This is a genomic window from Enterobacter cloacae complex sp. 2022EL-00788 (assembly GCF_026627565.1).
In the GTDB taxonomy this organism is placed as follows: Bacteria; Pseudomonadota; Gammaproteobacteria; order Enterobacterales; family Enterobacteriaceae; genus Enterobacter; species Enterobacter pasteurii.
On the sequence record NZ_JAPNMC010000005.1, the window covers coordinates 57262 to 114932 of the forward strand.

A 57671-nucleotide genomic window follows, 5' to 3' on the forward strand; every position below is an offset into this window, starting at 1 on the left:
TCCTTCCGAATAGCTGATGAACGGCGACAGGCCGTTGTCAAAGGCATAAAGCGCGCCCAGTCGTTTGGTGAGGCGATCCTGCGATACCCACGCTTTGTCACCGTTTTGCAGATAGCTGGAGGTGACCGAACGGTAGTCGTCATAGCGCAGGCTGGCCAGCACGTTCAGCCCGCCGAACTCCACCTGATCCTGCACGTAATATCCGTTCTGCTGATAGCTCAGACGGTTTTTCTGCGCGGTAAACAGCCCCAGCGCGCCGCTGTCGATCTGCGAATAGTCCGGATGGCGCATATCAATGCCCGGCGTGGCCGAGGCGTAGCGGTAGCGAAAGTGACCGTTCAGCTTCTGATAGTCAAAGCCCGCCAGCAGATGGTGTTTCCAGTCTCCCAGCGCGACGGTTCGGGTGACCTGGCTGTCTACGTTGACGCTCTGCAAATCTTCATCCGTGGTATAGGCGAAGCGGTTGAGCCGGTATACCTCGCTGCCCGTGCCGGTGGAGTAGGCGCTGCGCTGATGGGTGTCCACGTCAAAGTAGCGCGCCTTCTGGCTAAAGCCCCAGCCGCCGTCAAACGCATGTTCAAAGCTGTAGCCCAGCATCCACTGGCGCTGCTTAAAGCCGCTCCACTCATCGCCGGCATAGTCACGGCGATCGGCGTAGGTTGACCGCAGGTAGCTCAGCGGCAGCGGGTCTGACGGCGTCAGGCTCGGCGTATTTTGCGCCAGCGCGTCAACGGTCAGGCGCGTGCGGGCGTCCGGCTCCCAGGTGACGGAAGGGGCCACCAGATAGTTTTCATAGCGCGCGGTGCGCGCCCGTTCGTCACTCTCCGTCGCTTTGCCCAGCAGGCGATAGCGCCAGTCGCTGCTGGCTATCTGCCCGGTGGCGTCCAGATAGCCCTCTTTCAGGCTGCGGTTACCGGTGTTCAGGCCCAGCTCCGTTTTCGCCTCTTTATGCGGCTTTTTGCTCTGGATATTGACCAGCCCGCCCGGCGAACCGCCGCCGTAGAGCACGGATGATGGCCCTTTCAGAATATCAACGCTCTCAATCAGCAGCGGATCGATTCGCGCCTTGGTGTTCCCGGTGACGTTGTAGGGAAGCTGCAGGCCGTTGTAGAACTCCTGTTCAACGTTAAACCCGCGGATCTTGTATTCGCTCATGTAGGAGGTGCTGCCGCGCACCTCCGTCGAGACGCCGGGCGCATAGCGCAGGATCTCGTTTACCGAGCGGGCCTGCCGCTGCTCAATCTCTTTCGCCGCAATGGTGTTGATCACCTGCGGGGTTTTGCTTTCCGCTACGGCTGACTTCGTGGCGCTGTTGGTCCAGGCGGGAAGCGCGCTGCCCTGCTCTGTTCCGGTCACCAGGATGGTGGATTCCTCTGCGAAAGCCTGCGTCTGCCCTGCCAGCGTGACGGCGCCCGCCAGCGCACATACCGCAAAACGAGAAGTACTCATGGTGTTGTCTTGTTATTAGATGATATTGGGAACGGCAATTATTATCATTCCCATTAACAAAGCAATATGGGCGGAGAAAAACAGGCGTTTGTATTAAGTTTCGCCATGGCGTGCCGATAACCCTGAGATAGTCTGTCAATTATCGAGGAGCCTTCTGGCGTGAGTAACTACAGTGCGCAGTTCCTGAAACAAAATCCGCTGGCGGTATTAGGGGTGTTACGCGACCTGAAAAAAGGTGAGGTGCCGCTGCGCATCAGCGCGTCAGCCAGTCAGTTTATCAGCAAGATCCTGGACGTGACGGCGGAGCACCTGATCGTCGATCTCGGCAGCCAGGATTATGAAAACCGCGTCGCGCTGGAGGCAGAGAATCTCTCGGTAATGGCCGAAACGCACGGTGCAAAAGTCGAGTTTGTGCTGCCTCGCCTGACCGCGACGGCGTATCAGGGCCTGCCTGCCTTTATGGCACCGCTGCCCGCTAACCTCTGGTTCGTGCAGCGCCGGGAGTATTTTCGCATCAGCGCCCCGCTTCACCCCGCCTATTTCTGTAAGGCAAAAATGCCGGACAAAAAAGAGATCCGCTTTCGCCTTTTCGATCTGTCGCTGGGCGGTATGGGAGCGTTGATGGATACGCCGAAGCCGGAAGGCCTGGTGGAAGGCATGCGTTTTAGCCAGATTGAGCTGGACATGGGCGGATGGGGACGCTTCTGGTTTGACGCCCAGCTGATTGCCATCAGCGAGCGCAGGGTGGTAGACGGCAAAAACGAAACCGTTACCACGCCGCGCCTGAGCTTTCGCTTCCTGAACGTCGGGCCCGGTGCCGAGCGCGAGCTCCAGCGCATCATCTTTTCACTGGAGCGTGAAGCGCGGGAGCGCGCGAACAAAGTGCGCTGAAGGACGTCGGGCAGCGTGCTGCCGCCCGACAGCGGCGTTACATGGCATCCATCGCTTTCTGTACTTTCCAGATATAGCGCGGAGCCTGTGCCGACGGATGATTCTTCACAACGTGGTCGAAAAATTCGTCTTTATCCATATCGTTAATCTCTTCAATCGCCTCTTTGCGATCGGACGAGAAGGTCCTGAGCAGCGCCCCGGCACCGTTAACGTACGACACCACCAGCGCATATTGCATGACCTCCGGATCTTCAATGCCCTTCAGAATGCCATGTTCCAGAATGCTCAGGTAAGCCGTCCCCATAGAGATATTACGCTCCGGGTTTTTCAGCTCGCTGGTGGACGGCTGCCCCTTCCAGCCCATGTAGCGATAAACCTCTCTCCCTGCCGTCGAGGCTTTTAACTGCATCAGCCCCACCGCGTTCGATTTACTCACCAGCGTCGGGTTACCGCCGGATTCCACCGCAATGATCGCCGTGACCAGACGCGGGCTGACGCCCCAGGCCTTTCCGGCTTGTTCGCTGATCGGCATCCACTGCATGGCCCGCTTCACCGGGACTTCAGGGTTCCAGGGGGGGTTCTGATAATCATGTTTTGAACTACAGCCAGCGAGCAGCACAATCAAAAAAGCAAACCATCTCAATTTCACGTCATCTATCCTTATAGCCGGTCATCGCGGTACGTCGCCTCTTGTCGCAGGCGACGGATAAGCGGCATGATATAGACAATTAGATTCTCATTCAGCAAGGAATTGCCATGTCTCAGTTTCATCTCATCGCCCCGTCGGGCTATTGCATCAACCAGGAGGCGGCGCTGCGGGGCGTTCAGCGCCTGCTGGAGATGGGCCATCAGGTAGAAAATCAGACGATTATCCCCCGCCGCATGCAGCGTTTTGCCGGTACGGAGGCGCAGAGGCTGAGCGATATCAACGGCCTGGCGAAGCTGGAAGGCGCTAACAACATCGTGCTGGCCGTGCGCGGCGGCTACGGAGCTAGCCGGCTGCTGGAGAGCATTGACTGGGCCGGGCTGGCGGCACGCCAGCAGCAGGATCCGCTGCTGATCTGCGGGCACAGCGATTTCACCGCGATCCAGCTCGGCCTGCTGGCGCTGCATAACGTCATCACCTTTAGCGGCCCGATGCTGGCCGGTAACTTTGGCGCGCCGACGCTGGATGCGTTTACTGAGGAACATTTCTGGCGCGCCCTGCAAAACCCGACCTTCACCGTCGAGTGGCAGGGCAACGGACCGCACTGGGAGTGTGAAGGCCAGCTGTGGGGAGGAAACCTGGCAATGCTGGTGTCGCTGATTGGCACGCCGTGGCTGCCGCAAATTGAAGGCGGGATCCTGGTGCTGGAAGATATCAACGAACACCCGTTCCGCGTCGAGCGCATGCTGCTGCAGCTGTACCACGCCGGGATCCTCGATCGCCAGTCGGCCATCGTGCTGGGCAGCTTCAGCGGCTCAGCGCCGAACGATTACGATGCGGGCTATACGCTGGAGACGATGGTTGATTTCATTCGCTCCCGGCTGGATATTCCGGTGATCGCCGGGCTGGATTTCGGCCATGAGCAGCAAACCGTCACGCTGCCGCTGGGCGCACAGGCGATTCTGAGGCACGACAGGTCGGGCAGCCGCTTAACCATGCACGGTCATCCGGTCTTAAAGGCATAAAAAAGCCGTTATTCCCCCTCAATAAAACGCAGATGTCGTTGTTAATATGTTAGGGTTTTAATAACAGCGTTCACATTGAGGTGGGAGTAAGACGACATTGGGTGCCACAGCGATAATCAGTCTTTTCATTCTGGGTTCCATCCTGGTAACCTTCAGCATTTTATTAAGTTCATTTTCATCGCGTCTTGGCATACCTATTCTTGTCATTTTCCTTGCTATCGGCATGCTGGCAGGAATCGACGGTATCGGCGGTATCCCCTTCGATAATTACCCTTTCGCCTACATGGTGAGTAACCTCGCGCTGGCGGTCATTTTGCTCGACGGCGGCATGCGCACCCAGGCAAGCTCGTTTCGCGTTGCCTTAGGCCCGGCGCTGTCCCTGGCGACCGTCGGCGTGCTAATAACCTCCGGCCTGACCGGCATGATGGCCGCCTGGCTGTTTAACCTCGATATGATGGAGGGCCTGCTGATTGGCGCGATTGTTGGCTCTACCGATGCGGCGGCGGTCTTCTCCCTGCTCGGCGGCAAAGGGCTAAACGAACGCGTTGGCTCAACGCTTGAGATTGAATCCGGCAGTAACGATCCGATGGCGGTATTCCTGACCATCACCCTGATTGAGATGATCCAGCAGCACGAAACCGGCCTGAGCTGGATGTTTGCCTGGCACATCCTGCAGCAGTTTGGTCTGGGGATTATCATTGGCCTGGGCGGCGGTTACCTGCTCCAGCATACGATCAACCGTATCTCTCTACCTTCCGGCCTCTATCCACTGCTGGCCCTGAGCGGCGGCATTCTGATTTTTGCCGTTACCACCGCGCTGGACGGCAGCGGTATCCTGGCGGTTTACCTCTGCGGGTTCCTGCTGGGCAACCGGCCGATTCGTAACCGCTATGCGATCCTGCAAAACTTTGACGGGCTGGCCTGGCTGGCGCAGATCGCCATGTTCCTGGTGCTGGGCCTGCTGGTGACGCCTTCCGACCTGCTGCCCATCGTCGTGCCGGCGCTGCTTTTATCGGCGTGGATGATCTTCATCGCCCGCCCGCTGTCGGTGTTTGCCGGCCTGCTGCCGTTCCGTGGGTTTAACCTGCGCGAGCGGGTGTTTATCAGCTGGGTGGGGCTGCGCGGCGCGGTGCCGATTATTCTGGCGGTGTTCCCGATGATGGCCGGGCTGGACAATGCCCGTCTGTTCTTCAATGTCGCCTTCTTCGTGGTGCTGGTGTCGCTGCTGTTTCAGGGGACCTCGCTGGGCTGGGCGGCGAAAAAAGCCAGGGTGGTGGTGCCGCCCGTCGGCTGGCCGGTCTCCCGCGTGGGGCTGGATATTCACCCCGAGAATCCGTGGGAGCAGTTTGTCTATCAGCTGAGCGCCGACAAATGGTGCGTGGGCGCCTCCCTGCGCGATCTGCATATGCCCGCTGAGACGCGCATTGCCGCGCTGTTCCGGGATAACGCCCTGCTTCACCCGACCGGCAGCACGCGGCTGCGCGAGAACGATATCCTCTGCGTGATAGGCCGCGAGCGCGACCTCCCTGCCCTCGGCAAGCTGTTCAGCCAGTCGCCGCCGGTGGCGCTGGATCAGCGTTTCTTTGGTGATTTTATTCTCGAAGCCAGCGCCAGCTTTGCCGACGTCGCGCTGATTTACGGTCTGGAAGAGGGCCTGGCGGACGGCAACGGTCAGCAAACGCTGGGTGAAATAATCCAGCGGCTGCTCGGGGCTGCGCCGGTTGTGGGTGACCAGGTGGAGTTCGCCGGGATGATCTGGACGGTAGCCGAAAAAGAGGATAACGCGGTGCGTAAGGTCGGTATGCGCCCAATGGATGAGGAACCGGAGTAGCGGATTCTTCCGGGTAAGCGCAGGCGCTTACCCGGAACAGGAGTGCGTTACACCGTCACAACCGGCACGCGCGGCGCCAGCGCGCACATCAGCTCATAGCCGACGGTGCCCGCCGCGGCGGCCACATCATCAATTTTGACCTCGTTGCCCCACAGCTCAACCGGTGAACCAATGCCCGCCTGCGGGCACGGCGTTAAATCTACGGCCAGCATGTCCATTGAAACGGTGCCCACGGTGCCCGTGCGAACGCCGTCGATCCACACCGGCGTGCCGCTCGGGGCGATGCGCGGATACCCGTCCGCGTAGCCTCCCGCCACGATACCGATACGCTGTTCGCCCGAGGCCCGGTAGCGGCTGCCGTAGCCCACCGAATCCCCCGTTTTTAGCGTCTGCACGCCAATAATTTCGCTGCGCAGGGTCATGACCGGCTTGAGGCCGCTGTTGGCGATATCCTGCCACTGCCCGGAGGGTGACGCCCCGTACAGAACGATCCCCGGACGCACCCAGTCGTAGTGTGCCTCAGGATGCCAGAGGGTGGCCGCCGAGTTCGACAGCGAGCGCGGACAGTCCAGCCCTTCTGCCGCCTGCTCGATGCGCACCATGGCATCGGCGATCCCGTCAGGCTTTTCCGCATCGGCGAAGTGCGCCATCAGGGTCATCTCACCGACGTTTTTCAGCGCGCGAAGCTGCTGCCAGACCGTATGCACCCGCTCGGGCTGGAAGCCAAGGCGGTTCATACCGCTGTTCACCTTAAGATAGATATCCAGCGGGGCATGCAGCTTAGCGTCCTGAATGGCCTTGATCTGCCAGTTACTGTGGACGCTGGTGGTCAGGCGGTACTTATCCAGCAGGGGCAGATCGTCCGCGTGGAAAAAACCTTCGAGCAGCAGAATCGGCCCCTTCCAGCCGCGCTCGCGCAGCAGGATGGCCTCTTCAAGATTGAGTAAAGCAAATCCATCGGTAGCGCCCAGCGCGCTCCAGACACGGTCGATACCATGTCCGTAGGCGTTGGCTTTAACCACCGACCAGACGCGGGAACCTGGCGCAGCACGGCGAACAATTTGCAGGTTGTCCTTCAGCGCCTGCAAATCCAGCTGAGCCAGAATTGGACGGGACATGACGACTCCTTAATTATGCGCGCCGTGCAGGTGCTGGTGGCGCGATGGGGTAAACCCTGATTGATAGCGTGCGGCGCTCAGATCGTCAAACGGAATTGCCGGCGTGCGCCCGGAGATCAGGTCGCTCAGCAGCTGACCGGAGCCGCAGGCCATGGTCCAGCCGAGCGTGCCGTGGCCGGTGTTGGTCCACAGGTTTTTGTACGGCGTACGGCCCACAATCGGCGTGCCGTCTGGCGTCATCGGACGCAGTCCGGTCCAGAACGTCGCCTGTTCAATGAAGCCGCCGCGCGGGAAGAGATCGCCCACCACCATCTCCAGCGTTTCACGACGAGGCTTGAGCAGTTCGGTATTGAAGCCGACAATTTCCGCCATGCCGCCGACGCGGATGCGGTTGTCAAAGCGGGTGATCGCAATTTTGTAGGTTTCATCCAGGATGGTAGAGACCGGCGCGCCGCTGTCCTCTTTTACCGGAATGGTCAGGGAATAGCCCTTAAGCGGGTAGACCGGAATATCCAGAATGCCCTTCAGCATCGCGGTGGAGTATGAACCAAACGCCATCACGTAGGCGTCGGCCTTGATCACCTCGTCGCCACACTTCACGCCGTAAATCTTTTCCCCTTCCGACAGGAGCTTGTCGACCGAAGTGTTGAAGCGGAACGTCACTCCGGCCTGCTCGCACATCTGCGCCAGACGCTGGGTGAAAAGCTGGCAGTCGCCGGTTTCATCATTGGGTAAGCGCAGGCCGCCCGTCAGCTTGTGGGCCACCTCTGCCAGCGCCGGCTCCACCTGCGCCAGCTGGCTGGCTTCGAGCAGCTGGTAAGGGACGCCCGCGTCTTCAAGCACGGCGATGTCGCGGGTGGCGTTTTCATACTGTTGCGCGGTGCGGAATAGCTGGAGCGTGCCGCCCTGGCGCCCCTCGTACTCGATACCCGTTGCGGTGCGCAGCGCCTTCAGGCAATCGCGGCTGTACTCCGCCAGGCGCACCATGCGCCCTTTGTTTTCCATGTAGTGGCGCGTGTCGCAGTTACGCAGCATCTGCCACATCCACTTAAGCTGGAACTGCGTGCCGTCCAGGCCGATCGCCAGCGGCGCATGGCGCTGGAACATCCACTTAATTGCCTTCAGCGGTACGCCGGGTGCCGCCCACGGCGCAGCATAGCCCGGGGAGATTTGCCCGGCATTCGCCGCGCTGGTTTCCATCGCCGGACCGGATTCGCGATCGATAACGGTAACCTCATGTCCCGCCTGACTTAAATACCAGGCGCTGGTTACGCCAACGACGCCACTTCCCAGTATGACAACACGCATAGCCACTCCATTATGTGCAAAAGAACAATCATCTAATTACAGATTGATAACCTAGTTGAAAATATTATTCAACATATGACTTTTTTATGGTGACTTAACTCACATATCCCTCTGTATAAGGGGATAGCGGTTATTTGGCATCTCCTGCTGCGCGTTATTTTTAACCAGTAGAAAATTCTGTGAGCACCGCTTTTTTTGCCGTATTGAAAACGCGAAATCGCAAAGAAAAAATTTTCTGCGTCCCGCGTATTTGAATGGGGTGATCTATGCTTGAAAGGAGGCTCTCCAGACAGAGAGAGCTACCAACAACGAGGGCGCGCTAATGGCTACAATAGATTCCATGTCCAGGGACAGCACCCGTCTGAGCGATGGACCCGACTGGACCTTCGAGTTGCTGGATGTCTACCTGGCGGAGATCGACCGGGTGGCAAAACTCTATCGTCTGGATACCTATCCCCATCAAATTGAGGTCATCACCTCCGAACAGATGATGGACGCCTACTCCAGCGTCGGGATGCCGATTAACTATCCCCACTGGTCGTTCGGGAAAAAATTCATTGAGACAGAGCGGCTCTATAAGCACGGGCAGCAGGGGCTGGCGTATGAAATCGTCATTAACTCCAACCCGTGTATCGCCTACCTGATGGAGGAGAACACCATTACCATGCAGGCGCTGGTGATGGCGCATGCCTGCTACGGGCATAACTCGTTCTTCAAAAACAACTATCTGTTCCGCAGCTGGACGGACGCCAGCTCCATCGTCGATTACCTGATCTTTGCCCGTAAATACATTACCGACTGCGAAGAGCGCTACGGCGTGGACGAGGTGGAGAAGCTGCTGGACTCCTGCCACGCGCTGATGAACTACGGCGTTGACCGCTATAAGCGCCCGCAGAAGATTTCGTTGCAGGAAGAGAAAGCCCGACAGAAGAGCCGCGAGGAGTACCTGCAAAGCCAGGTGAATATGCTGTGGCGCACCCTGCCGAAACGCGAGGAGGAGAAAACCGTCGCCGAGGCGCGCCGCTACCCTTCCGAGCCGCAGGAAAACCTGCTCTACTTTATGGAGAAGAACGCCCCGCTGCTGGAGCCATGGCAGCGCGAGATCCTGCGCATCGTGCGCAAGGTGAGCCAGTATTTCTATCCCCAGAAGCAGACCCAGGTCATGAACGAGGGCTGGGCAACCTTCTGGCACTACACCATTCTTAACCACCTGTATGACGAAGGAAAAGTCACCGAGCGGTTTATGATGGAGTTTCTGCACAGCCACACCAACGTGGTGTTCCAGCCGGCCTATAACAGCCCGTGGTACAGCGGCATCAACCCGTACGCGCTCGGCTTTGCCATGTTCCAGGACATCAAGCGCATCTGCCAGTCGCCAACGGAAGAGGACAAATACTGGTTCCCGGATATTGCGGGCTCCGACTGGCTGGAAACGCTGCACTTCGCGATGCGTGATTTCAAGGATGAGAGCTTCATCAGCCAGTTTATGTCGCCGAAGATCATGCGTGATTTCCGCTTCTTCACCGTGCTGGACGATGACCGCAACAACTTCCTTGAAATCTCCGCGATCCATAACGAAGAGGGCTATCGCGAGATCCGCTCGCGCCTGTCGTCTCAGTACAACCTGAGCAACCTGGAGCCGAATATTCAGGTCTGGAACGTGGATCTGCGCGGCGACCGCTCTCTGACGCTGCGCTATATCCCGCACAACCGCGCGCCGCTGGATAAAGGGCGTAAGGAAGTGCTGAAGCACGTGCATCGCCTGTGGGGATTTGACGTATTGCTGGAACAGCAGAACGAAGACGGCAGCGTGGAGCTGCTGGAGCGGTGTCCGGCGCGCCTGAATACGCTGTAGCGCCAGCGGGCGAAAAAAAACCTCTCAGCCGAGAGGTTTTTTTATTTCAGCGGCCCTGAATGGCCAAATCGCCCGGCAGGGTTTTCTGCATCCGGTGCCAGATTTCCCCGGAGTCGTGACCGTAGCGACGTACCGTTTCATAGACCTGATCGTGCAGCCCTTCGGTGCAGAGCTTGCTCAGCTTATGGTAGAAGCCGAGCGCCAGGCTGCGGGCTTCAGGGTTGGCAAAGTAGTGACGGCCAATGCGCGTATACAGCCCCTTCATGCCGTTCAGGATCAGACCATAAATCGGATTGCCGGACGCAAACGCCAGACCGCGGAACACGTTGTAGTCGAGGGTCGCAAAAGCGTCCGCGTGGTCTTCCACCTCGTTGGCGGTGGCGAGCACCTTCAGGGCATCTTCAGGATGCTGGCGAAACGCGGTGCGGATAAAAATGGTGGCGATGTTGGTACGCACAGAAAGCAGATTATCAATCAGCTGCGGTACGCTTTCGTGATCGAGACGCGCCAGCGTTTCCAGAATATTCAGCCCGGACGTTTCCCAGAAGTTGTTCACTTTAGTGGGCTTGCCATGCTGTATCGTCAACCAGCCATCGCGCGCCAGACGCTGGAGCACTTCTCGCAGCGTGGTACGGGTAACGCCAATCAGTTCAGAGAGTTCGCGTTCAGCAGGTAGAATTGATCCCGCAGGGAAACGATTATTCCAGATGCTTTCAATGATGTACTCTTCCGCGAAACCCGCCGGGCTCTGCGCCTTAATGACCATAGTGAGATTTCCATTACACAGCTTTTAGCAAATTGCACTCATCATACCAGAGGCGGACAGAGGCAGATAGCGCAGCAGAGGCAGAAAAGAGGGATCGACGTTTCATTTTTATGAAATTTACAAACGGGCTTTATCCCCCTCTCCGCCGCCATTTTGCGTATACTGATGTCTTGTCTTACTTGACGGGGAAAGGACGTCTGTCGTGGAAATTTCACTTGGCCGCGCGCTGTGGCGCAACTTTTTAGGCCAGTCACCTGACTGGTACAAACTCACTCTACTGGTATTCCTGATCGTCAATCCCGTGGTCTTTCTGGTAAACCCCTTTGTTGCCGGGTGGCTGCTGGTTGCCGAGTTTATCTTTACCCTGGCGATGGCGCTGAAGTGCTATCCGCTGCTGCCCGGCGGCCTGCTGGCGCTGGAAGCCGTGGCCATCGGCATGACCAGCGCGGAGCACGTTAAAAACGAGATTGCGTCGAACCTTGAGGTCCTGCTGCTGCTGATCTTTATGGTGGCCGGGATCTACTTTATGAAGCAGCTGCTGCTGTTTATCTTCACGCGCCTGTTGCTGAGCATTCCGTCAAAAACGCTGCTCTCGCTGGCCTTTTGTCTCGCCGCGGCCTTCCTTTCGGCCTTCCTGGACGCGCTGACGGTGGTGGCGGTTGTAATCAGCGTCGCCGTCGGTTTTTACGGTATTTACCACCGGGTGGCTTCGTCTCGTCCCGGCGAAAGCCTGCAGGACGACAGCCACGTTGAGGCCCATAACCGCGAGGTGCTGGAACAGTTCCGCGCGTTTTTGCGCAGCCTGATGATGCATGCGGGCGTAGGTACGGCGCTCGGCGGCGTGATGACCATGGTCGGGGAGCCGCAAAACCTGATCATCGCTAAAGCGGCAGAGTGGCATTTTGGCGAGTTTTTCCTGCGCATGGCGCCGGTCAGCGTGCCGGTGCTGATCTGCGGCTTAGCGACCTGCGTGCTGGTCGAAAAATTCAACCTCTTTGGCTATGGCGCTCGGCTGCCCGAGCCGGTCCGCACGGAGCTGCACAAGTTTGACGAGCAGAGCCGCAAGCAGCGCACGCGCCAGGAGACGCTGCGCCTGATTGCGCAGGGCATCATCGGCGTGTGGCTTATCGCGGCGCTGGCCTTCCACCTTGCGGAAGTCGGGTTAATTGGTTTGTCGGTGATTATTCTCGCGACCAGCTTCGGCGGCGTAACGGATGAACACGCCATCGGCAAAGCGTTTACCGAGGCGCTGCCGTTTACCGCCCTGCTGGCGGTGTTTTTCGCCGTCGTGGCGGTGATTATTGACCAGCATCTGTTCGCGCCAATTATCGCGTTTGTGCTTCAGGCCTCGCCGGACTCGCAGCTTACGCTGTTCTATCTCTTCAACGGCCTGCTGTCCTCGATATCCGATAACGTCTTCGTCGGAACGGTGTATATCAACGAAGCCAAAGCCGCGATGGAGCAAGGGATCGTCAGCACCGGGCAGTTTGAGCTTCTGGCGGTAGCCATCAACACCGGGACCAACCTGCCCTCCGTTGCGACACCGAACGGCCAGGCGGCATTCCTGTTCCTGCTGACCTCGGCGCTGGCGCCACTCATACGTCTTTCTTATGGAAGAATGGTCTGGATGGCGCTGCCGTATACGCTGGTGCTCACCCTTGTTGGTTTGCTTTGCATCAAAATTACTCTCGTTCCCTGTACGCAATGGCTGTTACAAGCGGGTATACTTGCGGCGCATTAAAATTCGTTTACACTGCGCTTTCTAAGCATGTTCCAGGGAAATGATTATGTTGCGATTTTTGAACCAGTGCTCACGCGGTCGCGGAGCCTGGTTGTTGATGGCCCTGACCGCCTTCGCGCTGGAAATGGTCGCGCTGTGGTTTCAGCATGTGATGGGGCTGAAACCATGCGTGCTGTGTATATATGAGCGCTGTGCGCTGTTCGGCATTATGGGCGCGGGTCTGGTCGGTGCGATTGCCCCCAACACGCCGTTACGCTATGGGGCGATTGCCATCTGGCTGTACAGCGCCTGGAAAGGGATTGCGCTTGCCTGGGAGCATACCCAGATGCAGCTTCACCCTTCACCGTTTATGACCTGCGATTTTGCTGCCCGCTTCCCGAGCTGGCTGCCGCTGGATAAATGGCTGCCGCAGGTGTTTGTCGCATCCGGAGACTGCTCCGTGCGCCAGTGGGAATTTCTGACGCTGGAGATGCCGCAGTGGCTGGTAGGCATTTTTGTGGCCTACTTCGTGGTGGCGCTGCTGGTGCTGATTGCCCAGCCGTTCAGGCCGAAGAAACGCGATTTGTTCGGAAGGTAAAAGCAAAACGGCAACGATAGTTGCCGTTTTTAGTTTTTGCGCCCTCTCCCGTGGAAGAGGGTTGGGGTGAGGGCATCAGGCCGCACCCCAATAAAAAACCGCCTCGGCGGTTTTTTTTATTATCAACGGTTGGGATGATTCAGAATGTGGTCTTCCCAGTCCCGCACCTCAGACTCTTTCACCGCAATGTGGCGCACGGAAATGCGTTCGCCGTGCATCGCCGCTTTGGATCCCGTCAGCAGCGGGTGCCACGCCGGGAGATCCTTTCCTTCCGCCAGCAGGCGATAGGCGCAGGTGTGCGGCAGCCACTCGAAGGTCGGCAGGTTTTCACGGGTTAGTTTGATGCAGTCCGGTTCGTATTCGAAACGGCGCTCGTAGTTGCGGCACTGGCAGGTTTTGATGTTTAGCTGCCTGCAGGCTACGTTGGTGAAATAGATTTCGTCCGAATCTTCATCCATCAGCTTATGCAGGCAGCACTGCCCGCAGCCGTCACACAACGATTCCCACTCCGCGTCGGTCATTTCGTCGAGAGTTTTGCTTTGCCAGAAAGGAATATCGTTCATCAGGATGTCCACACGTCAAAATAGAGCGCACCTTATAACGAGTCTGGCACGTTGATGCAAGTTTTGCCGCCCTTTTCGGGCGGCAAGGCGCTTTTACAGCACGCGGGTTTTCAGCGACTGGCCATTAAAGCTGACGTCCAGTTCATCGCCGCTGTGCAGGGGACCCACGCCTTCCGGGGTGCCGGTGAGGATCACATCGCCGGGCTTAAGGGTGAAGAAGCGGCTCATGTAGGCAATCAGCGGGACGATCTTGTGGATCATGTCAGCGGTGGTGCCCTGCTGGCGGACCGCGCCGTTGACCGTCAGGCTGAGCGTCGTGTTCTGCGGATCGTCGGAAAATTCGCTTACCGGAACGAAACCGGAGATGGGGCAAGAATTATCAAAGCCCTTGGCTTTTTCCCACGGCTGCCCCGCCTTCTTCATTTTGCCCTGCACGTCGCGCAGGGTCAGATCCAGCGCAACACCGTAACCCGCAATCGCTTTCTGCACGTGATCTTCGGTGGCCTGGCGCAGCGTCGCGCCTATCAGCACCGCCAGCTCCACTTCATGATGCACCGAGCCAAGCCCCTGCGGGAGCACCAGCGGCTGGCGAATATCGCACAGCGCGGTTTCTGGCTTGATAAACAGAACCGGCTCCTCCGGCACGGCGCTGCCCATCTCCTGAATATGTTTCGCATAGTTGCTGCCCACGCAGACCACTTTGCTGACGGGATAATCCAGTAATGCACCTTGCCAGTTATGATGTTGATACATGGTCGACCCCTAATCGGTTGAGAAGTTGATCCCGGAAAGAGCGGGAGTTATTTCTTTCCGCTCGCCTCAAGATGCTGTTTTAATAAATTCTCCGGCGGTGGCGGAAGCTGTAAATAATAGCCTTGATCCGCTAATGCCTTTTTCACTTTTTCCAGATCGGCATTGACCAGCTTCTTGCGGCCATCCAGCGGCAGCAGCATCGCCAGCTGCGGTCGGCCAAAGCTTTTCATTAATTCTTCCGGCACGCGGGAAAAATCGTCTTTCTTTTCGACATAAAGATAGGTCTGGTCGCGGCTGGTACTTCTGTAGATCACACAAAACATGTTTTTACTCTGAATTAACGGGTGGTTGCTTGCCTCAATATACTCCTGACTATAACATGCCTGATACTCTTCGGAATATCGCGGCGATGTGTTGCGGTTAATAGCAAATTGAGTAAGGCCAGGATGTCAAATACGCCCATCGAGCTTAAAGGCAGTAGCTTCACCTTATCAGTGGTTCATTTGCATGATGCAAAACCCGAGGTTATTCGTCAGGCGTTAGAAGACAAAATCGCGCAGGCTCCCGCTTTTCTTAAGCATGCGCCCGTCGTCATCAATGTAAGCGACCTTGAGGGTCCGGTGAACTGGAAGCGACTCCAGCAGGCCGTCGCCTCAACGGGGTTGCGCATCGTGGGCATCAGCGGCTGCAAAGACGCTGAGCTGAAAGCCGAAATTGACCGGGCAGGTTTGCCGCTGCTGAGCGAAGGCAAAGAAAAAGCCCCCCGCGCAGCGCCTGCAACCGTTCCCGTTCCCCCGCCTCCGGCGCAAAACGTAACCGCTGTCACAAAAACGCGATTGATTGATCTGCCGGTTCGTTCCGGTCAGCGCATTTATGCGCCAAACTGTGATCTGATCGTTACAAGCCACGTCAGCGCGGGCGCTGAACTGATTGCAGATGGCAATATTCACGTTTACGGTATGATGCGTGGACGTGCGCTTGCGGGTGCCAGCGGCGATCGAGAAGCACAAATATTTTGTACTCACCTGACGGCAGAACTGGTGTCTATCGCAGGTGAATATTGGCTGAGCGATAAAATCCCAGCCGAATTTTATGGCAAAGCGGCCCGTCTGCAGCTGGCAGACAACGCTTTGACCGTTCAACCGTTAAATTGATCCCTTTTAACAAGGAATTTCTATGGCACGCATTATTGTTGTGACTTCGGGTAAAGGAGGCGTTGGCAAGACCACCTCCAGCGCGGCCATCGCTACTGGTTTGGCCCAGAAGGGAAAGAAAACCGTCGTAATCGACTTCGATATCGGTCTGCGTAACCTGGACCTGATTATGGGCTGCGAGCGTCGCGTGGTGTATGACTTCGTGAACGTCATTCAGGGCGATGCCACCCTTAACCAGGCGTTGATTAAAGACAAGCGCACCGAGAACCTCTACATTCTCCCGGCGTCCCAGACCCGCGATAAAGATGCCCTCACCCGCGAAGGCGTGGAGAAGGTGCTCGACGATCTGAAAAAAATGGAGTTCGACTTCGTGGTCTGCGACTCCCCTGCCGGTATCGAGACCGGCGCGCTGATGGCGCTTTACTTCGCGGATGAAGCCATCATCACCACCAACCCGGAAGTCTCGTCGGTACGTGACTCCGACCGTATTCTCGGCATTCTGGCCTCAAAATCCCGCCGCGCGGAAAATGGCCAGGAGCCGATCAAAGAGCACCTTCTGCTGACCCGCTACAACCCGGGCCGCGTGAATAAAGGTGATATGCTGAGCATGGAAGACGTGCTGGAGATCCTGCGCATCAAACTGGTTGGCGTCATCCCGGAAGATCAGTCCGTGCTGCGCGCATCAAACCAGGGCGAGCCGGTGATTCTGGATACACAGGCAGACGCGGGTAAAGCGTATGCGGATACCGTTGACCGTCTGCTGGGAGAAGAACGTCCTTTCCGCTTCATTGAAGAAGAGAAGAAAGGTTTCCTCAAACGCCTGTTCGGAGGATAAGTTATGGCATTACTGGACTTTTTTCTCTCGCGGAAAAAAAGCACCGCCAACATCGCAAAAGAACGTCTGCAAATCATCGTTGCGGAGCGCCGTCGTAGCGACGCCGAGCCGCACTACCTGCCGCAGCTGCGTAAAGACATTCTGGAAGTGATCTGCAAATACGTGCAGATTGACCCGGAAATGGTCACCGTTCAGCTGGAGCAAAAAGACGGGGATATTTCAATTCTGGAGCTGAACGTGACGCTTCCGGAAGCGGAAGAGTCACGTTAAATCGTTTGTGGTTCGTAACCCCGGCAGGCGCAGCGCCACCGGGGAAAATATGCCGGGTATATGCCCGGCATATTTGTTAGCGCGGATACCCTTCCAGCAGGGTATTCAGGCGTTCGGCCATCAGTTCACCCCGCCATCCCGCGACCAGCTCCGGCAGGCCGTTCTGCGGCTTTAACTTCCAGTGCCAGTTCAGCAGCTGGTTAATCTGACGACGTGAAGCCAGCAGCTCCGCGCTCAGCCTGCTTTCGCTCGCCACCGCCTGCACCAGCGCTTTGATATCCTTAAACGCCTTGCGGTATCCCGGCATATCCATCAGGTTTAGCAGCGGCTCCGGCAGCGCCTCTTCCGGCAGCTGCCGGGCTTTCTCAACCAGCGCGAGCAGGGTTTTGCCGTGGAAGCGGATCTCGCTCCCGGAAAGGCCGATGCTGTCCAGCTCGCCAAGACTGCCCGGCATGTAGCGCGCTACGGCCCACAGATGCTCTTCGCGCACCACGAAATTAACCGCCAGGTCACGCTCGCGCGCTTTACGCAGGCGCCAGTCGGCCAGCAGCTGCAGGCAAGCCAGCTGGCGCGTGCGCAGCTGCCAGGCGTTGGTGATATCACGCCAGGCCTCTTTCGGGTCAACGACTTCCTGACGACGCTGTTGGGTCATGCGGCACTCGTCCAGCGCGGCGTCCAGCCAGCCGGAGGCTTCCGCCTCCTTCATGAGCTGGCCGGCGATCGGCAGCAGGTAGAACACGTCTGCCGCGGCATATTCAAGCTGGCGCGCCGTCAGCGGACGCGCCAGCCAGTCGGTGCGGGACTCGCTCTTATCGAGCGTCAGGCCGGTGTACTCTTCCACCATCGCCGCAAAGCCCCAGGAGAGCGGACGACCGCTGAACGCCGCGAGGATCTGGGTGTCAATCAGCGGCTGCGGCATGATGCCAAAGGTGTTGAGGAATACTTCCAGATCTTCACTGCCTGCATGCAGATATTTCGTTACGGCGGTATCAAGCAACAGCTCGCGCATTGGCGCCCAGTCGGTGATGCCAAGGGGGTCAATCAACGACACGTTTTTGCCGTCATACATCTGAATCAGACCCAGCTGGGGGTAGTACGTTCGGGTGCGGACAAATTCCGTATCCAGGGCGATAGCGGGGAAATCACGCGTCACCTCGCACAGCGAAGCCAGCTCGTCGTTGGTAGTGATCATCTGGTAATTCAAATCGGACTCTCTTTTGTTTGCGCCCATAAAAAACGCCGGCTTAACCGGCGTCTGGGCGATTAACGTGAAGCTCAGGCCTTATTGTCCACGTTGGCACGGGCTTCGTCACGTAATTCTCGTCGTAATATCTTCCCGACGTTGGATTTCGGCAGCTCGTCGCGGAATTCCACCAGCTTCGGCACTTTATATCCCGTCAGGTGACGGCGACAGAAGGTTATCAGCTCCTCTTCCGTCAGCGAACCCTGTTTTCTGACCACAAATATCTTCACCGCTTCGCCGCTGCTGCCGGACGGGACGCCCACTGCCGCCACTTCCAGCACGCCGCTGTGCTGCATGACCACATCTTCAATTTCGTTCGGATAGACGTTGAAGCCGGAAACGAGGATCATGTCTTTTTTGCGATCGACGATGCGCAGGAAACCTTCGTCATCCATCACCGCAATGTCGCCGGTGTAGAGCCAGCCGTCTTTGATGATGTCGTCCGTGGCATCCGGACGCTGCCAGTAGCCCAGCATCACCTGCGGCCCTCTTACGCACAGCTCGCCGGGTTCGCCATGAGGCACTTCGTTGCCCTCATCGTCCACCAGCTTTGCTTCCGTCGACGGCACCGGCAGGCCGATGCTGCCGCTGTGGTAGTCAATATCGTGCGGGTTCACGCTGACCAGCGGCGCGCACTCCGTCAGGCCGTAGCCTTCCAGCAGATACTGCCCGGTGAGCTTCACCCAGCGCTCGGCAACGGCCTGCTGGACGGGCATACCGCCGCCCGCCGAAAGGTGCAGCGTGGAAAAATCGAGCTGCTGGAACTCTTTGTTGTTAAGCAGCGCGTTAAACAGGGTGTTCACGCCGGTCATGGCGGTGAACGGGTATTTCGCCAGCTCCTTAACCAGGCCGGGGATGTCGCGCGGGTTTGTGATCAGCACGTTCTGGCCGCCCAGCTCGATAAACAGCAGGCAGTTCATGGTCAGGGCGAAAATGTGATACAGCGGAAGCGCGGTGATCACCAGCTCTTTGCCCGGGTGCAGCAGCGGGCCGTAGGTGGCGTTAACCTGCTCAAGGTTCGCCAGCATGTTGCGATGGGTCAGCATCGCCCCTTTAGCCACGCCGGTGGTGCCACCGGTGTATTGCAGAAACGCCAGATCTTCCGCCACGATTTCCGGCTTCACGTACTGCATCCGGTAGCCCGCATGCAGCGCGCGGCGGAAGGAGATGGCGTCCGGCAGATGGTATTTTGGTACCAGGCGCTTAACGTATTTGACGACAAAGTTGACCAGCGTACCTTTCGCGGTAGAGAGCTGGTCGCCCATGCGCGTCAGGATTACGTGTTTGACCTGGGTTCTTTCAACCACCTTTTCCAGCGTGTGGGCAAAGTTGGAGACGATCACAATCGCCGCCGCACCGCTGTCATTCAGCTGATGCTCCAGCTCGCGCGGGGTGTAAAGCGGGTTGACGTTCACAACGATCATCCCGGCCCTGAGGATCCCGAACAGCGCCACCGGATACTGCAGCAGGTTCGGCATCATCAGCGCGACGCGATCCCCTTTCTGCAACCCCAACCCTTCCTGTAAATAGGCCGCAAACGCCCGGCTGCGCTCTTCCAGCTTACGGAAGGTCATCACTTCGCCCATGTTCACAAATGCGGGCTGGTCAGCATAACGCCGTACCGAGTGTTCAAATAATTCAATCAGGGATTGATAACGGTCAGGATTGATCTCCGCAGGGACATCCGCGGGATAACGGTTAAGCCAAACCTTTTTCAATGCATCACCTCTGAAATGAGTGTTCGTCGTCATCACAGCCCCGATAATAAACAGTTTGTTAACATTATATTAACTCAGCGTACCAGTTTATTAATTGTTCAGATTGCAGGTTGCGAAGCGCGTCACTCTTTTTTTTCGTTTTATCCGTAAAAAAACAGAGACAGCGGCTGAGCCGCTGTCTCTTTTCTATCAATAACAGTAACTTACTCGGTTACGATGGTTTGTACCTGTGCCGGGCCCGGAGTGTACCAGCCCCAGCCACCGTAGCCGTAACGGTACGGATGAGGACCCCACATCCAGGGGTCGATCGGCTGCGGCGGCATGACGACCTGCTGGGCAATACGCCAGCGCTTGTAGCCGTTAACCTGCATGGTCATAAATTTGTACGGCGTATTGCCGATTTTACCCGCCACCGAACCGGTGATCGGGCCGACAACGGTCACCAGCTGTCCACGGAAATCAACCGGGTCGAGGAAGCCGCTAACGTCCGCGTAGATCCGCCCGCGCGAGGCTTCACCCAGAACAGGCCGCGCGCCGCCGTCCAGCGGGACGGTGGCAATTTCCAGGCGGGTTTTACCCTGCTGGTTAACGACGTCAACCACCTTGCCGCCAAACCGCGCTTCCTGGCCAACGTACAGCTCCGGGGCATTCATCACGCGTACCAGATCCTGCTGTGGCGTCGGGCTGGTGCCCTTAATCGCATCAGGAACGGTAACGCACCCGCTCAGCGCTATGGCAAACGCGCCTGCCATAAAAAAGCGTACAACTTTAGTCTGAACCGCCATGATGCGACTCCTTTTTCTCAGTTCCTGTTACTGAGATTCACTCGCGGCCCGGAAGTTTCTTCCACGCGACGGTGTTTCGTAAATAAACCGGTTCAGCGTGTTCAACCGCCACGGTTTTTCCTGCTGCAAGCAGCTGACCGGCGATCGGGAGCATATCTTCAGCGGCAGGCAGGAGCATGTTGCCGTCCACCAGCGTGATGCCGGTATCCTTCGCCATCTCAGGCCATGCCGGCCAGCCGGTTCCGACCGTTGCCCACTCGCCGGTGAGCTGCTTCAGGCGTTCCGTAACGGCTTCAGGCTTAAGCACCGCTTCCGTCTCTTCGCCGTGCCAGACGCCGTTTTCATCGCGGGTATATTCCGCCCAGTACACTTCACCCATGCGGGCATCAATCGCGGCCAGCACGCGGGTGGCCCCGGTCATGCGCCAGGCGCCCTGAGCCATCGTTGCAAGCGTAGAGACGCCGATCATCGGCAGCTCGGCGCCCAGCGCCAGCCCCTGCGCAATGCCAATCCCGATACGTACGCCCGTGAAGCTGCCCGGCCCACGGCCATAGGCCAGCGCGTCGAGATCGGCCAGGGCGGCGTTGCCCTCGGTTAAAATGGTTTTCACCAGGGGCAGAATACGCTGGGTGTGTTCCCGTGGGCACTCTTCGAAATGAGCAAAGATCGTACCGTCGTTCCACAGGGCAACGGAACAGGCCTCTGTCGCGGTATCAATAGCCAGAATTCGCATCAGTCGTCGCGCTCTCGCAATGGTCAGTCACAAAATGGCGCGCATCTTAACACACTCCGGCGAGAATTACTCCGCCGTTGGGTTCGCCAGGAAGCGAACCGCGCGTTTAATATCCCGCGTGCGCGGCGCGGGCGGCAGGCTGGCAAGGAAGGTGGCACCGTAGGGGCGCATCACCAGGCGGTTGTCGCAGATAACCAGCACGCCACGATCGGTAACGTCGCGGATCAGGCGCCCTACCCCCTGTTTAAGGGTAATTACCGCGTCCGGCAGCTGAACGTCGTCGAACGGATCGCCCCCGCGCAGGCGGCAATCCTCCATGCGCGCTTTCAGCAGCGGGTCGTCCGGCGAGGTGAACGGCAGTTTATCGATAATCACCAGCGAGAGCGTATCGCCGCGCACGTCCACCCCTTCCCAGAAGCTGCTGGTCGCCACCAGCAGGGCGTTACCGGCGCTGACGAACTGCTGGAGCAGCTGGCCTTTGCTGGTTTCTCCCTGCAACAGCACCGGCAGGGTCATGGTGGCGCGGAACTGCTCGGCCAGATCGCGCATCATGGCGTGAGAGGTGCAGAGCATAAAGCAGCGGCCGTTGTTGGCCTCAATCATCGGCTTAAGCATTGCCGCCAGATGGCGAGCCGCCCCCGGCTGATTCGGCAGCGGCAGATTGCGCGGCACGCACAGCAGCGCCTGTTTTTCATAGTCAAAAGGGCTCGGCAGAAGCAGGGATTCTGCCTGCTCGATGCCGAGGCGCTCGGTAAAGTGGTGCAGATCGTCATTGACGGACAGCGTGGCGGAGGTAAAGACCCAGGTGCCGGGCTTTTGCGCCATCACCTCTTTGAACTTATCGGCAACGGTCAGCGGCGTCAGCGCCAGGGTGAAGTGGCGAGAGGTGCATTCATACCAGTAGCTGTACCCCGGCTGGTTAATCTCCTTCAGCCGCTTCAGCCGCCCGCGATAGAGCGTGGCGCGCTCAAAGGCGGCGTCCAGCAGGGCGGAGCGTCCAAGAGACAGCTTCGCCACGTCGTAGCAGAGCTCAAGAGCGTCATCGAGCAGCAGCAGCGCGCGCTGAATGTTTTTGTCTGCGAGCAGTTCGCGCAGGTTGCCGCGATAGCCCGGCTCGCCGAGCTGTAAACGGAAGTCCTGCGCGCACTGCGCCAGGCGATCGGCGCACTTTTGCAGCTGCTGGGTGTCTTTTAATTCGGTGCGATAGGCAATGGTGAAATCTTTCGCCAGGTCCTGAAGCTGGCGGCTTGAGAGCGACTGGCCGAAATACTGGCTGGCGATGTCCGGCAGCTGGTGGGCTTCATCGAAGATCATCACCTCCGCTTCGGGAATGAGTTCCCCAAAGCCGCTGTCTTTCACTACCATATCCGCGAGGAACAGGTGGTGGTTGACCACCACCACATCCGCATCCATGGCGGTTTTGCGCGCTTTCACCACAAAGCAGTCTTTATACAGCGGACAGTCGCTGCCGAGGCAGTTATCGTTGGTGCTGGTCACCAGCGGCCAGGCGGGGGAGTCTTCCGGCACGCTCGCGCAGGTGCTGATATCCCCCTCCTCCGTCTGGTTGGCCCAGGCGCGCAGGACAATCACATCGCTCAGGGTTTGCACCGGCAAATCGCCCCCCGCCAGCGCCTGCTGTTCGAGCCGCTCCAGGCAGAGGTAGTTAGAGCGCCCTTTCAGCAGCGCCAGACGGCCTTTGTATTTCAGCGCTTTCGCCACCGTCGGCAGGTCACGGCTGTAGAGCTGGTCCTGCAGCGCTTTTGATCCCGTAGAGATGATCACCTTCTTTTTCGCCCGCAGCGCAGGCGCGAGGTAAGCGTAGGTTTTCCCCGTGCCGGTTCCGGCCTCCACCACCAGAGGCTGCGCCTTGTCGATGGCGTGCGCGACGGCATGCGCCATCTGACGCTGGGGTTCACGCGGCTTAAAGCCGGGAATAGCCTGTGCTAACTGACCTTCTGGGGAAAAATCGTCTGCCACGGTGTTCTCTCACTGTATTTTTGCACAGGGATTATGTCAGCCCATCCTCTCCTGTGCCACCCCAAATAGTGACGACGGCGGAACAATATGGCAGTCTTGCCGGCTGACGACGAAAAATAACGAGGATACGTTTATGACTATTGTGCGCATTGATGCCGAAGCCCGCTGGTCTGATGTGGTGATCCACAACCAGACGCTGTACTACACCGGCGTGCCCGCTAACCTGGACGCCGACGCCTTCGAGCAGACCGCGAACACCCTGGCGCAGATCGACGCCGTGCTGGAAAAACAGGGCAGCGACAAATCCCGCATTCTGGATGCGACGATTTTCCTGGCAAATAAGGACGATTTCGCGGCAATGAATAAAGCCTGGGATGCGTGGGTGGTGGCAGGTCACGCGCCTGTACGCTGTACCGTACAGGCCGCGCTGATGAAACCGGAATATAAGGTAGAGATCAAGATTATCGCGGCGGTGTAAGCCCGTTACTCTTCATCTTCATCCTCAAAACGCGCCACGATCCGCTCGCCGGTATGGGTGGCGCGAAGTTCTTCCGCGACCTGGGAAATCGCCTGTCCGCTGCTCATCCCCTGGGACATCAGCTCCTGGATACGCTCAACAGCTTTCTGCTGCTGGTCATGGCTGAGAGAAGGTAAACCTGCAAACATCGTCAACTCCTGCTAAATTATTCGCGCTAATTATTTCACGCTGCCCGGTAGTATGCCATACATGAACATGCGCTTCCCCACTGTTATTGCCTTGCCCTGGCGTGAAGACGCCGCCGAGTTCTGGTTTTCTCGTCTGAGCCATCTTCCCTTCGCCATGCTGCTGCACTCGGGCCATGCGGATCACCCCTACAGCCGATTCGATATTCTGGTGGCCGACCCGGTCAGGACGCTGACCACCGAAAGCCTTTTACCGACGGACGATCCGCTGATGCGGCTTCAGGAGGAGATCGGCGCGCTGGGATTATCAGCCGCCCCAAGCCCGGATCTCCCGTTCCAGGGTGGCGCCCTGGGCCTGTTTGGCTACGATCTGGGCCGCCGCTTTGAAACGCTGCCCGGACGGGCGCTGGCGGATATTTCCCTGCCCGATATGGCGGTGGGGCTGTATGACTGGGCGCTGATCGTGGATCACCGTAAACAGACGGTTTCCCTGGTATGCCATGGTGACGTGCAGGCGCGTCTGGCCTGGCTTGAGGCGCAACGTCCCGCTCCGGTGGAACCATTCAGGCTTGCCTCCGGCTGGCGCTCGAACATGACCGCCGCGGACTACGCGGAAAAATTCTCCCGCGTACAGGCCTATCTGCAAAGCGGTGACTGCTATCAGGTTAACCTTGCCCAGCGTTTCCAGGCCGCGTACCGGGGGGACGAGTGGCAGGCGTTCACCCGCCTTAATGCCAGCAATAAGGCCCCGTTCAGCGCGTTTTTACGCCTTGAACGCGGCGCGATCCTCAGCCTGTCGCCCGAGCGCTTTATTCATCTGGCGGAAGGTGTTATTCAGACCCGCCCGATTAAGGGCACCCTGCCGCGCCTTGCCGATCCGGATGCCGACCGCCAGCAGGCGGAAAAGCTGGCGGCCTCGCCGAAAGACCGGGCTGAAAACCTGATGATTGTCGACCTGATGCGCAATGATATCGGCCGCGTCGCCGAGCCGGGCAGCGTGCGCGTGCCGGAGCTGTTCGTCGTGGAGCCTTTCCCGGCGGTACACCATCTGGTCAGCACCATTACCGCGCGTCTGCCCGCGTCGCGCTCGGCCTGCGATCTGCTTCGCGCGGCGTTTCCTGGCGGCTCCATCACCGGTGCGCCAAAGGTCCGCGCGATGGAGATTATCGATGAGCTGGAGCCACATCGCCGCAACGCCTGGTGCGGAAGCATCGGCTATATCAGCCTGTGCGGGACCATGGATACCAGCATCACCATTCGCACCCTGACGGCCAGCAACGGCACCCTGTACTGCTCTGCGGGCGGCGGCATTGTCGCCGACAGTCAGGTTGAGGCGGAATATCAGGAAACCTTTGATAAAGTGAATCGTATTCTGAAGCAGCTGGAGAACTAACGGTGGAGAAAGAGAACCTGACGCTGGATGATTTTTTATCGCGCTTTCAGCTTTTGCGGCCCCAGATTAACCGCGCCACGCTGAATCAACGTCAGGCGGCGGTGCTGATCCCCGTGGTGCGTCGGGAGCAGCCGGGCCTGCTGCTGACGCAGCGCTCCCCCCATATGCGAAAACACGCCGGCCAGGTTGCGTTTCCCGGCGGCGCGGTGGACAGCACCGACGCTTCGCTGATTGCTGCCGCACTGCGTGAGGCGCACGAAGAAGTGGCCATCCCGCCTGAAGCCGTCGAGGTCATCGGGGTGCTGCCGCCGGTCGACAGCGTAACCGGTTTTCAGGTCACCCCGGTCGTCGGCATTATCCCCCCCAATCTTCAGTATCACGCCAGCGTCGATGAAGTGTCTGCGGTGTTCGAAATGCCGCTGGAAGAGGCCCTTCGATTGAGCCGCTATCACCCGCTGGATATTCACCGTCGCGGACACGATCATCGGGTCTGGCTGTCGTGGTACCAGCATTATTTTGTCTGGGGCATGACGGCAGGCATTATTCGTGAACTGGCCCTGCAAATCGGCCTGAAGCCTTGACTATACTTTACATTCCACCCTTTTCTGGCAGGTTTGCGATCGGCGTCGCGCTATTAGCAAAACCATCGTTAACCATTAGTTTAATTCATGTGAATAGTTAAGCCGAGGTTGATGTTCCCTCTTACACTATGCGCAGTTATAACATCGTTACTGGAACCCCAGTAACCCTGTCAGGAGTGTGAAAGTGATTAGTATATTCGACATGTTCAAAGTGGGGATTGGCCCGTCCTCTTCCCACACTGTAGGGCCGATGAAGGCCGGTAAACAGTTCGTCGATGATCTGGTCGAAAAAGGATTACTGGAAAGCGTTACCCGTGTCGCCGTAGACGTTTACGGTTCACTGTCATTAACGGGTAAAGGCCACCACACCGATATCGCCATTATTATGGGTCTGGCGGGCAACATGCCGGACACTGTTGATATTGATGCCATTCCGGCATTCATCCGCGACGTGGAAACGCGCGGTCGCCTGCTGCTGGCTAACGGCCAGCACGAAGTGGATTTCCCGCAGGATGACGGGATGCGTTTTCGCAGCGACAACCTGCCGCTGCATGAAAACGGCATGACCATTCATGCCTGGAGCGGCGAAAAAGAGATCTACAGCAAAACCTATTACTCCATCGGCGGCGGCTTCATCGTTGATGAAGAGCATTTTGGTAAAGAGAGCGCGGGCGACGTCAACGTCCCCTATCCGTTCAAATCCGCTACCGAAATGCTGGGCTACTGCAAAGAGACCGGCCTGTCCCTGTCCGGTATGGTGATGCAGAACGAGCTGGCGCTGCACAGCAAAAAAGAGATCGAAGACTATTTTGCCAACGTGTGGCAAACCATGCGCGCCTGTATTGACCGCGGGATGAACACCGAAGGCGTTCTGCCCGGGCCACTGCGCGTGCCGCGTCGTGCCTCTGCGCTGCGCCGTATGCTGGTGACCACGGACAAGTTCTCCAACGACCCGATGAACGTGGTTGACTGGGTAAACATGTTCGCGCTGGCGGTTAACGAAGAGAACGCCGCGGGTGGTCGCGTCGTGACGGCGCCAACCAACGGCGCGTGCGGTATCGTTCCGGCCGTGCTGGCCTACTACGATCACTTTATTGAGCCCGTGACGCCGGACATTTATATCCGTTATTTCCTCGCGGCAGGCGCCATCGGCGCGCTGTACAAGATGAACGCGTCTATCTCCGGCGCTGAGGTAGGCTGTCAGGGTGAGGTGGGCGTTGCCTGCTCCATGGCGGCAGCCGGTCTGGCGGAGCTGCTGGGTGCAAGCCCCGAGCAGGCTTGCGTGGCGGCCGAAATCGGTATGGAGCATAACCTAGGTCTGACCTGCGATCCGGTTGCCGGTCAGGTACAGGTGCCGTGCATTGAGCGTAACGCCATCGCCTCCGTCAAGGCCATCAACGCCTCGCGCATGGCGATGCGCCGTACCAGCGAGCCGCGCGTGTCGCTGGATAAGGTTATCGAAACCATGTACGAAACCGGCAAGGACATGAACGCGAAGTACCGCGAGACCTCTCGCGGCGGCCTGGCCATTAAGGTGCAGTGCGACTAATACTTCCCCTCGCCCGTCTGCAACGGATGGGCGAATTTTCCCTTCTCGTCTCGTCGCTTCCCGTATTCCCCACTACACTGTCTCTGTTGCGTCCGGCTTTTTTGACTGGTGCTTATCAGGCGACCGTTCATGCAAAATGCACAAACGATCATTAAAGACTATCGCCGAAAGCGCGCTATCGTCTGCGTCACGGTTGCGCTCGTTACGCTCGTCCTGACCCTGGGCGTGCGCTTTATTTCACAGCGCAACATAAATCAGGATCGGATCCTCGACTTTACCCACAGCACCGTGCGCGCGCTGGACAAGGTGCTTATGTCCCTGGAAACCCACCGTGAAACGCTCCTCTCGCTGGTTGGCGAACCCTGTTCTGAGGTAAATCTGGTCCTGCGAAAGCAGGCTGCGATTCTGCAAACCGTACGCTCGATCGCCCTCATAAAAGACGGAACGCTGTATTGCTCAAGCGTGTTTGGCATTCGTAACGTTCCCGTCAGCGAATTTCAGCCGATACTGCCGTCCAGTGAACCAAAGCTGCTGTTACTGACCGACCGGTGGCTTTTAAAAGGCAGCCCGGTGCTTATCCAGTGGTCCCCCGTGGCGGGCCAGGGCACGGACGGGGTAATGGAGGTGGTGAATATCGATCTTATTACCAAAATGATCCTCGAGCCGCAGCGGCCGCTTATTACCGACGTTGTCCTCAAGGTAGGCGATAATTTTCTCCGCTACGGGCAGCAGGTTTCGGATACCCTGGCCCTGGATGAAAACGCGCCCCGGCTGGAACAGCCCTCGCATCGTTATCCGTTCAGCGTTACCGTGAGCGGGCCAGGCCCCGGCGAGATGGCGTTAAAAAACCTGCCAACCCAGCTGCCGCTGGCGCTGATGCTCAGCTTGCTGATGGGCTATATCGCGTGGCTTGCCACGGCGCGGCGCATGAGCTTTACCTGGGAAATCAACATGGGGATCGCCGCCCGGGAGTTTGACCTCTTTTGCCAGCCGCTGGTCAATGCCCGCACCGGGGAGTGCGTCGGCGTTGAGATCCTCCTGCGCTGGAATAACCCGCGCCAGGGGTCGATCTCTCCCGACGTGTTTATACCCCTGGCCGAAGAACATAATCTGATTGTGCCGCTTACCCGCTACGTCATCAGCGAAACGGTGCGTCAGATTGGCTATTTTCCCGCCTCACGGGATTTTCATATTGGCATCAACGTGGCCGCCAGCCATTTTCGCCGCGCCGCGCTGATCCGTGATCTCAACCGGATCTGGTTTAACGCCAGCCCGGTTCAACAGCTGATTATTGAGTTAACCGAACGCGATGCGCTGCTCGACGTGGATTACCGCATCGTGCGCGAGCTGCACCGTAAAGGGGTGAAGCTTGCGATTGATGATTTTGGTACCGGCAACAGTTCCCTTTCCTGGCTCGAAAAGCTTCATCCGGACGTGCTGAAAATCGATAAGTCCTTCACCGCCGCGATCGGCACCGACGCCGTAAACTCAACGGTAACGGATATTATTATTGCCCTGGGCCAGCGGCTGAACATTGAACTGGTTGCGGAAGGGGTTGAAACCGGGGAGCAGTCGCGCTATTTGCGCCGTCACGGCGTGCATATTCTGCAGGGATTTTTGTATGCGCGGCCTATGCCGCTGCGGGAGTTTCCGAAATGGCTGGCGGAGAGTTCCCCTCCGCCAGCGCATCACAACGGACACATCGTGCCCTTAATGCCGTTACGCTAGATGGCGTTACTCTTCTTCGTCGTGGGCTGACTGCTCTTTAACAATACGCACCATATCCACGCGATAGTCGTTGGCCTCAACGATGGTAATTTGCAGCGGCGGCAGTTCAAGCACGTCACCGACGCGCGGGATCTGTCCGTTAACCGCAATAACCAGCCCCGCCACGGTAGCGATGTCTTCGTCATCATTCACCACGTTTTCCACGCCCAGCGTGTGCGACAGCGCGTGCAGGTCGGTGGTCCCTTTTACCAGCCAGCCGTCACCGTCGGCAACGATTTCCGGCGTTTCATCCGCATCGGGGAATTCCCCGGCGATGGCTTCCAGTACGTCCAGCGGCGTCACCAGACCCTGTACCACACCAAATTCGTTGGTGACGATAACAAAGCTTCCGCGCGCGCGGCGCAGCACGCCCAGCAGGTTAATCGGATCCAGCGTCTCCGGCACCACAATAGCGGGCGACGCGGCGGCGACAGCTTCGACGTTGATGCCCTCTTCCAGCGCCACCAGCATCTCCTTCGCGCGCACCACACCGATGATTTCATCCAGCTCGCCCCGGCAAACCGGGAACAGGCTGTGCGGTGAGGAGAGCAGCTGCTGACGAATTTCATCGACGCTCAGGTTGGCATCGACCCAGCTGATTTCACCGCGCGGCGTCATGATGCCGCGCAGGGAGCGGGAGGCCAGGGAGAGCACGCCGTTAATCATGTAACGTTCTTCTTCCACGAACGCCCCTTCCGGAACCGGCACCGGATTACGGTTTTCGGAATCAGACTGCACGTTCACCTGACGGCGACCGCCCATCAGACGCAGGATCGCATCTGCGGTACGGGCGCGCAGCGGCTGATTCGATTGCTGCTTAATAAAGTTACGGCGTGCAATCTGGTTAAACAGCTCGATCAGGATCGAGAAGCCAATCGCGGCGTACAGGTAGCCTTTCGGAATATGGAAGCCAAAGCCTTCCGCCACCAGGCTCAGACCAATCATCAGCAGGAAGCTCAGACACAGCACCACTACCGTCGGATGCTGGTTGACGAAGCGCGTCAGCGGCTTCGAGGCCAGCAGCATTACCGCCATCGCAATCACAACGGCCGCCATCATCACCGGCAGATGGTTCACCATGCCCACCGCCGTAATCACCGCATCCAGCGAGAAGACCGCATCAAGCACCACAATCTGAAGCACGACCACCCAGAAGCTGGCGTAGCCTTTCCCGTGCCCACCGTCGTGCTGCCGGTTCTCCAGCCGTTCATGTAGCTCTGTTGTGGCTTTGAACAGCAGGAAAAGCCCCCCCACCAGCATGATCAAATCGCGTCCGGAGAAGGTGAAATCCATAACGGTGAACAGGGGCTTCGTCAGGGTGACCATCCACGAGATCACGGACAGTAAGCCCAGTCGCATGATCAGCGCCAGCGAGAGGCCGATCAGACGCGCTTTATCACGCTGTTTCGGCGGCAGCTTGTCCGCGAGGATGGCGATAAATACCAGGTTGTCGATACCGAGAACGATCTCCAGCACGACCAGCGTAAGTAAGCCGACCCAGATTGACGGGTCCATTAAGAATTCCATGAGACGCTCCTGCTAAAGAAATGACAAAGCGGTGCCCCGGTACGGTTGGGCAGATCACAGGGAATGAGCGATGGTGCGTGGCGAAGATCGCCGTTAAAGAAGGCGCGGGGTGGCCTGATAGATGACTGACGTCGGTGACGGTCCATATAGTGGGCTGTAGCCCTATACTCCTGAATTATTAAACGGAGGCTAAACATATCAGAGACAAGTGGTTTTTAGCAAAGATTTACGTTCCTTTGCAATCTTCTGTAACACGCGCGGTTTACCTTACAGAAAAATCTGTAAGGCGTAGCTAAATTACGGATCTTCATCACATAAATTATTTTTTCACTATCTAAAATAATTCGCGGAAGTCTTAGTTTTTAGAACTCTAACCCTTATCTGAATCGATTCGGTTCGCCAATACGATTCTCAATACGCCTGCCTGGCAGACGTATCAATGATAATAAAAGGAGGTAGCAAGTGACCATTGCTATTGTCATAGGCACACATGGTTGGGCTGCGGAGCAGTTACTCAAAACGGCAGAGATGCTGTTGGGCGAGCAGGAAAACGTCGGCTGGATCGATTTCGTTCCCGGTGAAAACGCCGAGACGCTGATTGAAAAGTACACTGCTCAGCTGGAGAAACTGGATACCAGCAAAGGCGTGCTGTTTCTCGTGGATACATGGGGCGGCAGCCCGTTCAACGCTGCCAGCCGCATTGTCGTCGATAAAGAGCATTATGAAGTCGTCGCCGGGGTGAATATCCCGATGCTGGTGGAAACCTTCATGGCGCGCGACGACAACCCAGGCTTCGATGAACTGGTGGCGCTGGCGGTGGAAACCGGACGCGAAGGCGTGAAGGCGCTGAAGGCCCAGCCGGTTGAAAAACCCGCCCCTGCTCCCGCGGCACCGAAAGCGGCAGCCCCGGCGAAGCCAATGGGCCCGAACGATTATATGGTTATCGGCCTCGCGCGTATCGATGACCGTCTGATCCACGGCCAGGTGGCAACGCGCTGGACGAAAGAGACCAACGTACAGCGTATTATCGTGGTCAGCGACGAAGTGGCCGCCGACACCGTCCGTAAAACCCTTCTTACCCAGGTTGCACCGCCGGGCGTCACCGCGCACGTTGTGGATGTCGCCAAAATGATCCGCGTTTATAACAACCCGAAATACGCGGGCGAGCGCGTGATGCTTCTGTTCACCAACCCGACAGACGTCGAGCGCCTCGTTGAAGGCGGCGTGAAAATCACCTCCGTTAACATTGGCGGCATGGCATTCCGTCAGGGCAAAACGCAGGTCAACAACGCGATTTCAGTCGATGCGAAAGATATCGAGGCCTTCAACAAGCTGAATGCACGCGGTATCGAACTGGAAGCCCGCAAGGTTTCCACGGATCCGAAACTGAAAATGATGGATTTGATCGGCAAAGTGGGGAAATAAGCCCGGGCCGGTTTTCACATAAAGCTTATGTAATAGGAGAAGTACAATGGAGATTACCACTCTTCAGATTGTGCTGGTGTTCATCGTCGCATGTATTGCGGGTATGGAGTCCGTACTTGATGAATTTCAGTTCCACCGCCCTCTGGTGGCCTGTACGTTGATTGGCGCCGTTCTCGGGGACATGAAAACCGGTATCATCATCGGTGGTACCCTGGAAATGATCGCCCTCGGCTGGATGAACATCGGTGCGGCAGTGGCGCCGGATGCGGCGCTGGCGTCCATTATTTCAACCGTTCTGGTTATCGCCGGTCATCAGAGTATCGGCGCCGGTATCGCACTGGCCATCCCGCTGGCCGCTGCGGGACAGGTGCTGACCATCATCGTTCGTACTATCACCGTTGCCTTCCAGCACGCGGCGGATAAGGCAGCCGAAAACGGCAACCTTACGGCGCTCTCCTGGATCCACGTTTCGTCCCTGTTCCTGCAGGCGATGCGTATCGCGATCCCTGCGGTTATCGTGGCGATCTCCGTCGGTACCAGCGAAGTTCAGGGCATGCTGAACGCTATTCCTGAAGTGGTCACCAGCGGTCTGAACATCGCCGGGGGTATGATCGTGGTGGTTGGTTATGCGATGGTCATCAACATGATGCGCGCAGGCTATCTGATGCCATTCTTCTACCTCGGCTTCGTTACCGCGGCGTTCACCAACTTCAACCTGGTTGCGCTGGGCGTGATTGGTGCAGTGATGGCGATTCTCTACATCCAGCTCAGCCCGAAATATAACCGCGTGGCGGGTGCTCCGGCGCAGGCTGCTGGCAACAACGATCTCGATAACGAACTGGACTAACAGGTGAGCGACATGGTTGATATGACTAAAACTACCACTGAGAAAAAACTCACTCCGGGTGATATTCGTGGCGTGTTCATCCGTTCTAACCTGTTCCAGGGTTCGTGGAACTTCGAACGTATGCAGGCGCTCGGCTTCTGCTTCTCCATGGTGCCGGCCATCAAGCGCCTGTATCCGGAAAACAACGAAGCACGTCGCCAGGCGATTAAGCGTCACCTGGAATTTTTTAACACCCATCCGTACGTCGCCGCGCCGGTTCTCGGCGTGACGCTGGCGATGGAAGAGCAGCGTGCGAACGGCGCAGAGATTGACGACGGTGCCATCAACGGTATCAAAGTCGGTCTGATGGGGCCGCTGGCAGGCGTGGGCGACCCAATCTTCTGGGGTACCGTGCGTCCCGTCTTTGCGGCTCTGGGTGCCGGGATCGCCATGAGCGGCAGCCTGCTTGGTCCACTGCTGTTCTTCATCCTGTTCAACGCGGTGCGTCTGCTGACCCGTTACTACGGCGTGGCGTACGGTTATCGCAAAGGGGTGGATATCGTTAAGGATATGGGCGGCGGCTTCCTGCAAAAACTGACCGAGGGGGCGTCAATCCTCGGCCTGTTTGTGATGGGGGCGCTGGTTAACAAGTGGACGCACGTGAACATCCCGCTGGTGGTATCGACCATCACCGGTCAGGATGGCCAGACGCGCGTCACCACCGTGCAGACCATTCTGGACCAGCTGATGCCGGGCCTGGTGCCGCTGCTGTTGACCTTCGCCTGTATGTGGCTGCTGCGTAAGAAAGTAAACCCGCTGTGGATCATCGTTGGCTTCTTCGTCATCGGTATCGCGGGCTACGCCGTCGGCCTGCTGGGTCTGTAATAAACTGCGTTATCGACCGGGGGCTTGCCCCCGGTCTTTTTATCTGGAGGATGAATGACTGTCACGGACACCGTACTGGTTTTGTTTATTGTTGCCCTTCTGGCTTACGCGATCTATGACGAGTTCATTATGCCTCGCCGCCACGGCGAGACGCTGCTGACCCTTCCCCTCTTACGCCGTGGACGCATTGATGCGTTTATCTTCGCCGGCCTGGTCGTCATCCTGATTTACAATAACGTGACCAGCCATGGTGCAATATTAACCACATGGTTATTATGTGCGCTGGCCCTGATGGCGATTTACCTGTTCTGGATCCGTTCGCCAAAACTCATCTTTAAAAAACACGGATTTTTCTTCGCCAATGTGTGGATAGAATATAACCATATTAAAGAGATGAATTTATCCGAAGACGGCGTGCTCGTCATGCAATTAGAACAGCGCCGGCTGCTTATTCGGGTCAAAAATATTGATGACCTTGAAAAGATCTACAAACTACTTCTTAAAACTCAATAGCTTAATATTATAGCACCGGCTATATAACGCGATATTCTTTCGCACTCAGTATAGCCATTGCTATATCTTGCTTGCGTAATAACTTATATTTATTAACGATATTTTCACGCATAAACCTAAATGAAAATCGTTATCAAACAATAAGCTAAATTACGCCTTCTTCATTGTTGTTTTATATTCTCAAAATATGTTAAGGTTGCGCCCGTCGTTGGGGAGTAGCCGATTTCCTGCATGCAGGAAATGTACGTGTCAACATACTCGTTGAAAAACGTGGCGCGTACGGATCGCTTTCAGCACGTTATCGTGCCAAAAGGATCAGGCGAGACCATAGATACATCAACTGCTGTTTACTGGGGGCAGTGATGTGTCATATGGATATCCCCGGTCTGGACGCTCTGATGAATATCTCCGCTACGATCCTTCTCGCTTTTGGCATGTCCATGGACGCGTTTGCCGCCTCCATCGGTAAAGGTGCCACGCTCCATAAACCTAAATTTTCTGAAGCTCTGCGTACCGGCCTCATCTTTGGCGCTATCGAAACGCTGACGCCGCTTATCGGTTGGGGTCTGGGAATGCTCGCCAGCCAGTTCGTGCTGGAGTGGAACCACTGGATTGCCTTCGTGCTGCTGGTCTTCCTCGGTGGACGCATGGTGATTGAAGGTGCTCGCGGTAACGGCGACGACGAGGAAGCGCCGCTGCAACGCCACGGCTTCTGGCTCCTGGTCACCACAGCGATTGCCACCAGCCTGGACGCGATGGCCGTCGGCGTTGGCCTGGCCTTCCTTCAGGTCAATATTATCGCCACCGCGCTGGCGATTGGCTGCGCGACGCTTATCATGTCGACGCTGGGAATGATGGTTGGCCGGTTTATCGGCCCGCTGTTAGGCAAGCGAGCGGAAATTCTGGGCGGTATCGTGCTGATCGGGATTGGTGCCCAAATCCTCTGGGCACACTTCGCGGGTTAAGCGTCGCGCTGCCAGCAGTGGATGCTGAAATCCGTCTGGCAGCGAAATTCTGCGCAGGTCGCTAACGTTTCCCATACCTCTGGTTTTGCCCGCCACGCGAACGGCGTCATTTGCAGCAGCGCCACGGCTTCACTTCCCTGCAGCGTCATTTCATACCCCACCGACTGCGCCTGCGTTAACGTAAAGCCCGCCAGCTGTTCAGAGTGAGGCGCATGCAGGCGCACGTCATCGTAGATTAGCCCCTTCAGCTCCATCAGATGGCGTGGCCCGGGCGTGACGGTGATAACCCACCCGCCGGGCTTAACGACGCGCGCCAGCTCCTCTGCCTTACAGGGCGCATAGATGCGCACTACGGCATCCATACTCGCATCCTCAAACGGCAGCCTGTGGCTGGAGGCCACGCAGAACGTTACGGCGCAGTAGCGTTTTGCCGCCGCGCGGATAGCCACCTTCGACACGTCCAGGCCGAACGTTTCAGCGCCCTTCTCTCGCGCCACGTCAGCAAACGCTGCGGTGTAGTAGCCTTCGCCGCAGCCGATATCCAGCACGGCGGAGGCGGCATCCGTCAGGCTTTCAGCCAGCCGGTCTGCAACGGTGTCCCTGAGCGGCTGGTAGTGCCCGGCATCAAGAAACGCCCGGCGCGCCTGCATCATCTCTGCGCTGTCTCCCGGATCCCGGGAGCGCTTGTGCTGCACCGGCAGCAGGTTCACATAGCCCTCCTTCGCCATGTCAAACTGATGGCCCTGCGGACAGGTAAAGCTTTTCTCCGAGCGCGTCAGCCGCGCGTGACAAAGGGGACAACTGAAAGACATGACAACTCCGGGGACGTAAACCAAAGGGCGAAGTGTACCGCTATTCGCCGGGGTTATAAACGGCTGGGTTGCGCATCACGATCAGATGGTCAGAATCTGCCGGCAGCCCGTCGGGCTTCACGTTTTCCAGGCGCAGGACGTTCCCCATAATTTCGCTAAATACCGGCGCGGAAACGGCTCCCCCATAATAGGCGCCGTTTTGCGGATCGTTGATCACCACCACCAGCGCAAAGCGGGGATCGCTCGCGGGCGCAACGCCTGCGGTATACGCGACGTATTTATCCACGTACTTACCGTGCTCATCGATTTTTTTGGCCGTCCCGGTTTTTATCGCCACGCGGTAGTTACGCACCGCCGCCTTTACCCCACCGCCGCCGGGGAGCGCGACGCTCTCCATCATGTGCTCCACCTCGTGAACAATCTGTTCGGGCATCACCCGTTTGCCAATTACCGGCGGATCGATACGGGTGATCGACAGAGGACGTTCAATCCCGTAGCTGCCGATGGTGGCATACACGTGCGCCAGCTGGAGTGGCGTTACCATCAGACCATAACCGAACGCGAAGGTCGCCCGATCGAGCTGACTCCAGAATTTTCGCTGCGGCAGTAAGCCCGAACTCTCCCCGGTTAAGCCAAGCCCGGTACTCTCACCAAAACCAAAGCTTTTGTAGGTATCAAGCAGCCGCTGTACGGGCATTGCCAGAGAAAGGCGGGACACGCCCGTGTCGCTGGATTTTTGCAGGATCCCGGTCATCGTCAGCTCCGGGTAGTAGCCCACATCGCGAATACGGTGACCGTCAATGGTGTAGGGATGAGTATCTATCACACTGTCAGGCTGAACCAGCCCCTGCTGAAGCGCCGTCATCAGCACCAGGGGCTTGACGGTTGAGCCGGGTTCGAAGGTGTCGCTGATAGCGCGATTGCGAAAATCATCCAGCGTCGCTCCTTCCCTGTTGTTGGGGTTGAAGTCCGGGAAGCTCGCCATCGCCAGAATTTCACCCGTATGGATATCGATCAGCACCGACGCGCCTGACTCGGCTTTGTTCCACGCAACGGCGTTATCCAGCGCGTCCTCCGTGATGGTTTGCAGCCGTTCATCGATACTGAGCTGGATACTATGCGCCGGTACGGGCGCCACCTCGGTGAGGTTCTCCACCACGTGACCGTAGCGATCTTTCCTCACCTGCCGCACGCCAGCCTTTCCGGTGAGTTGCGCATTAAAGCTTTTCTCAACGCCTTCAATGCCCTGACCGTCAATGTTCGTAAAGCCGAGAAGGTTAGCGGCCACGTGCCCGGCAGGATAAAACCTACGGGATTCATCCCGAAGGTTGATACCCGGAAGGCGCAGCTTATCGATCCACTTAGCCTGGGCGGGATCGACCTGACGGGCGAGATAAATAAATCGGCCATGCGGATTGCCGTTGATGCGCGACGCAAGCGTGCTCAGGGAGAGGTGCAAGGTATTTGCCAGCGCCTGCCAGCGCGAATCAAAACCCACTCCACCTTTTTCCAGTACGGTTTTCGGATCGGCCCAGACGGCCTGGACAGGTACGCTTACCGCCAGCGGGCGTCCTTCACGGTCGACGATCATTCCCCGCGGGGCGTCGATTGGCACTTCGCGCAGGGAGCGCATATCTTCCTGCTTCACCAGATTGTCCGGTTTGACGATCTGTAACCACGCCACCCTGCCCAGCAGAAAGGCCAGGCTGCAAAAGATAGCGAGACACAGAAGAGCAAAACGCGCCGGCGTAAAATTTCCGGTGGCCGTTATAGTATTTTTTTTCACCTTAACCCCAGGGCTGTTAAACAACGCACTGATTTAACGGGAAAAGAGGACTATAAGGCGGGAAAACAATGCTAATAACCTCGCAGCTTTGCAACAAGTTACTAACAGAGAAGGATTACGTAATAACTTGAGAAATAAACGCATAAAAAAGCCCCGCATCGGCGAGGCTTATGTCTGAGATCGAAGCGCCTGGCGCTTCAGTCAGCAGTGATTCGATCAGATAGCAGTTACGTTAACCGCAGCTGGGCCTTTCTGGCCGTCCTGAATTTCGAACTCAACGTTCTGGCCTTCAGCCAGAGTTTTGAAGCCGTTACCCTGGATTGCAGAGAAGTGTACGAACACGTCTTTGCTGCCGTCAGCAGGAGTAATGAAGCCAAAACCTTTAGACTCGTTGAACCACTTAACTTGACCTTTAATCTTTGCCATTTGCAAAATTCCTTAGAGTGTTTTCTTAGCCCGCAGGCATAACTGAGATAAAACTGAGACATTACTGCATGAGGCACTAATATAAGGTTCGGCAGAGAAGCGGTATTCAACGACAACGTGTTTACTCAGGACTTCTTTACTGAAAATGCCACACATAAACAGAACTGTACCTCGTTTGACCCAAACCGTGTTATCACATACAACGTTTAATATGGCAAGCCATTTTTAAACGTGTCTCGATCCGCCGCACAAACTCTGGCGTTACTTCGCCACACTCCGCACAGTTATGCGTATTGCAAAGTAAAGCACCAGCCGTTTTACCTGCCCTCGGGGTGCACTGACGCGCCCTGTAATCAAAGACTTTTTAAACATAGCTCAACTATTTCAGGTCGTCCATATTCCGCCAAACATTTCTTTAAAAGAATGACTGAGTTAGAACATTTTGTGAAAAGTTATGCTGAAATCTTTGCAATGCACCAAAACTGTGACACGCAATATTCAATGTTAAATAGCTTTCACTAACTGTATTAAAATTCACCATTTAACAGTCGTTGTTATGCACCAAAATAATGAAATTTTTATGAACGTGCCTCAAAAGAAGGCAAGCAAAACGTTTCGATTAAAATAAAACACTTCTGGAAATTTAAAGTACATTCTTTATTCAACGAAACGGCACCCGTTATATGCGGAGAATTCTTCGCCATTTTTCAGTGCACTGAATCAATAGTTAACTGCTGCTTAATATTAGGAGGGGATTTTACAGGAGTTTGTTGTTCAGGGAGGAGTTTTACGCCGTACGCTCGGGCTACCTCCCCGTTCGGGGCAGACTATCGTTCGGCCACCAGACGAATGAAGTCTTCATCCTCTTTTTGCTGAACCGCGGCTTCCTTCGGCACGTCTTTCGCCTCCGGTTCGTTGGCTTCACACAAACGACGCAGCAGCGCATTCTGGCGCTTCTGCTGATCGAGTAACGCTTCCAGCAGCTCAATCTGCTCGTTTGTACGGGAACTGGCACGGTTAACGTAGAACCACAATACCAGCCCAACAACCAGCACAACCAAAGCCATCACCAGGGATGCAATGCTCAGCAGCCCCGCATTCAGTAACTCACCCATCTTACCACCTCAGTAAAAAAAGCCATTTTACCACTGCCGCAGGGGAAGGAAATCACCCAGCGAAAAAATGACGATCTACCAGGGTATAAACTGATTAATTGAACAAATGCCGCTAAAGAACTGTACATCCTGATCGCACATCACGTTGATAGTCTGCGTCCACAGCACTACGCATGCCACCAACACTATAATCAGAATTACCCAGCGTATTTTTTTCACTCCACACTCCGTTTTATCACCTGATGTAGCCAGGTTATCACGGCTATCTTAAACAGGGGCTAACTGTACCCGCAACAGAGCCTTTTAGGAATCGTGCACTTGTTTCACTGCGTAAACCCGGTACGCTTACCCTATGACAACAAAGAAAAAAGAGGCATTAATGCGTTTAATTATTCGTACGGTTATTGTACTGGCCATCGTGTGGATTGGCCTTCTGTTAAGTGGGTATGGCGTATTAATGGGGAGCAAAGAAAATGCCGCGGGCTTAGGTATCCAGTGCAAGTATCTGACCGCGCAGGGCGTGAGCACGGCCCAGTACATTCATTCAGACAGCGGAATTATCGGGCTGACCAACTGCCCGGTGCTGCGTAAAACGTCTGTAGTGGTTGATAACGGCTAAGCCTGGTTAAATACATTTTACAAAAACGCCGCAGTAATGCGGCGTTTTTTATGGGGGCAAGGATCAGAACGGGTAGTCGTTATAGCCCATCTGCTCTGAAATTTTGCGCGCGGCGGTGTGCAGAATCGCCACGTACTCATGGAGACGCTCTTCAGAGAATCGCAGCGTAGGGAACGAAATGCTCAGGCCCGCAATCACAACCCCGAAGCGGTCAAACACCGGCACGCCGATGCAGCGCAGCCCCTCTTCCTGCTCTTCGTTATCTTCCCCGTAACCCTGTTCACGGACCTTATCCAGCACGGCCAGCAGCTCATCGGTACTGGTGATAGTGCGGTCGGTGCTGCGTTTGTATTCCACGCCGTCGAGGATCTGCTTCACCTCTTCGCGATCGCGCCAGGCCAGCAGCACTTTACCAATTGCGGTACTGTACAGCGGGTTGCGGCGACCGATACGGGAGTACATGCGCAGGTTGTACATGGAGTCAATTTTGTGGATGTAAACGATGCTGTCTTCATCCAGCGCGCCGAGGTGAATCGTCTCTTTCGTCAGGCGCGAAAGCTCGCGCATCTGAATGTCCGCGCTGCGGATCAGATCCACGTTTTGCAGCGCGCGGGCGCCCAGCTCAAACAGCTTCAGCGTCAGAGAATATTTTTCTGATTCACCTTCCTGTGCGACATAACCCAATGATTTCATTGTTTGCAAAAAGCGATAAACGGTGCTTTTCGACATCATCACACGCTGCGATAACTCTGTAATACCAATTTCACGCTCTTCTCCGAGCGCCTGCAAGATGCCAAACACCTTCAGCACGGAAGAAACAGAATCTGGCTGCTTATCCAAATCTGCGATTGCCATTTATCACCTCATGGAGAGTGTTTTATAAAAATCAGAACCGGTTTTTATTATAAATTCGTGCGGTGCGTGCTGCAATCAATCTGGGTTTACTTCGTTACAAATCTGCGACATAAAACTGAAATAACGATGCTAAAATAGTTACCCTGAAAATAATTTCACCCTGAGCCATTTTTTTCCATGCAAAAACACCTTTCTGATGGCCTGCCCTTACCCCAGCGGTACGGCGCAATTGCCACTATTATCATCGGTATTTCGATGGCCGTCCTTGACGGCGCTATTGCCAACGTTGCCCTCCCCACAATAGCCAGCGACCTTAACGCGTCTCCGGCAAGCTCAATCTGGATTGTGAATGCGTACCAGATAGCGATTGTGATTTCACTCCTGTCACTCTCGTTCCTGGGCGATATGTTTGGCTATCGCCGGGTTTACCAGTGCGGGCTGGTGGTGTTTACGCTCACCTCGCTCTTTTGCGCCCTTTCCGATTCACTGCATACCCTGACGATAGCGCGTATCGCCCAGGGGTTCGGCGGCGCGGCGCTGATGAGCGTCAACACGGCCCTGATACGGCTCATCTATCCCCATCGCCACCTTGGGCGCGGCATGGGGATTAACTCGTTTATTGTCGCGGTGTCGTCTGCCGCCGGGCCGACGATTGCCGCCGCGATTCTCTCCGTGGCGTCGTGGCAGTGGCTGTTTGCCATCAACGTGCCGCTGGGCATTGTAGCCATCTTCTTCGCGTTGCGTTATCTTCCGGAGAATGGTCCGAAAAGCACCGTGCCGCGTTTCGACCTGCCCAGCGCAGTGATGAACGCGCTGACGTTTGGCCTGCTTATTACCGCCCTTAGCGGCTTTGCGCAGGGGCAGTCGCTGACGCTAATCGCCGCAGAAGCAGTGGCTATGATCACCGTCGGCTTTTTCTTCGTTCGTCGCCAGCTGGCGCTGCCGGTGCCGTTATTACCGGTAGACTTGCTGCGCATTCCGCTGTTTTCACTCTCGATTTGCACCTCGATTTGCTCGTTCTGCGCCCAGATGCTGGCGCTGGTTGCCCTGCCGTTCTTCCTGCAGAGCGTAATTGGCCGTTCGGAGGTGGAAACGGGCCTGTTGCTCACGCCCTGGCCTCTGGCAACGATGGTGATGGCCCCGCTGGCCGGATACCTTATCGAGCGCGTGCATGCCGGGCTTCTGGGGGCTATCGGGCTGGTCGTGATGGCAATAGGGCTGTTCTCGCTGGCGCTGCTGCCCTCGTCGCCGGGCGATCTGGATATTATCTGGCGCATGATCCTGTGCGGTGCAGGTTTTGGTCTGTTCCAGTCACCCAACAACCACACCATTATCACCTCCGCTCCGCCGCAGCGCAGCGGTGGCGCCAGCGGGATGCTGGGAACGGCGCGGCTGCTGGGACAAAGCACCGGGGCCGCCCTGGTGGCGCTGATGTTCAATCTTGCCGGGCAACACGCGACCCACGTTGCGCTGCTTACCGCCGGAGCGCTGGCGACCCTCGCGGCTATCGTCAGCGGGCTTCGCGTCACCCAGCCGCGGGTACAGGCATAAAAAAAACCGGGCGGAGAGAGTCTCCTGCCCGGCTTTTTTCAACCCTATAGCGTTACTTCAGGTATTCACCGCTGCGCAGCGCTTCAATGCGTTTATCCAGCGGCGGGTGAGACATAAACAGCTCACTCAGCGACTTCGATTTGCCGTTGATGCAGAAAGCCATCATGCTGTTCGCTTCCTGCGGCTCGTAGCTGGTTTTCAGACGCTGCAGCGCGGCAATCATCTTCTCACGACCTACCAGCTTCGCTGAGCCGGCATCCGCATGGAACTCGCGGTGGCGGGAGAACCACATGGTAATGATGCTTGCCAGAATGCCAAACACCAGCTCCAGCACCATTGAAACCGCAAAATAGATCAGCGGGTTACCGTTGCTCTCTTCACCCTCGTCACGGTTGCCCCCCATAAACCCGGCGGCGATTTGCGCCAGAATACGGGAGATGAAGATAACGAAGGTGTTCACCACGCCCTGGATCAGGGTCATGGTGACCATATCACCGTTGGCAATGTGGCTGATCTCGTGGGCAATAACCGCTTCCGCTTCGTCACGGCTCATGTTTTGCAGCAGACCGGTACTGACGGCCACCAGAGAGGCGTCACGACGCGCGCCGGTGGCAAAGGCGTTGATATCCGGCGCGTGGTAAATGGCCACCTGCGGCATGGCAATGCCCGCCTTCTTTGACTGCTGAGCAACCGTGCTCATCAGCCACTGTTCCATATCGTTACGCGGCTGCTCAATAACTTCACCGCCCACGGATTTCAGCGCCATCCACTTCGACATCAGCAGTGAAATGAAGGAGCCACCAAAACCAAACAGCAGCGCCATAATCAACAGACCCTGAACGCTGCTCGACTGAATTCCCGTCAGGCTTAGCACCAGCCCGAAAACCACCATTACCGCCAGGTTGGTGAGCAGGAAGAGCGCGATTCGCATCATAATATTCTTTTAACCTCAGTTTAACAAAACGCACTATGCGATTACCCACATCGTATGGGTATTCCGGCTATTTTCAAGCATCCAGGCGGCGTAAGTCACCAGAAAGACACAACTTTACACAATTGGAAATCTGCTTGACGGGAGAGTGCGGAACAAAAAGAAACAGGCACAATCGCTTGTGCCTGTTGGGGGATTATTTTGCCGGAGCGGGTTGCACGGCAGGCTTCTCTTTTTCCAGATTCGCCAGGTCGAGCGCGATATGCACCGTCTCGTCGAGGTACGGATCCGGCTCCTGGTAATCTTTAGGCAGATCGTCCAGCTTCTTGAGCAGCGGCTTGCCTTCACGTTTGAAGCGATCGTTGATACGCGCCAGACGCGTTGCATCATCTTCGTTGTTCTCTTTCTCACGCTGAGCGTAGTTAAGAGAGACAATGTTCCGTTTCGCTTTCAGGGCATTGAAACGCGCGATGTCCTTCATGATGTACTGGAATTCCGGATCTTTCACGATGCGGTCGTTATGATTTTTCAACAGTTCCGGTCCGAACTGTTTCATATCACCCGACTTCACGAATGTCGCGGCATCAATGCTGTCCCACGGCAGCGCATTATCTTCAAACTTCTCGCCCGTTTCCGTCTCTTCGGTACCTGTCGGCATCAGGATATCCGGCGTAACGCCCTTACGCTGCGTACTCCCGCCGTTCACGCGGTAGAATTTCTGAATGGTGTACTGTACGGAACCCAGCGCAGGCCATTCCGGGCGCAGCATCTGGTCGTAGATACGGTTCAGAGAGCGGTACTGCTGAACGGTGCCTTTACCAAAGGTCGGTTCACCGACGATCAGCGCACGGCCATAGTCCTGCATCGCAGCAGCAAAGATTTCGGATGCAGACGCGCTGAAGCGGTCGACCAGTACCACCAGCGGGCCTTTGTAGTAGACCACGCCGTCGGTGTCGGCATCTTCACGCACCTTACCGTTGTTATCACGCACCTGCACCACCGGGCCGGACGGGATAAACAGACCGGACAGCGAGACCGCTTCGGTCAGGGCGCCGCCGCCGTTGCTGCGCAGATCGATGATCACGCTGCTGACGTTCTGCTTCTCGAGCTTCTGCAACTGCACCTTCACATCGTCGGTCAGGCCAACGTAGAAGCCAGGAATATCAAGAACGCCAACCTTCTCTTTACCGACGGTTTTCACCGACATTTTCACCGCGCGATCTTCCAGGCGGATACGCTCGCGGGTCAGGGTAATGATTCGGGTCTTGGTCCCCTTACCGGCAGGGAGAATTTCCAGGCGAACTTTGCTGCCCTTTGGCCCTTTAATCAGCGCAACCACGTCGTCGAGACGCCAGCCGATCACGTCCACCATGCTCTGGCCGCTCTGGCCGACGCCCACAATGCGGTCACCTACGCTGATCGCTTTGCTTTTGGATGCAGGACCGCCGGCCACCATGGAGTTGATTACCGTGTAGTCATCGTCCATCTGGAGCACCGCACCAATACCTTCCAGAGACAGGCTCATTTCGGTATTGAACTGTTCGGTGTTACGCGGAGAGAGGTAATTAGTGTGCGGGTCAATTTCATGGGCAAACGCGGTCATCGCCAGCGAGAAGACATCCTCACTGTTGGTCTGCGCCAGGCGACGGATGGCAAATTTGTAGCGACGGTTTAGCGTCTCACGAATCTCTTTCTCGTCTTTACCCGTGAGCTTGAGGCTCAATTCGTCGTACTTAACCTTTGCGTCCCACAGCGCGTTCAGTTCGGCCTCGTCTTTCGGCCATGGCGCTTTGCTGCGGTCCAGATTAAAGGTGTCGTTGCCGGTAAAGTCCATCGGACGTTCCAGCACCTTAAGCGCGTATTGATAACGTTCAAAACGGCGCTTTTGCGATAAATTGTACAGATCGTAGAACAGATCCAGCTTTCCGGAGCGCAGCTCATCACCCACTTCGGATTTACGTTTAGCGAACTGTTCGACATCGCTGGCCAGCAGTACGTTGTGGCTGTAATCCAGCAAGTTCAGATAACGGTCAAAGATTTTGGCCGAGAAGGCCTGATCGAGATCGAACTGACGATAGTGCGAACGAGTAAAGCGCGACGTCACGCGCTCACTCACCGTCGCGTGCTGCGTCTCTTCCTTGAGAACAGGAATCTGATCAACACGCGTAATATCGTCCACAGCGAAAGCGTGGCCTGTTATAGCAAACAGGCCAGCCAGCGCGGTGAGCTTAAAAAAAGTGTTCATGCCAGGCTCGGCCTCCGTTTCAGAACAACAAGTGTTCTGCGCGTACAATCATTGACATACCAGAAGTCAGCTGTACACGAACGCCATCTTTGGTGATTTCCAGTACGGTGGCGTCCATCGCGTTGTTACCCGCTTTCACCTTCAGCGCCTGACCCACGCTCAGCGCGTTGATGTCAGAAACCGGGGTGTGGCGCGGCTCTTCGCGCGGCGCACGTGGGGCTTTAGCTGCTGGTTTGTCAGCACGCGGTTTGCGATCGTTATTTTCAGAACGACGCGGTGCCGGGCGTGGTTTGCGCTCGCGACGAGGGGCGTCTTCCTGCCCGTTTGCCGCTGCGGCTTCGCGTTTTTTCGCCTGCTGCTCCGCACGCTGTGCCTGCACGCGAGCTTTGGCTTCTTCAAGCTGCTTGCGTGCGTGCTCTACGTGCTGCTCATCCAGCTCACCGCAAGGGTTGCCGTCAAGGTCGACACGGGTCGCGCCCGGCTTGATACCGTACAGGTAACGCCAGCTTGAGGTATAAAGGCGTAAGGCAGAACGAAGCTGCGTTTTGCTGAGGTTCATTTCGCCCTCAACGCGCGCGACCAGATCCTGAAAGATACCGACTTTCAGAGGACGCGCTTCACCTTCAGCGCTGAAGCACTGCGGGAAACGCTCGGCCAGAAATGCGATAACTTCTTTACTGCTATTCAACTTAGGTTGATTTTCCATGAAATTTCCTGATTACAACGGACGTTGCCAACAAGCGCAGGCATGAACAGGCGACATTATAATGACGCTATCAGTAAATGCTACGTTATCCGTTGATTATCCTGCGACGCTCGCAAAGAATTTATGATAATCGGTTGCTGCCAGAACATTTTCCAGGTTCGCCACCAGCTCGCGCAGCCCCTGTTCGTCCTCGGCAGTGAAGCGGCTGAAGACCGTACTGTCGATATCCAGAACGCCAATAATCTGATTTTTGACCACCAGCGGCAGAACGATCTCTGAATTGCTGGAGGCATCGCAGGCGATGTGCCCATCAAACGCGTGAACATCTTCAACGCGCTGAACCTGACGGGTTGCCACCGCGGTACCGCATACGCCACGCCCTACCGGAATGCGCACGCAGGCAAGCTTGCCCTGGAAAGGCCCAAGCACCAGCGTTTCACCTTCAAGCAGGTAAAAGCCCGCCCAGTTCACGTCTGAAAGGCGTTCGAACAGTAACGCGCTGGTATTTGCCAGAGTGGCTAAGAAACTGGTTTCCCCCGCCATTAATGCCTTAAAATCGCGATTCAGATCCGCGTAGAATTCTGTTTTGTTCATTATTCAATCACTTAGTTATCTTACATATTTACCGCATAGCCTATTAAAATAAGCATTAAATGCGCTCATGCTCAAGATGAATCCGTTCATGAGTTATTATAACTTTCAACAATACTAATCTGTGCGCGACTCATGGCCATAAAAACACCCAAAATTACGCCGACAAGCAAGATCGTTGTCCATACGGTAAGCCAGCCTTTGCCTCGTGCACATTATCAGCGTTGCCCCCAGTGCGATACGCTTTTTATGTTGCCGAAGATGAAATCGCATCAAAGCGCCTTTTGCCCGCGCTGCGATGCCAAAATCCGCGACGGACGAGACTGGTCATTAACGCGTCTGGCGGCAATGGCGGTGACGATGCTGCTGCTGATGCCCTTTGCCTGGACCGAGCCGCTGCTGAAGCTCTATCTCCTGGGCGTGCGAATCGACGCCAACGTATTGCAGGGGATCTGGCAGATGACGCGCGAGGGCGATCCGCTCACCGGCGCGATGGTGCTGTTCTGCGTCGTCGGCGCGCCGCTGGTGCTGGTCGCGGCGATTGCCTACCTGTGGTTTGGCAACATCCTGGGGATGAACCTGCGCCCGGTCCTGCTCATGCTGGACAAGCTCAAGGAGTGGGTGATGCTGGATATCTATCTGGTCGGCGTCGGCGTCGCCTCCATCAAGGTGCAGGACTATGCGTTTTTGCAGCCCGGCATTGGCCTTTTCGCGTTTATTTCGCTGGTGCTGCTGAGCATTCTGACCATGATCCATCTGAACGTTGAACAGCTCTGGGAGCGATTTTACCCCCAGCGCCCCGCCACCCGGCCGGATGAAAACCTGCGCGTCTGCCTGGGATGCCACTACACCGGCCTGCCGGATGGGCGTGGACGGTGCCCGCGTTGCCATATACCGTTAAGATTACGGCGCAACAATAGCCTGCAAAAATGCTGGGCGGCGTTAATCGCTTCCCTGGTATTTTTGTTCCCGGCAAACATGCTGCCGATCTCCGTGATATACGTGAACGGCGCCCGCCAGGAAGACACGATCCTTTCCGGGATTATCTCCCTTGCACACAGCAACGTGGGGGTTGCCGCCATCGTTTTTATCGCCAGTATCCTGGTGCCGTTTACTAAAGTGGTGGTGATGTTCACGCTGCTCATCAGCATCCACTTTAAGTGCGAACAAGGACTTCGCACCCGCATCCTGCTTCTGCGATTCGTGACCTGGATAGGTCGCTGGTCGATGTTGGATCTGTTCGTGATTTCGTTAATGATGTCGCTCATCAATCGCGATCAGCTACTTGCTTTTACCATGGGACCCGCAGCTTTTTATTTCGGCTCTGCGGTGATATTGACTATTCTTGCAGTGGAATGGCTGGACAGCCGCTTACTTTGGGACGCACATGAGTCAGGAAACGCCCGCTTCGCCGACTGAAGCGAGAATTAAAACAAAACGCCGCATTTCGCCATTCTGGCTGCTGCCTGTTATCGCGCTGCTGATTGCAGGCTGGCTTATCTGGACGAGCTATGAAGATCGCGGAAGCACCATCACCATTGACTTCCAGTCTGCGGACGGCATAGTCGCCGGACGGACTCCCGTTCGCTTCCAGGGGGTGGAAGTGGGGACCGTACAGGATATTTCCCTGGGCAAAGGACTGAACAAAATCCAGGTACGGGCAAGCATTAAGTCCGACATGCAGGACGCCCTGCGCGCCGAAACGCAGTTCTGGCTCGTGACGCCTAAAGCCTCTCTGGCCGGCGTTTCGGGGCTGGATGCCCTCGTTGGCGGTAACTATATCGGCATGATGCCCGGCAAAGGTGAGCCGCAGGATCACTTTGTTGCGCTGGATACGCAGCCGAAATACCGGCTCAATAACGGGGATTTGATGATTCATCTCCGCGCGCCGGATCTTGGCTCACTGAACAGCGGCTCACTGGTCTATTTCCGTAAAATTCCAGTCGGCCGCGTCTACGATTACGCCATCAACCCAAACAAAGATGGCGTGACCATTGACGTGCTCATTGAGCGGCGCTTTACCAGCCTGGTGAAAAAAGGCAGCCGCTTCTGGAACGTTTCGGGCGTTGATGCCGACCTGAGCCTGAGCGGTGCGAAGGTGAAGCTCGAAAGCCTGGCGGCGCTGGTAAATGGCGCTATCGCCTTCGATTCTCCGGAAGGCTCAAGCCCGGCCGCCGCAGAAGATACGTTTGGCCTGTACGCGGACCTGGCGCACAGCCAGCGCGGCGTTATCGTCAAGCTGACCCTGCCGGATGCTAAAGGGCTGAAGGCCGGCTCGACTCCGCTCATGTACCAGGGGCTAGAGGTCGGTCAGCTGACAAAATTAACCCTCAACGCGGGCGGCTCCGTTACCGGTGAAATGACCGTGGATCCAAGCGTGGTCGATCTCCTGCGGGAGAAAACGCGCATTGAGCTGCGTAATCCGAAGCTGTCGCTCAGCGACGCCAGCATCAGCACCCTGCTGACGGGCAGTACCTTCGAGCTGATCCCGGGTGAAGGTCCTCCGAACAAAAACTTTGTTATCGCGCCGGCGGATAAAGCCCTGCTGCAAAAGCCAGGCGTGCTGACCGTAACGCTTAACGCCCCGGAGAGCTATGGTATCGAGGCCGGGCAACCGCTGATCCTGCACGGCGTGCAGGTAGGCCAGGTTCTGGAGCGCAAGCTGTCGGAAAAAGGGGTCTCCTTCTCCGCCGCCATCGATCCGCAGTACGGCAACCTGGTTCACGGCGACAGCAAATTCGTGGTTAACAGCCGCGTCGACGTGAAGGTGGGCCTGGACGGCGTTGAGTTCCTGGGAGCCAGCGCCAGCGAGTGGGTAAACGGCGGGATCCGCATTCTGCCGGGCAGCAAAGGCGCGCTGCGCGAAAGCTATCCGCTGTTTGCCAACCTGGATAAGGCAATCGAAAACAGCCTGGGCGACCTGCCGACCACCACCCTGACCCTGAGCGCTGAAACGCTGCCGGACGTACAGGCGGGTTCGGTCGTGCTGTATCGTAAATTTGAGGTCGGGGAAGTGATCACCGTTCGCCCTCGCGCGGACGCGTTTGATATCGAACTGCACATTAAGCCGGAATACCGCAAGCTGCTCACGCCAAACAGCGTGTTCTGGGCAGAGGGCGGCGCGAAGGTACAGCTCAACGGCAGCGGCCTGACCGTGCAGGCCTCTCCCCTCTCCCGTGCCCTGCGCGGGGCTATCAGCTTTGATAACCTGAGCGGCGCGGGCGGCAATATGCGTAAAGGCGACAAGCGGATCCTCTTCCCGTCTGAAACCGCTGCGCGCGCCGTCGGCGGGCAGATCACGCTGCACACCTTTGATGCCGGCAAGCTGGCGGAAGGGATGCCAATCCGCTATCTGGGCATCGATATCGGGCAGGTGCAGAAGCTGAAGCTGATCACCGCGCGCAACGAAGTCCAGGCCACCGCCGTGCTTTATCCGGAATACGTGCAGACGTTTGCCCGTGCAGGCTCGCGCTTCTCGGTGGTTACGCCGCAAATCTCTGCCGCCGGCGTAGAGCACCTCGACACCATTCTCCAGCCGTACATCAACGTTGAACCGGGTCGCGGCAATACGCGTCGCGAATTTGAACTGCAGGAAGCGACCATTACCGATTCCCGTTACCTGGACGGCCTGAGCATTGTGGTTGAAGTGCCGGAGGCGGGTTCGCTGGGCATTGGCACACCGGTGCTGTTCCGCGGTATCGAGGTGGGAACGGTAACCAGCCTGACGCTGGGGAACCTGTCCGACCGCGTGATGGTCGGCCTGCGCATCAGCCAGCGTTATCAGCACCTGGTGCGCAACAACTCGGTGTTCTGGCTGGCTTCAGGCTACTCGCTGGACTTCGGCCTCACCGGCGGGGTGGTGAAAACCGGCACCTTCAACCAGTTCATTCGCGGGGGCATTGCCTTTGCCACGCCGCCGGGCACGCCTCTGGCGCCTAAGGCGCAGGCGGGTAAACACTTCCTGCTGCTGGAAAGTGAACCGAAAGAGTGGCGTGAATGGGGAACGGCGCTGCCGCGTTAATCTCACAGGCTCCGGTGTCAACGCGCCGGAGCCTTTATGCTACACTGCTCGCCTGAATGTTTCCCTGTGGTGTGCCCGTGGCTCAAAACTCCGTATTTCTTCCTGAACAGTTCCTGGCGCAGATGCGCGAGGCGCTTCCCGCTCATCTCTCTTTTGATGATTTTATCGCTGCCTGCCAGCGCCCTTTGCGCCGGAGCATTCGCGTCAATACGCTCAAAATCAGCGTCGAGGCGTTTCTGGATCTTGTCTCCCCCTACGGCTGGCAGCTAACGCCGGTCCCGTGGTGTGAAGAGGGTTTCTGGATCGAGCGGGATGATGAAGAGAGCCTGCCGCTCGGCAGCACCGCCGAGCACCTGAGCGGGCTGTTTTATATTCAGGAAGCCAGCTCCATGCTGCCGGTTGCCGCGCTGTTTGCCGATGACAATCAGCCTGAGCGGGTAATGGACGTCGCCGCGGCGCCCGGCTCTAAAACCACCCAGATTGCCGCCCGGATGCACAACCGCGGCGCCATCCTCGCCAACGAATTTTCCGCCAGCCGCGTCAAAGTCCTGCATGCCAATATCAGCCGCTGCGGGATCCACAACGTGGCACTGACGCACTTCGACGGACGCGTGTTTGGGGCCGCTCTGCCGGAGGCCTTTGACGCCATCCTGCTGGACGCCCCCTGCTCCGGCGAAGGCGTGGTGCGTAAAGATCCCGATGCGTTAAAAAACTGGTCCGTTGAAAGCAACCTGGAGATCGCCGCCACGCAGCGTGAACTGATCGAAAGCGCCTTTCATGCCCTGCGCCCCGGCGGGACGCTGGTTTACTCCACCTGCACGCTGAACCGCGATGAAAACGAGGACGTCTGCCTGTGGCTGAAGCAACGCTATGCGGATGCCGTCGAGTTTCTCCCGCTGGACGCCCTCTTCGATTCGGCCAAAGCGGCCGCCACGCCTGAAGGCTTCCTGCACGTCTTCCCGCAGATTTACGACTGCGAAGGCTTCTTCGTCGCGCGTATGCGCAAAACATGCGCCGTTGACCCTCTCCCTGCCCCTAAGTTTAAGGTCGGCAACTTCCCGTTCTCCCCGGTCAAAGGACGCGATGCGGCGCAGGCGGAGGCGGCTGCCGGCAAAGTGGGCCTGCGCTGGGATGAGAGCCTGCGCCTCTGGATGCGTGACAAAGAGCTGTGGCTGTTCCCTGCGAATATCGAACCGCTGATTGGTAAGGTGCGCTTCTCCCGCCTCGGTATTCGCCTCGCGGAGATCCACAACAAGGGCTATCGCTGGCAGCATGAAGCGGTTATTGCGCTGGCCGGTCGTGAAAACACCTTCGCCCTGACGCATCAGGAAGCGGAAGAGTGGTATCGCGGCCGTGACGTTTACCCGGAAAACGGCCCGGCGCAGGATGAAGTTATCGTGACGTATCAGGGCTATCCGCTGGGGCTGGCAAAAAAAGTTGGCTCGCGGCTGAAAAACAGCTATCCGCGTGAACTGGTACGCGATGGCCGCCTGTTTACCGGTAACAGCCGCACCGCCTGAAAAAAACGCATTTTTTTACTGGCGATTTCGCTCTCCTTGTCTAGGCTCAAAGATGGGTGGCTGTACTGGTCATACCAGATTTTGGGCAACGAACCGGAGAGCATTATGACGAAAACCAGCGTACGCATTGGCGCTTTTGAAATCGACGACGCTGAACTGCGCGGCGAAGCACAAGGCGATCGAACGTTAAGTATTCCCTGCAAATCCGATCCGGATTTGTGCATGCAGCTGGATGCCTGGGACGCAGATACCAGCGTCCCGGCTATTCTTGATGGGGAACATTCCGTTCTGTACCGTGAGCATTACGACAGTAAAACCGATGCCTGGGTCCTGCGTCTTGCCTGACCCAAAGAGAACCCGCCCGAAGGCGGGTTATTTATTACTGAAGCTGCACCAGCGTCAGGAAGCCTCCAAAAACCGCCCCCGTATCGATATAGTGCAGATTGTTAAAGTCATATCGTTTGTCTAAAGGCGTATGCCCGAACCAGAAGTGATCCGCGCCGCTGATGCCCTGCTCTTTACCCGCCATCAGCCCCGTTAAGCGATCGCGATCCCACAGCACGCGCTGCGCATCCACCGGCCTGTTCCAGACATATTCGGCTGATGGATAATCCGCATGGGCGACAACGTTCAGCCCGTTTGCGCAGGTTATTTCAATGACGTGCGGTAAGGCCCGACACGCATCGAGTAAAGCCATCGCCTGTTTTTGCTCGTCACCCTTAAGAGCGGTAAACCAAATACCGCCATTTATCGACCAGAGAGTAATATTATTATTTTCAAGCGCATCCAGCGCCATTTGCTCGTGGTTGCCGCGAACAGCGCAAAACCATTTTTCCTGCACCAGCTGTAAACATTTTACGCTGTCAGGCCCGCGGTCGATAATATCCCCCACCGAGATCAGCAGATCCGCGTCAGGATTAAAACGCCGCTGCTTCAGCTCCTCCATAAGCCCCTGATAGCAGCCATGAATGTCGCTGACAACCCAGATATGACGCCAGCGTTCCCCGTTAATTTTCCGATACATAACGCCTCCTGTAAAAAGTATAGCTGCAACAGAAAATGTCATGGGCTGACGTCAGACGCCTCGAATCCAAACGAATCGTAAACCAGCCGGAAATAAAGATCGCCGCGCTATTAATTCCTTATCCCCGGCCCTTTAAAATAGTGCGGAATAAAACGAGGGATTTTCACGTGTCAAACATACACCTGCAAAACGATGTTTTTTACCCACATCGTACAAATATTATTTCTGAACTGGTGAAGGGAAAACGCGTTCCTGGCCCTATCTGGCAGAAACGTGAATACCGGTTAAAGTTCCTGTTGCGCTCGCTTTTATTCTGGTCCTCCACCCAACGCATGCTGGAGGCGCTGTCCGGACGCGACGACTTTGACAAACTGCTGGCGTCTCAAATTACGCTGCCGAGCAAAACCCACCGCCAGTATCTGATGCGCGGCCTGAACTCAAACGACAGAGCGGATGCTATCGTCAGCCACTATGACTGGATCGATAGTCTGAAAAATACCGCCCTTGCCCACGCCCTGACCAGCCCGCAGGAGCTGCCGGTTGTGCAGTTTGAGGCTAAAAACGGCGTCACGTATACCGTCAATGCCTCGTCCGCGGGTAAAGCCGAGCGCGAAGGCGAAAGCACGCTGTGGCTGCACGACGGCGACAACACGCTGCTCGCCAGCCTGACCTTTTGCGTCGCACGCAGCAACGGCCGCGCGGTGCTGGTGATCGGCGGGCTCCAGGGTCCGCGTCGCAACGTGCCGCGTGAGGTGATTAAAGAGGCCACCCGCGCGTGCCACGGTCTTTTCCCGAAGCGCGTGCTGATGGAGGTAGTCTTTCAGCTTGCCGCACGCTCGAACATCAGCGCTATTTTTGCCGTCAGCGATGAAGGACATGTGTTCCGCGCGCTGCGCTATCGCCTGAGCAAAGGCCGCCATTTCCACGCCAGCTATGACGAGTTCTGGGAAGGGCTGAACGGTAAAAAGGTCTCCCCCTTCTGCTGGCAGCTGCCGCTGCGGATGGAACGTAAATCGTTAGAGGAGATTGCCAGCAAAAAACGCGCTGAATACCGGCGCCGCTTCGCGTTACTCGATGAAATCGCGGCATCGGTTGATTCGCGGTTTTAGCCCGCTGCCGCCTGAGGCAAAATAGATACAAAAATTTAACAATGCAGCCCAAAAGGACTGGACTTTCGCCCGTCGGGTGGTGAATGGTGAAGAAGGCAAACAGGACGTAAACCTCCTGTGAAGGCAATAAGCGGATAATATCGTTTGCTTTCATGCTGATCAAAGAAAACGACTTCGATTCCAGTTTTCTCTATGTCCAGTCCTTTAGTCTTAATTCAATACCCTTCCTCTGTAAACGTCATTTACAGGGATTCACCTTTTCGTTCTCCTGGTAAGACGAGCACATAATCGCTCTGTGTCAAAATTATTCAAATGGATGCAGGACCAGTTTACGGTTGGCCTAAGTAGCTTTCATTTCCCTCCTGTCGCGTTATTTGAAAATGACGCATCCGCGTTATCCAACTCTTAGAACCAAAAATATTGAAGATTATAATAGATATAACTTCAGATAAATCAAAAGCGCCTTCTACTAACATCCATTGCACCCTTCATCACCATTAACAAACAAATCCCAAACAAATTCCCTATATATAGCTACAGTTGAAACATTTCATAAATAAACAAAAAGTCAAAAAATCAACTCAATTTTATTTTTTTGTTGATTATTGCGAATTTTAAAATTAATCTCTACGGATCATAAGGTTCATTTTACATGCGCTTTATGATTAAGTTGGTTGAACGTTAAATAAATTATAATTTACGTTAAATGTTATAACTGGTTAATTTACCGCCAAAACTACGAGCCAAAGTATGATCATGCAATCACCAACCACACAACACGCTGTTTTTGTTGAAGATAAAAATAACGAGCTACTATCAAACCTGGTATCTGTTATATCGTCAGTAATGGATGCCATGGAAAAAGCGATACCCAAAAATATCGAAGTTGTTTTACATGATTTAACTCACCCCGATACATCAGTTATTAAAATTATTAACGGAGAGATTACAGCCAGAAAAAGAGGTGACTCATTATTGAAGGCTCCCGATAACAATGATGGTTTTGCAGGCATGCTCTTAAAAGACAGAGATCGTCTTAATCCGTTTATACTTAGTGGGTATAATTGCGTAATAAAAAGTGGCGAGGTAGTTAAAAGCGGCAGTAGCACATTCTATAAAGACAACGGTGAACCTATCGCCGCATTTGCTATAAACGTTTTGGTTTAATCAGATAAATCCTATTACATTATCGTAATTCATATAACTTTATAACGAGAGCATAAGCACTCGTCAGTCATTATATGCCCTCTTTGTGCAATGTCATATGTCTATGCGGGCCTGCATTTCATCTTTTAATACAAAGAGGGCTTTTGTCGCAAATACCATGAATAAAAAATCTTATTCATGATATGCGTTATTATTACCAGTCAACAACATGCGTTCCCTGTTATAGCAGAGCATTCCCTCCAGGCAGCAGTCCGATCAGGGAGGCGATCGTCGAGGGGTAACTGGCAGGAACCCGGCTGCCCCTTTTGACTCCATGCTTTACTCACCGGAACACCGCGGGGGAAGAATTTGCATTACGATTGCCGGGACACAAAAATTTAACAAAGACCAAAAAATACCTGGACGCACGCGGTGCAGAGTATGTTATGGTTTAGACAGGATATGGAATATTCGAGTAATTTTCGGGGGATTTCGTGTTGAGCCCGGTAAGCCCTTGAAAATGAATAGATAAAAAGAGACCGAATACGATTCCTGTTTCCGCCACAACCAGCCTTTTTTGATTTTATTCAAACACTTACACATCAGCAACCCGTTAAATACGGGTTCCAATGCTTACCAATACATCCATTCAAGATCAAACCGTTGCCATCTTTTTCGAGTGGGCGACGGGTGAACTTCGGGATCGCTTCGATCCGAAATCTCCCCAACTTTGCGTAGCTCCTTCCAGTTTCGTAACACGCCGCTTTACGCATTTCATCCCCAACAGCATAATCGCCCCGAATCAGTTTGTAAGACTTAACCAGCGCGCGCGACTTTTTCTCCCTGCCCTATACTTTCAGTCTGACTGACTGGAGGTTACTATGTGTGGACGTTTTGCACACGCCCAAACCCGTGAAGATTATCTGGCATACCTGGCCGACGAATCCGATCGTGACATCGCCTACGACCCGGAACCAATTGGCCGCTACTACGTCGCGCCCGGCACAAAAGTACTGCTGTTGAGCGAACGCGATGAGCAACTGCACCTCAATCCGGTATTCTGGGGTTACGCGCCCGGGTGGTGGGATAAACCGCCACTGATTAACGCGCGTGTCGAGACGGCGGCCACCAGCCGAATGTTTAAGCCTCTCTGGCAGCATGGCCGGGTCATATGCTTCGCCGATGGATGGTTCGAATGGAAGAAGGAAGGCAACGAAAAACAGCCCTACTTCATTCACCGGGCCGATGGCCAGCCCATTTTCATGGCTGCGATCTGCAGCGCGCCATTTAAGCGCGGCGATGAAGCAGAGGGCTTTCTGATAGTAACGTCAGCAGCCGATAAAGGTCTGGTCGATATTCACGACCGCCGGCCACTGGTTTTGTCGCCGGAAGCGGCGCGCGAGTGGATGCGTCAGGATGTAGGAGGGAAAGAAGCTGAGGAGATAGCCGCCAACGGCGCCGTGCCAGCCGACAAGTTTGCCTGGCACGCCATTACACGTGCGGTGGGTAATGTCAAGAATCAAGGGCCGGAAATGATTGCCAAAAATTAGATAATTATTAATAACCTGCGTAGCCTCGACGACCATATGATGCAGTGATAGAATGCCTTTTATTAGGCATTAACAATTACTAATTTATTTTTACCCTTAAGGTTAGATGATGGATTTATTATTCTCGCTTTGCCTTGTTTTGACCTGTTTAGCACTCGCAATTGGAATATTTAGCTTGCCGTTATTCAGGTTTATAGATGAAGATACAGATACAGCAAGGGCCAATAGTTTAGATGGCATGAGATTCATTCTTGCTTCTTTTGTAATATTTCACCATATTGACTGCGCCTATACCTACATAACAAAAGGCAAATGGATGCCGACTTCAGATT

56 protein-coding genes (2 of these 56 only partly in view) are annotated in these 57671 nt (G+C 56.2%); 29 read left to right on the forward strand and 27 right to left on the reverse strand.

What is annotated here, in order from left to right; genetic code table 11:
* Window positions 1–1449, reverse strand: the 5' portion of a protein-coding gene (locus tag OWK27_RS09160; RefSeq protein WP_267590271.1) for a TonB-dependent siderophore receptor. It extends 654 nt beyond the left edge of the window; the window shows 1449 of its 2103 coding nt (coding positions 1–1449); it begins with the start codon at window positions 1447–1449; its stop codon lies off the left edge, out of view.
* A gap of 159 nt (window positions 1450–1608) precedes the next feature.
* On the opposite strand from OWK27_RS09160, the gene ycgR reads away from it, so the two are divergent.
* Window positions 1609–2340: a flagellar brake protein YcgR gene (ycgR, locus tag OWK27_RS09165; RefSeq protein ID WP_176610069.1), complete on the forward strand. Its 732-nt coding sequence runs from the start codon at window positions 1609–1611 to the stop codon at window positions 2338–2340.
* 37 nt (window positions 2341–2377) lie between these two features.
* Here the strand turns inward: ycgR and emtA are convergent, their stop codons facing one another.
* Window positions 2378–2989, reverse strand: coding sequence for a membrane-bound lytic murein transglycosylase EmtA (gene emtA, locus OWK27_RS09170; protein WP_148418018.1), 612 nt, complete (start codon window positions 2987–2989; stop codon window positions 2378–2380).
* A 107-nt stretch (window positions 2990–3096) separates the two neighbouring features.
* Between emtA and ldcA the strand changes: the two genes are divergently transcribed.
* Window positions 3097–4011: a muramoyltetrapeptide carboxypeptidase gene (gene ldcA / locus OWK27_RS09175; RefSeq protein ID WP_267590272.1), complete on the forward strand. Its 915-nt coding sequence runs from the start codon at window positions 3097–3099 to the stop codon at window positions 4009–4011.
* Window positions 4012–4108: 97 nt separating this feature from the next.
* Window positions 4109–5842, forward strand: a complete 1734-nt coding sequence (locus OWK27_RS09180) for a potassium/proton antiporter (protein ID WP_148418020.1) — start codon at window positions 4109–4111, stop codon at window positions 5840–5842.
* A 47-nt stretch (window positions 5843–5889) separates the two neighbouring features.
* On the opposite strand, the gene dadX is transcribed toward OWK27_RS09180, so the two are convergent.
* Window positions 5890–6960 carry a catabolic alanine racemase DadX gene (gene dadX / locus OWK27_RS09185; RefSeq protein ID WP_193354608.1) on the reverse strand — a complete coding sequence of 357 codons (1071 nt, stop codon included), beginning with the start codon at window positions 6958–6960 and terminating at the stop codon, window positions 5890–5892.
* A gap of 9 nt (window positions 6961–6969) precedes the next feature.
* Window positions 6970–8268, reverse strand: a complete 1299-nt coding sequence (locus tag OWK27_RS09190) for a D-amino acid dehydrogenase (RefSeq protein WP_148418022.1) — start codon at window positions 8266–8268, stop codon at window positions 6970–6972.
* 322 nt (window positions 8269–8590) lie between these two features.
* Between OWK27_RS09190 and OWK27_RS09195 the strand changes: the two genes are divergently transcribed.
* Window positions 8591–10123 carry a SpoVR family protein gene (locus OWK27_RS09195; RefSeq protein ID WP_176610066.1) on the forward strand — a complete coding sequence of 511 codons (1533 nt, stop codon included), beginning with the start codon at window positions 8591–8593 and terminating at the stop codon, window positions 10121–10123.
* Window positions 10124–10169: 46 nt separating this feature from the next.
* On the opposite strand, the gene fadR is transcribed toward OWK27_RS09195, so the two are convergent.
* Complete coding sequence (gene fadR, locus OWK27_RS09200) at window positions 10170–10889, reverse strand: fatty acid metabolism transcriptional regulator FadR (protein ID WP_148418024.1); 720 nt, start codon at window positions 10887–10889, stop codon at window positions 10170–10172.
* A 202-nt stretch (window positions 10890–11091) separates the two neighbouring features.
* Between fadR and nhaB the strand changes: the two genes are divergently transcribed.
* Together nhaB and dsbB are read left to right on the forward strand one after the other, a co-directional pair.
* A complete protein-coding gene (gene nhaB, locus OWK27_RS09205) occupies window positions 11092–12630 on the forward strand; it encodes a Na(+)/H(+) antiporter NhaB (protein ID WP_267590273.1) in 1539 nt (512 codons plus the stop codon).
* A gap of 46 nt (window positions 12631–12676) precedes the next feature.
* Window positions 12677–13207, forward strand: coding sequence for a disulfide bond formation protein DsbB (gene dsbB, locus OWK27_RS09210; protein WP_148418026.1), 531 nt, complete (start codon window positions 12677–12679; stop codon window positions 13205–13207).
* Between the two features lie 122 nt (window positions 13208–13329).
* On the opposite strand, the gene OWK27_RS09215 is transcribed toward dsbB, so the two are convergent.
* The 3 genes from OWK27_RS09215 to OWK27_RS09225 all read right to left on the reverse strand — a co-directional run bounded on the left by OWK27_RS09215 (window position 13330) and on the right by OWK27_RS09225 (window position 14846).
* Window positions 13330–13770: a YcgN family cysteine cluster protein gene (locus OWK27_RS09215; protein WP_267590274.1), complete on the reverse strand. Its 441-nt coding sequence runs from the start codon at window positions 13768–13770 to the stop codon at window positions 13330–13332.
* A 93-nt stretch (window positions 13771–13863) separates the two neighbouring features.
* The gene (locus OWK27_RS09220; RefSeq protein ID WP_267590275.1) at window positions 13864–14523 is read right to left on the reverse strand and encodes a fumarylacetoacetate hydrolase family protein; all 660 of its coding nucleotides are present in this window, start codon (window positions 14521–14523) and stop codon (window positions 13864–13866) included.
* A gap of 47 nt (window positions 14524–14570) precedes the next feature.
* Entirely contained in the window at window positions 14571–14846 is a 276-nt protein-coding gene (locus OWK27_RS09225) for a YcgL domain-containing protein (RefSeq protein WP_148418029.1), read from the reverse strand.
* A 123-nt stretch (window positions 14847–14969) separates the two neighbouring features.
* Between OWK27_RS09225 and minC the strand changes: the two genes are divergently transcribed.
* The 3 genes from minC to minE are packed head-to-tail and all read left to right on the forward strand — an operon-like array spanning window position 14970 to window position 16782.
* Window positions 14970–15677 carry a septum site-determining protein MinC gene (gene minC / locus OWK27_RS09230; protein ID WP_148418030.1) on the forward strand — a complete coding sequence of 236 codons (708 nt, stop codon included), beginning with the start codon at window positions 14970–14972 and terminating at the stop codon, window positions 15675–15677.
* Between the two features lie 22 nt (window positions 15678–15699).
* Entirely contained in the window at window positions 15700–16512 is an 813-nt protein-coding gene (gene minD / locus OWK27_RS09235) for a septum site-determining protein MinD (RefSeq protein ID WP_003859938.1), read from the forward strand.
* Between the two features lie 3 nt (window positions 16513–16515).
* Window positions 16516–16782, forward strand: a complete 267-nt coding sequence (gene minE, locus OWK27_RS09240) for a cell division topological specificity factor MinE (protein ID WP_003859937.1) — start codon at window positions 16516–16518, stop codon at window positions 16780–16782.
* A 76-nt stretch (window positions 16783–16858) separates the two neighbouring features.
* Here the strand turns inward: minE and rnd are convergent, their stop codons facing one another.
* The 5 genes from rnd to OWK27_RS09265 all read right to left on the reverse strand — a co-directional run bounded on the left by rnd (window position 16859) and on the right by OWK27_RS09265 (window position 23238).
* The gene (rnd, locus tag OWK27_RS09245; protein WP_242173235.1) at window positions 16859–17974 is read right to left on the reverse strand and encodes a ribonuclease D; all 1116 of its coding nucleotides are present in this window, start codon (window positions 17972–17974) and stop codon (window positions 16859–16861) included.
* Window positions 17975–18057: 83 nt separating this feature from the next.
* A complete protein-coding gene (gene fadD, locus OWK27_RS09250) occupies window positions 18058–19743 on the reverse strand; it encodes a long-chain-fatty-acid--CoA ligase FadD (RefSeq protein ID WP_148418031.1) in 1686 nt (561 codons plus the stop codon).
* Window positions 19744–19946: 203 nt separating this feature from the next.
* Complete coding sequence (locus tag OWK27_RS09255) at window positions 19947–20528, reverse strand: Slp family lipoprotein (RefSeq protein WP_176610063.1); 582 nt, start codon at window positions 20526–20528, stop codon at window positions 19947–19949.
* A 37-nt stretch (window positions 20529–20565) separates the two neighbouring features.
* On the reverse strand, window positions 20566–21261 hold the full coding sequence (tsaB, locus tag OWK27_RS09260; RefSeq protein ID WP_242172338.1) for a tRNA (adenosine(37)-N6)-threonylcarbamoyltransferase complex dimerization subunit type 1 TsaB: 696 nt from the start codon (window positions 21259–21261) through the stop codon (window positions 20566–20568).
* 66 nt (window positions 21262–21327) lie between these two features.
* Window positions 21328–23238, reverse strand: coding sequence for an ATP-dependent DNA helicase (locus OWK27_RS09265; RefSeq protein WP_148418034.1), 1911 nt, complete (start codon window positions 23236–23238; stop codon window positions 21328–21330).
* 133 nt (window positions 23239–23371) lie between these two features.
* Between OWK27_RS09265 and OWK27_RS09270 the strand changes: the two genes are divergently transcribed.
* Window positions 23372–23716 (forward strand): RidA family protein, encoded by a 345-nt coding sequence (locus OWK27_RS09270; protein WP_148418035.1) that lies wholly within the window; start codon window positions 23372–23374, stop codon window positions 23714–23716.
* Between the two features lie 5 nt (window positions 23717–23721).
* On the opposite strand, the gene OWK27_RS09275 is transcribed toward OWK27_RS09270, so the two are convergent.
* Window positions 23722–23904 (reverse strand): YoaH family protein, encoded by a 183-nt coding sequence (locus tag OWK27_RS09275; RefSeq protein WP_003859925.1) that lies wholly within the window; start codon window positions 23902–23904, stop codon window positions 23722–23724.
* A gap of 61 nt (window positions 23905–23965) precedes the next feature.
* Between OWK27_RS09275 and pabB the strand changes: the two genes are divergently transcribed.
* The 4 genes from pabB (at window position 23966) to OWK27_RS09295 (ending at window position 29152) form a co-directional block, all read left to right on the forward strand.
* Complete coding sequence (pabB, locus tag OWK27_RS09280) at window positions 23966–25294, forward strand: aminodeoxychorismate synthase component 1 (protein WP_267590366.1); 1329 nt, start codon at window positions 23966–23968, stop codon at window positions 25292–25294.
* Window positions 25295–25296: 2 nt separating this feature from the next.
* Window positions 25297–25875, forward strand: a complete 579-nt coding sequence (locus OWK27_RS09285; protein WP_148418036.1) for a CoA pyrophosphatase — start codon at window positions 25297–25299, stop codon at window positions 25873–25875.
* A 184-nt stretch (window positions 25876–26059) separates the two neighbouring features.
* Complete coding sequence (sdaA, locus tag OWK27_RS09290; protein ID WP_267590276.1) at window positions 26060–27424, forward strand: L-serine ammonia-lyase; 1365 nt, start codon at window positions 26060–26062, stop codon at window positions 27422–27424.
* 129 nt (window positions 27425–27553) lie between these two features.
* Window positions 27554–29152, forward strand: a complete 1599-nt coding sequence (locus OWK27_RS09295) for an EAL domain-containing protein (RefSeq protein WP_242172334.1) — start codon at window positions 27554–27556, stop codon at window positions 29150–29152.
* Window positions 29153–29158: 6 nt separating this feature from the next.
* On the opposite strand, the gene yoaE is transcribed toward OWK27_RS09295, so the two are convergent.
* A complete protein-coding gene (gene yoaE, locus OWK27_RS09300) occupies window positions 29159–30718 on the reverse strand; it encodes a CNNM family cation transport protein YoaE (protein WP_148418038.1) in 1560 nt (519 codons plus the stop codon).
* A gap of 462 nt (window positions 30719–31180) precedes the next feature.
* Here yoaE and manX point away from each other — a divergent pair, with 462 nt between their 5' ends.
* The 5 genes from manX (at window position 31181) to mntP (ending at window position 35332) form a co-directional block, all read left to right on the forward strand.
* Window positions 31181–32143, forward strand: coding sequence for a PTS mannose transporter subunit IIAB (manX, locus tag OWK27_RS09305; protein WP_148418039.1), 963 nt, complete (start codon window positions 31181–31183; stop codon window positions 32141–32143).
* Between the two features lie 46 nt (window positions 32144–32189).
* Entirely contained in the window at window positions 32190–32990 is an 801-nt protein-coding gene (manY, locus tag OWK27_RS09310; protein ID WP_003859914.1) for a PTS mannose transporter subunit IIC, read from the forward strand.
* 12 nt (window positions 32991–33002) lie between these two features.
* On the forward strand, window positions 33003–33854 hold the full coding sequence (locus OWK27_RS09315; RefSeq protein ID WP_006810994.1) for a PTS mannose transporter subunit IID: 852 nt from the start codon (window positions 33003–33005) through the stop codon (window positions 33852–33854).
* Between the two features lie 54 nt (window positions 33855–33908).
* Complete coding sequence (locus OWK27_RS09320) at window positions 33909–34367, forward strand: DUF986 family protein (RefSeq protein WP_267590277.1); 459 nt, start codon at window positions 33909–33911, stop codon at window positions 34365–34367.
* Between the two features lie 398 nt (window positions 34368–34765).
* Complete coding sequence (mntP, locus tag OWK27_RS09325; RefSeq protein ID WP_148418041.1) at window positions 34766–35332, forward strand: manganese efflux pump MntP; 567 nt, start codon at window positions 34766–34768, stop codon at window positions 35330–35332.
* Here mntP and rlmA read toward each other — a convergent pair.
* From rlmA to mgrB, 6 genes are all read right to left on the reverse strand, one after another.
* Window positions 35329–36144 (reverse strand): 23S rRNA (guanine(745)-N(1))-methyltransferase, encoded by an 816-nt coding sequence (rlmA, locus tag OWK27_RS09330; protein WP_267590278.1) that lies wholly within the window; start codon window positions 36142–36144, stop codon window positions 35329–35331. The two genes, mntP and rlmA, sit on opposite strands and share 4 nt — an antisense overlap.
* Before the next feature lie 40 nt (window positions 36145–36184).
* Window positions 36185–37930: a peptidoglycan glycosyltransferase FtsI gene (gene ftsI / locus OWK27_RS09335; protein ID WP_267590279.1), complete on the reverse strand. Its 1746-nt coding sequence runs from the start codon at window positions 37928–37930 to the stop codon at window positions 36185–36187.
* A 216-nt stretch (window positions 37931–38146) separates the two neighbouring features.
* Window positions 38147–38356 (reverse strand): transcription antiterminator/RNA stability regulator CspE, encoded by a 210-nt coding sequence (gene cspE, locus OWK27_RS09340; RefSeq protein WP_001062678.1) that lies wholly within the window; start codon window positions 38354–38356, stop codon window positions 38147–38149.
* Window positions 38357–38368: 12 nt separating this feature from the next.
* Window positions 38369–38512, reverse strand: a complete 144-nt coding sequence (locus tag OWK27_RS09345) for a DUF2627 domain-containing protein (protein WP_148418044.1) — start codon at window positions 38510–38512, stop codon at window positions 38369–38371.
* Between the two features lie 671 nt (window positions 38513–39183).
* A complete protein-coding gene (locus OWK27_RS09350; protein ID WP_148418045.1) occupies window positions 39184–39471 on the reverse strand; it encodes a YebO family protein in 288 nt (95 codons plus the stop codon).
* 75 nt (window positions 39472–39546) lie between these two features.
* On the reverse strand, window positions 39547–39690 hold the full coding sequence (gene mgrB, locus OWK27_RS09355) for a PhoP/PhoQ regulator MgrB (protein ID WP_148418046.1): 144 nt from the start codon (window positions 39688–39690) through the stop codon (window positions 39547–39549).
* Between the two features lie 160 nt (window positions 39691–39850).
* Between mgrB and OWK27_RS09360 the strand changes: the two genes are divergently transcribed.
* Window positions 39851–40090, forward strand: a complete 240-nt coding sequence (locus OWK27_RS09360) for a YobH family protein (protein ID WP_148418047.1) — start codon at window positions 39851–39853, stop codon at window positions 40088–40090.
* Window positions 40091–40153: 63 nt separating this feature from the next.
* Here the strand turns inward: OWK27_RS09360 and kdgR are convergent, their stop codons facing one another.
* The gene (kdgR, locus tag OWK27_RS09365) at window positions 40154–40945 is read right to left on the reverse strand and encodes a DNA-binding transcriptional regulator KdgR (RefSeq protein WP_148418048.1); all 792 of its coding nucleotides are present in this window, start codon (window positions 40943–40945) and stop codon (window positions 40154–40156) included.
* Window positions 40946–41122: 177 nt separating this feature from the next.
* Between kdgR and OWK27_RS09370 the strand changes: the two genes are divergently transcribed.
* Window positions 41123–42496: an MFS transporter gene (locus OWK27_RS09370; protein ID WP_267590280.1), complete on the forward strand. Its 1374-nt coding sequence runs from the start codon at window positions 41123–41125 to the stop codon at window positions 42494–42496.
* 52 nt (window positions 42497–42548) lie between these two features.
* Here the strand turns inward: OWK27_RS09370 and htpX are convergent, their stop codons facing one another.
* From htpX to OWK27_RS09390, 4 genes are all read right to left on the reverse strand, one after another.
* Entirely contained in the window at window positions 42549–43430 is an 882-nt protein-coding gene (gene htpX, locus OWK27_RS09375; RefSeq protein WP_267590281.1) for a protease HtpX, read from the reverse strand.
* Between the two features lie 193 nt (window positions 43431–43623).
* Complete coding sequence (gene prc, locus OWK27_RS09380; protein ID WP_148418050.1) at window positions 43624–45672, reverse strand: carboxy terminal-processing peptidase; 2049 nt, start codon at window positions 45670–45672, stop codon at window positions 43624–43626.
* 19 nt (window positions 45673–45691) lie between these two features.
* Window positions 45692–46378 (reverse strand): RNA chaperone ProQ, encoded by a 687-nt coding sequence (gene proQ, locus OWK27_RS09385; protein WP_176610053.1) that lies wholly within the window; start codon window positions 46376–46378, stop codon window positions 45692–45694.
* A 96-nt stretch (window positions 46379–46474) separates the two neighbouring features.
* Window positions 46475–46972: a GAF domain-containing protein gene (locus OWK27_RS09390; RefSeq protein ID WP_148418052.1), complete on the reverse strand. Its 498-nt coding sequence runs from the start codon at window positions 46970–46972 to the stop codon at window positions 46475–46477.
* A 132-nt stretch (window positions 46973–47104) separates the two neighbouring features.
* Between OWK27_RS09390 and yebS the strand changes: the two genes are divergently transcribed.
* The 4 genes from yebS to OWK27_RS09410 all read left to right on the forward strand — a co-directional run bounded on the left by yebS (window position 47105) and on the right by OWK27_RS09410 (window position 52855).
* Window positions 47105–48388 (forward strand): membrane integrity lipid transport subunit YebS, encoded by a 1284-nt coding sequence (gene yebS, locus OWK27_RS09395; protein ID WP_148418053.1) that lies wholly within the window; start codon window positions 47105–47107, stop codon window positions 48386–48388.
* Window positions 48357–50990 carry a PqiB family protein gene (locus OWK27_RS09400; protein WP_242172327.1) on the forward strand — a complete coding sequence of 878 codons (2634 nt, stop codon included), beginning with the start codon at window positions 48357–48359 and terminating at the stop codon, window positions 50988–50990. Before yebS ends, OWK27_RS09400 begins: the two co-directional genes overlap by 32 nt.
* Before the next feature lie 71 nt (window positions 50991–51061).
* Window positions 51062–52510 carry a 16S rRNA (cytosine(1407)-C(5))-methyltransferase RsmF gene (gene rsmF / locus OWK27_RS09405; RefSeq protein ID WP_267590282.1) on the forward strand — a complete coding sequence of 483 codons (1449 nt, stop codon included), beginning with the start codon at window positions 51062–51064 and terminating at the stop codon, window positions 52508–52510.
* Window positions 52511–52615: 105 nt separating this feature from the next.
* Complete coding sequence (locus OWK27_RS09410; protein WP_006176013.1) at window positions 52616–52855, forward strand: YebV family protein; 240 nt, start codon at window positions 52616–52618, stop codon at window positions 52853–52855.
* A gap of 34 nt (window positions 52856–52889) precedes the next feature.
* Here OWK27_RS09410 and pphA read toward each other — a convergent pair whose 3' ends face one another.
* A complete protein-coding gene (pphA, locus tag OWK27_RS09415) occupies window positions 52890–53534 on the reverse strand; it encodes a protein-serine/threonine phosphatase (protein ID WP_267590283.1) in 645 nt (214 codons plus the stop codon).
* A 167-nt stretch (window positions 53535–53701) separates the two neighbouring features.
* Between pphA and OWK27_RS09420 the strand changes: the two genes are divergently transcribed.
* The 4 genes from OWK27_RS09420 to OWK27_RS09435 form a co-directional block, all read left to right on the forward strand.
* Entirely contained in the window at window positions 53702–54643 is a 942-nt protein-coding gene (locus OWK27_RS09420; protein ID WP_267590284.1) for a VirK/YbjX family protein, read from the forward strand.
* Window positions 54644–55399: 756 nt separating this feature from the next.
* A complete protein-coding gene (locus OWK27_RS09425; RefSeq protein WP_267590285.1) occupies window positions 55400–55810 on the forward strand; it encodes a PAS domain-containing protein in 411 nt (136 codons plus the stop codon).
* Window positions 55811–56670: 860 nt separating this feature from the next.
* Complete coding sequence (locus OWK27_RS09430; RefSeq protein WP_242172323.1) at window positions 56671–57339, forward strand: SOS response-associated peptidase; 669 nt, start codon at window positions 56671–56673, stop codon at window positions 57337–57339.
* A 106-nt stretch (window positions 57340–57445) separates the two neighbouring features.
* Window positions 57446–57671, forward strand: the start of a protein-coding gene (locus OWK27_RS09435) for an acyltransferase family protein (RefSeq protein WP_267590286.1). It continues 914 nt past the right edge of the window; 226 of the gene's 1140 nt are visible here — the first part of the coding sequence; its start codon is at window positions 57446–57448; its stop codon lies off the right edge, out of view.

Bases quoted from the DNA above. Each gene is read 5' to 3' on its own strand.
- ldcA (WP_267590272.1), top strand. From the start codon at position 3,097: ATGTCTCAGTTTCATCTCATCGCCCCGTCGGGCTATTGCATCAACCAG.
- dadX (WP_193354608.1), bottom strand. From the start codon at position 6,960: ATGTCCCGTCCAATTCTGGCTCAGCTGGATTTGCAGGCGCTGAAGGAC.
- OWK27_RS09190 (WP_148418022.1), bottom strand. From the start codon at position 8,268: ATGCGTGTTGTCATACTGGGAAGTGGCGTCGTTGGCGTAACCAGCGCC.
- OWK27_RS09195 (WP_176610066.1), top strand. From the start codon at position 8,591: ATGGCTACAATAGATTCCATGTCCAGGGACAGCACCCGTCTGAGCGAT.
- fadR (WP_148418024.1), bottom strand. From the start codon at position 10,889: ATGGTCATTAAGGCGCAGAGCCCGGCGGGTTTCGCGGAAGAGTACATC.
- dsbB (WP_148418026.1), top strand. From the start codon at position 12,677: ATGTTGCGATTTTTGAACCAGTGCTCACGCGGTCGCGGAGCCTGGTTG.
- OWK27_RS09215 (WP_267590274.1), bottom strand. From the start codon at position 13,770: ATGAACGATATTCCTTTCTGGCAAAGCAAAACTCTCGACGAAATGACC.
- OWK27_RS09220 (WP_267590275.1), bottom strand. From the start codon at position 14,523: ATGTATCAACATCATAACTGGCAAGGTGCATTACTGGATTATCCCGTC.
- OWK27_RS09225 (WP_148418029.1), bottom strand. From the start codon at position 14,846: ATGTTTTGTGTGATCTACAGAAGTACCAGCCGCGACCAGACCTATCTT.
- minC (WP_148418030.1), top strand. From the start codon at position 14,970: ATGTCAAATACGCCCATCGAGCTTAAAGGCAGTAGCTTCACCTTATCA.
- minD (WP_003859938.1), top strand. From the start codon at position 15,700: ATGGCACGCATTATTGTTGTGACTTCGGGTAAAGGAGGCGTTGGCAAG.
- minE (WP_003859937.1), top strand. From the start codon at position 16,516: ATGGCATTACTGGACTTTTTTCTCTCGCGGAAAAAAAGCACCGCCAAC.
- rnd (WP_242173235.1), bottom strand. From the start codon at position 17,974: ATGATCACTACCAACGACGAGCTGGCTTCGCTGTGCGAGGTGACGCGT.
- OWK27_RS09255 (WP_176610063.1), bottom strand. From the start codon at position 20,528: ATGGCGGTTCAGACTAAAGTTGTACGCTTTTTTATGGCAGGCGCGTTT.
- tsaB (WP_242172338.1), bottom strand. From the start codon at position 21,261: ATGCGAATTCTGGCTATTGATACCGCGACAGAGGCCTGTTCCGTTGCC.
- OWK27_RS09270 (WP_148418035.1), top strand. From the start codon at position 23,372: ATGACTATTGTGCGCATTGATGCCGAAGCCCGCTGGTCTGATGTGGTG.
- OWK27_RS09275 (WP_003859925.1), bottom strand. From the start codon at position 23,904: ATGTTTGCAGGTTTACCTTCTCTCAGCCATGACCAGCAGCAGAAAGCT.
- pabB (WP_267590366.1), top strand. From the start codon at position 23,966: ATGAACATGCGCTTCCCCACTGTTATTGCCTTGCCCTGGCGTGAAGAC.
- OWK27_RS09295 (WP_242172334.1), top strand. From the start codon at position 27,554: ATGCAAAATGCACAAACGATCATTAAAGACTATCGCCGAAAGCGCGCT.
- yoaE (WP_148418038.1), bottom strand. From the start codon at position 30,718: ATGGAATTCTTAATGGACCCGTCAATCTGGGTCGGCTTACTTACGCTG.
- manY (WP_003859914.1), top strand. From the start codon at position 32,190: ATGGAGATTACCACTCTTCAGATTGTGCTGGTGTTCATCGTCGCATGT.
- OWK27_RS09315 (WP_006810994.1), top strand. From the start codon at position 33,003: ATGGTTGATATGACTAAAACTACCACTGAGAAAAAACTCACTCCGGGT.
- OWK27_RS09320 (WP_267590277.1), top strand. From the start codon at position 33,909: ATGACTGTCACGGACACCGTACTGGTTTTGTTTATTGTTGCCCTTCTG.
- mntP (WP_148418041.1), top strand. From the start codon at position 34,766: ATGAATATCTCCGCTACGATCCTTCTCGCTTTTGGCATGTCCATGGAC.
- rlmA (WP_267590278.1), bottom strand. From the start codon at position 36,144: ATGTCTTTCAGTTGTCCCCTTTGTCACGCGCGGCTGACGCGCTCGGAG.
- cspE (WP_001062678.1), bottom strand. From the start codon at position 38,356: ATGGCAAAGATTAAAGGTCAAGTTAAGTGGTTCAACGAGTCTAAAGGT.
- OWK27_RS09345 (WP_148418044.1), bottom strand. From the start codon at position 38,512: ATGTGTGGCATTTTCAGTAAAGAAGTCCTGAGTAAACACGTTGTCGTT.
- OWK27_RS09350 (WP_148418045.1), bottom strand. From the start codon at position 39,471: ATGGGTGAGTTACTGAATGCGGGGCTGCTGAGCATTGCATCCCTGGTG.
- OWK27_RS09360 (WP_148418047.1), top strand. From the start codon at position 39,851: ATGCGTTTAATTATTCGTACGGTTATTGTACTGGCCATCGTGTGGATT.
- kdgR (WP_148418048.1), bottom strand. From the start codon at position 40,945: ATGGCAATCGCAGATTTGGATAAGCAGCCAGATTCTGTTTCTTCCGTG.
- OWK27_RS09370 (WP_267590280.1), top strand. From the start codon at position 41,123: ATGCAAAAACACCTTTCTGATGGCCTGCCCTTACCCCAGCGGTACGGC.
- htpX (WP_267590281.1), bottom strand. From the start codon at position 43,430: ATGATGCGAATCGCGCTCTTCCTGCTCACCAACCTGGCGGTAATGGTG.
- prc (WP_148418050.1), bottom strand. From the start codon at position 45,672: ATGAACACTTTTTTTAAGCTCACCGCGCTGGCTGGCCTGTTTGCTATA.
- proQ (WP_176610053.1), bottom strand. From the start codon at position 46,378: ATGGAAAATCAACCTAAGTTGAATAGCAGTAAAGAAGTTATCGCATTT.
- OWK27_RS09390 (WP_148418052.1), bottom strand. From the start codon at position 46,972: ATGAACAAAACAGAATTCTACGCGGATCTGAATCGCGATTTTAAGGCA.
- yebS (WP_148418053.1), top strand. From the start codon at position 47,105: ATGGCCATAAAAACACCCAAAATTACGCCGACAAGCAAGATCGTTGTC.
- OWK27_RS09400 (WP_242172327.1), top strand. From the start codon at position 48,357: ATGAGTCAGGAAACGCCCGCTTCGCCGACTGAAGCGAGAATTAAAACA.
- OWK27_RS09410 (WP_006176013.1), top strand. From the start codon at position 52,616: ATGACGAAAACCAGCGTACGCATTGGCGCTTTTGAAATCGACGACGCT.
- pphA (WP_267590283.1), bottom strand. From the start codon at position 53,534: ATGTATCGGAAAATTAACGGGGAACGCTGGCGTCATATCTGGGTTGTC.
- OWK27_RS09425 (WP_267590285.1), top strand. From the start codon at position 55,400: ATGCAATCACCAACCACACAACACGCTGTTTTTGTTGAAGATAAAAAT.
- OWK27_RS09430 (WP_242172323.1), top strand. From the start codon at position 56,671: ATGTGTGGACGTTTTGCACACGCCCAAACCCGTGAAGATTATCTGGCA.